This is a genomic window from Pedobacter frigiditerrae, from assembly GCF_032678705.1.
In the GTDB taxonomy this organism is placed as follows: Bacteria; Bacteroidota; Bacteroidia; order Sphingobacteriales; family Sphingobacteriaceae; genus Pedobacter; species Pedobacter frigiditerrae_A.
This window is the reverse complement of the sequence record NZ_JAVTSS010000002.1, coordinates 2,187,954-2,230,066: the sequence shown is the minus strand read 5'-3', so window position 1 is coordinate 2,230,066 and position 42,113 is coordinate 2,187,954. Positions and strand designations below refer to the sequence as shown.

The following is a 42,113-nucleotide window of genomic DNA, read 5'->3' as shown; positions in this document are numbered from 1 at the left end:
TTTTTTTGAAAGTTTTTTAAGTTTACTTTAAGTCGCTGTAAACTAGCTTCCTTAAATAAATCCCCCATTCCAATCATCCCAGCACACTTTCCGTAATACCAACGCCTCCTCCGAAGCGGGATGCAAAGGTAGAAAACATATGAACAAATGCTAACACATCGATGGTTTTAGTTTGAATAAATATGCTAAGTGTATGATTTACACCAAGAAAAGTTTACCAGAGAAGATTAGCCAGACTCTGAGTGGCGGCTTTATTGGATTAATAGCACTGTTTTTCGTTATATAAACCCGGGCGAAGCGAAAGCCCCTGAAATGAGGAACGAGTAAAGGGCTTGGAGCAAAGAACGGGACTGCACTCTATTATATATACTACCATTGTTTTTCTACTTACCCTACATTAATTATATTAGGACATTAAACGGGTATTATATATATGAAGTATAAATTTCTTTATTGTGTTTGTTTTTTATCATTGCTGGTATCTTGTAATGGTGGCGATAAGAAACCTGTTAGATACGAAATGGTAAAAGAATGGTCGCCTATTAGTAACCTAAAGATTGGCAACCCTACTGGTATCGGTGTAGACAGTAACCAAAACATTTTTATATTTCATAGAGCAAATAGAGAATGGCCATTAATTGGGGCAATGCCGAGTGATTTTATTAAAGAACAAACTATTATAGTATTAAATAGAAATGGAAAACTATTAAATAGCTGGGGAGAGAATCAATTTCTTATGCCTCATGGATTAACTATAGATGAAAAAGACAACGTTTGGGTTAGTGATGTTGGCCTGCACCAGATATTTAAGTTTAGTAAGGATGGAAAGTTATTAATGACTATAGGCGTTGCAAAGGTTGTAGGTAGTGATGCTTTACATTTTAACAGACCAACTGACATTGCGATTGCTAAAGATGGCTCATTCTATGTTAGTGATGGTTATGGAAACAGCAGGATTGTTAAGTTTTCTGCAAAAGGGAAATATCTTTTAGAATGGGGCAAAAAAGGAATGGGTGTTGGAGAGTTTAATATACCGCATTCGATAACACTCGATAAAAATGGAAACGTTTACGTTGCAGATAGAGAAAATAAGAGAATTGAAGTTTTTAATGATAAAGGGAAGTTTTTAAGGGAAATTAAGAACAAGGCATTTGGGAATATTTGCGCCGTATATTATAATGAAGTGAGCAAACAACTAATTGCAGTTGATGATGAAGTTTCATGGTTTGGACTAAAACACAATGGATCAAATGTTTTCATTATAAATATAGATGGTTCAATTGTTGATCAATTTGGCAAGGCGGAATTTAAAGCTGTTGGCCTGAAAGGATGGTTCCATGATGTTATTGCAGACAAGTATGGTAATATATATGTAGGAGACATTCTGGAAAACAAAGTCTGGAAATATGTAAGAAAGGAAAGGGTGAATAAAAACTAGCGTTCTAGCGATAAGTACCATTTATGTCTTTATGGTAGGAATGAAATATTAAAGCGCCGTATTGCTTCAGTTTGTCTTTCTAAGTGTAGTGTATGTTAAAAATTGTTAAGTGTTTGACGGCTTGAAAGGCTTTATTTAGCTTAGCGGTAATTATTTTTAATTGACGTTATCGTATTATTACCTTATCTTTGCACAATGTTTAAAATTAAACACTTACTTATTTTAAGTTTTACCATCATTTTATTGGGCACAGCTGGCTGTAAAAGCAAGTTTGAAAAATTGCGCCTAAGTAATGATGTTGCCAAAAAATACCAAGAAGGTATTAGATTATACAACAAGAAGGATTATTCTAAGGCTTTAATTTTGTTTGAAGGCTTGGCACAAAAATATAGAGGAACTGCAGAAGCAGAAGATTTAAATTACTATTACGCTTTTACTTTATATCGATTAAAGGATTATACAACAGCACGTTACAAGTTTAAAGAGTTTGCAGAGACCTACCCAGCAAGTAAAAATGCTGAAGAATGTAGATATATGGGTGCTTATTGTTATTATTTAGATTCTCCGAAATCGTCTTTAGACCAAGAGAATACTTATAAAGCTATTGATGCCTTACAGTTATTTATTAACTTATACCCTAAGAGTGATAGGGCTACGCAAGCTGCCCAATACATTTCTGACCTTAGAAATAAGTTAGAGACGAAAGCTTTTGAGAATGCAAAGTTATATTACACCATGGGGGCTTACGACATTTCGAACTATAAAGCTGCAGTAATTGCTTTAAAGACGGCTCAAACTGAATTTCCGGACATTAAGTTTGCTGAAGAAATGAACTTGTTAATTGTGAAATCGCAATATATGTATGCAAAAAACAGTTATGCTAACAGACAAGAAGAACGTTATACTGAAGCGATTGGTTATTATAACGAATTTACTGAAGGCTACCCTAATAGCAAACTTGCAAAAGAAGCTAAACAATTAAAGGACGATAGTGAGGCTGGAATAGTAAATGCTAAAAAGGTTTTAGCTGAAGAAGCTGCTTTAATTGCAAAATATAATGCCTTAGAAAGTCAAGGTAAAAAACAAAAAGATAGTACAAATAAGAAAGTAGAGATTAAAACCCCAATAAAATAATGAATACACCAAAACCCGCTATACCAAATACTACGGTAACGAGAAATGTACATGATTTAGATAGAACTACTGACAATATTTATGAGTCGTTAGTTATAATTTCTAAAAGGGCTAATCAAATATCTAATAACATGAAGGAAGAGTTGCACGGTAAATTAGCCGAGTTTGCATCATCTAATGATAATTTGGAAGAGATTTTTGAGAACAGGGAACAAATTGAAATTAGCAAGCATTACGAACGTATGCCTAAGCCTAGCTTAATTGCAATTGATGAATTTTTGAATGATAAAATTTATCACAGAAATCCTTCGAAAGAACAAAAATAGTTGAAGCCTTTGCTTAAATTGCCCCTTGTAATTGTACAAAGGTAAAATGATTAGCAATAAAAATATTCTCCTTGGCGTTTGCGGCAGTATTGCGGCATATAAATCGGCCTTATTGGTAAGAGCACTTATCAAGGCTGGCGCAAACGTTAAGGTTATTCTTACGACAGATGCTTGTAATTTCATTACACCTCTAACACTGGCTACCCTTTCTAAAAATCCTGTTTACACACAATATTTCGAACCAGAAACTGGCGTTTGGAGTAATCATGTAGAATTAGGTCTTTGGGCCGATTATATGATTATTGCTCCTGCTAGCGCCAATACAATTGGCAAAATGGCAAATGGATTGTGTGATAATTTATTAACTGCCGTTTATTTATCTGCTAAATGCCCTGTGTACTTCGCTCCAGCAATGGATCTCGATATGTGGAAGCATGAAAGCACACAAGAGAATATTGAACGACTAAAGTCTTTCGGCAATACGGTTATCTCTCCAAATAGTGGCGAATTAGCTAGTGGTTTATATGGTGAAGGCAGGATGGCTGAACCTGATGAAATTGTGGCTTTCTTAAATACTGACATTAAAAAAAGTCTTCCCCTATTGGGAAAAAAAGTTTTAGTAACGGCTGGACCAACTTATGAAGCAATTGACCCTGTACGTTTTATAGGAAATCATTCGTCTGGTAAAATGGGTTTTGCCTTAGCTAATCAAATAGTGTATTTAGGTGCTGAAGTAACATTAGTTACTGGGCCAACAGCCGAAAAAACAAATGCGGACTTAAAGAGAATTGATGTTGTTAGCGCTAATGACATGCTTATGGCTTGCACATTGCATGCGGAGCAAAGTGATATTATAATTATGAGTGCAGCAGTGGCTGACTACACTCCTATTGATGTTGCTAACCAAAAAATTAAAAAGGCAGCTGATGATTTTAGTATCAATCTAAAAAAGACAACTGACATTTTAGCTACGCTTGGAAAGCAAAAAAAGGAAAATCAGTTATTAATCGGCTTTGCCTTAGAAACTGAAAACGAAGAGTTTTATGCACAAGAAAAATTAGCGAAGAAGAACTTAGATTTGATTGTGCTAAATTCACTAAATGACAAAGGTGCTGGTTTTAAAACAGAAACCAATAAAATAACTATATTTAATAAAGCTTTAGATAAAGTTAGTTTCGATACAAAATCTAAAGTTGAAGTGGCAAAAGATATTTGTAACGAAATATTAAAGTTAATTACCAAATGAGAAAAGTATTAGTTTTTATTGTTCTAATGTTTGTTTGCGGCTTTGTAAAAAGCCAAGAATTAAGCAGTCGTGTGCAGATACTAGCTCCAAACATCTCCAACATTAACAAGAAAAACTTAGAGCTACTTCAAAATACCATCAGAGATTTTTTGAATAATAACAAGTGGACTAGCGAAAGTTATACGCCACAAGAGAGAATTACATGCAATTTTGTAATTACCATTACTAGTTGGGATGGTAGTTCGGGCTATACTGCTGAAGCTCAAATACAATCTAACAGACCCGTTTACAATAGCTCATATTACAGTACACTATTAAATATTAGTGATAAGGATTTTGATTTTGGCTACAGCGACGGGCAATCTTTAGACTTTTCGGACCAGAATTTAATTGGAAATTTAAGTTCGCTTTTGGCCTATTATGCCTATACGATTATCGGTTTAGACAAGGATAGTTTTAGCAAACTAGGCGGTTCATCATTTTATAACAAAGCGCAAAACGTTTTAAATATTGCACAAACGGGAGGCAATAAAGGGTGGAAAGCTTTTGATGGACTACGTAATCGCTACTGGCTAAATCAAAATTTATTAGATAATACTTTTAAGGATTTAAGAATTTTCATTTACGACTATCACTTTAATGGTTTAGATAAACTGCAAGAAAATGTTGGTAATGGTGCTAGTAACATTTTGTCATTTCTACCATCGCTACAACAATTAGATAGACAAAAGCTAGGCTCTATATTTCCTAATGTTTACTTCGCCACAAAGGCAGAAGAAATTACGAATGTGCTTTCTAATATGGTTAATCCGCAAGACAGAATTAAAGCTTATAATTTCTTGAGCGACATAGACCCAGCCAATATCAATAAATACGAGAGTCTAAAAAAAGCCCGTTAAGCCCACACCAGCCCTATTTCTAAAAATATTTGTTAAATTTTGGTTAAATAATTTTGATTATACGAATACATTCGTACATTTGAATACGAAAAAATTCGTAGTGTAACAAAATGAGCAATACAAACATCAAACCAACAGAAGGCGAAATGGAAATTTTACAGGTACTTTGGAAAAAAGGAAACTGTACAGTTCGTGAAGTGCATGAGGCTTTAAATAAAAAAGATGCAGGTTATACTACTAGTTTAAAACTGATGCAAATTATGCATGAGAAAGGATTAGTAGACAGAGACACAAGTTCAAAAACACATATCTATAGAGCGATAGTTAACCAAGAAAAAACGCAACAACAATTGGTTAATAAAATGATAGATAATGTATTTAATGGTTCTGCAGCAAGATTAGTTATGCAGGCTTTAGGAAATAAAACGGCGAGCAAAGAAGAGATAGATTTGATTAAGGAATATTTAGATAAACTTGAAAACAAATAATCAATGGAAGCTATTGTAAACAACTTGGTTAAAGCTATTGGATGGAGCATTCTTCATTCGTTATGGCAAGGAGCAATCATTTATGCTATTTTATTCATCGCCTTGATGGCTTGGCCTAAAACTAATGCAAGGATAAAACACAACTTTGCTTTTGGTTCTTTAGTTTTAATGCTGATTAGTTTCTGCGTAACGTTTATTTCGTTATTCGAACTACCAACTGATGGCGCAGCAATTAAAAACATAGCTATCAACCAAATTGCTTATCAGGATTTAACTCGATTAAGTGGAAGCTTTAACATCAAAACCGAAGCCTATTTCCCTGTAATCGTATTTGTATACCTTATCGGAATTAGCTTTCAATTAGTAGTTTTAATATCGGGCTACCAAAAACTTAAACAGCTTAAACAAGCAAGTACATTAGCTGTACCCGCAGAGTGGAAAGCTATTTTTGAATTAACACTCTCTCAATTAAAGATTAATAAAACGGTTAAATTTTATCTTTCTGCTAAAGTTAACGTGCCTTTAGTAGTTGGCTATTTTAAACCTGTTGTATTATTTCCAGTTGTATTAGCTACACAATTGGATGCCAAACAAGTTGAAGCGATTTTGATACACGAACTTTCACACATTCGTCGTAACGATTATCTAATCAACCTTGTTAAAACTTGTATAGAAACGTTGTTGTTTTTCAATCCATTTGTATGGCTTACCACCAAATTCATACATATAGAAAGAGAACATGCTTGCGATGACTTGGTGGTTAATTTCACAGGCACTCCGTTAACTTATGCACACGCTCTTTTAAAATTAGAATTATTAAAAGACAAACAAACCCCAACTTTGTCGTTAGCGGCAACAGGAACCAATCAACATTTGTACCAACGTATTAAAAGAATCACAGACATGAAAACGAATTATATCAATGCTAAACAGCAATTTTTTATCTTAACCTTAACTATTGCCACCGTGGCTTCACTAGCGTGGATTAATCCTACAAAAGAAGAGACGATTAAAGCTAAAAAAGCGCCGACTTTAACCTTGTTAAAACCATCTGCCACTGAAACTAAAGCGATAATAGAGCAAGTATACGCTAAGGCCGATACCGATACCACTAAAAAAAAGAAGAAACAATTTAAGGCAATTATTAGAAATGATGACGGCAAAGAGGTAATATACACATCTATGGATGACTTACCTGATAGTGTAAAAAGGAAGTTAGCTGCACTTGAGAAAAAATTTAATTCGCCTGAATGGAAAGAAAAGATGGCTAAAATAGAATTTAACTCTAAAGAGCTTGAGAAAAAATTCAACTCTCCAGAGTGGAAAGAAAAGATGGCTAAAATAGAATTCAATTCTAAAGAACTAGAAAAGAAATTCAACTCTCCAGAGTGGAAAGACAAAATGGCGAAGATTGAGCTTAATTCTAAAGAGTTGGAAAAGAAGTTTAACTCTCCAGAGTGGAAAGACAAAATGGCGAAAATTCAAGAGCAGAGTTTAGCAATGGCCAAAAAATTCGAGTCACAAGAGTGGAAAGAGAATATGGCGAAGATTCAGAAAAATGCTGAGGAGATTCAAAAGAAATTTAACTCTCCAGAATGGAAATCTAAAATGGCCGACATTCAAAAAAATGCTGAAGAGATGAATAAAAAATTCAGCTCACCAGAGTGGAAACAGAAAATGGAGGATATGAAAAAGCTTTATGATTCGCCAGAATATAAGGAATTAAGAAAGAAATATGATAGCGAGGTAGAAGAGTTAAAGAAAGCTAAAGGAATTAAAAGTGATAAAGCGTTCTTATTATTTGATAGCAATTTAGATGTACAAAAAGCACTTTTACCATTAACTGCGAATCTTGCTACCATAACTAAATTAAATTTAAACGTTAGCGATGTTTTATTAGCAAATCCAAACTTAAAGTTTGAAACACTGAAAAACTTAAACTTTGAGGCAGTTCCGCTAAAAACTTTAAAACTTGAGAAAGGAATTGAATTTAAAGCTGTTCCGCTACAGAATTAACAACACCAAACAAATGATACGATGAAAAGGGCAAGATTAACTTCTTGTCCTTTTTTGTTATTTAAATGTTATGGTTGTTGAAAGCTATTTGCTTTTATCTTAATTTAGCATCACGATATGCTACAAAAACTTTCTATACGCAACTACGCTTTAATTGACAGCCTTGACATTGAATTTGACAAGGGACTAAATATTATTACTGGTGAAACTGGAGCTGGAAAATCTATCATTCTAGGTGCATTATCACTGATTTTAGGTCAAAGAGCAGAGAGTAAATACTTTTTTAACCAAGATAAAAAATGTGTTATTGAAGGTGTGTTTTTACTGGCGGATGAAAAGCTAAAGACCATTTTTGAGCTTAATGATTTAGATTTTTTTAAGGAAAGTATTTTACGTCGGGAAATTTCGATGGATGGGAAATCAAGGGCTTTTATTAATGATACACCAGTTAACTTGGCCATACTAAAACAAGTAGGCGAAAAGTTGATAGATATCCATTCTCAACATGCAACGAAAGAGATTAACGATAGCGATTTTCAATTACTAATTATTGATGCTTTAGCAAACCATACTGCTCTTTTAACGCAATATAGAACTGGCTTTAAAAAACTAAAGCAGGATAATCAGCAATTAAAGGAATTGATTGACAAAGCTGATGAAGCCCGCGGCAAACAAGATTACGAACAGTTTTTGTTTAACGAATTAGAACAAGCCGCTTTAAAAGAAGGCGAACAAGAGGAATTGGAATTAGAGTTAGAAAAATTAACTCATGCAGAAAGTATCAAGAGAAACTTGTTGACAGCCGCTTCCCTACTTACCGAAAACGAGATTTCAGCCACTAGTATTTTAAAGGAAGCTTCATTACAATTACAGAATATTGAGAAATTTGACCCTGAAATTAATGTGTTGTATGAGCGCCTGCGTTCGAGCATTATAGAAATAAAAGACATTGCAGATGAAACTTCAGTACTTGAAAGTAACACTTTGCATAGTGGAGAAAGACTATCAATTATTCAGCAACGGCTGGATATTTTGTATACACTGCAACAAAAACACCGTGTTGCCAACAATACAGAACTACTGGCTGTTCAACAGAAACTGGAAGATAGTTTAAGTCAATTGCTTTCGTCTGATGAGCAAATTGAGACTTTGAAAAAAGAAATCGAATTGCTTAAGAACGAGTTGACGAAACAAGCTCAAGAATTAAGCTTAAATCGTAAAAAAGCAATTAAAGTGGTTGAGGTTGCAACAGGCAAAACTTTACAACAAGTAGGAATGCCAAATGCGAAATTGGTTTTTGCTCATCAGCCTTTAATAGAGTTGAACAAAGATGGCTTGGATGAGATACAATTATTGTTTTCGGCCAATGCAGGACAAACACCAGCTCCAGTTAATAAAGTCGCATCTGGCGGAGAATTATCTCGATTAATGTTAGCTATTAAATCTTTATTAGCCAAACATACTTCTTTACCAACTTTAATATTTGATGAGATTGATACAGGTATTTCTGGAGAAACCGCCTTAAAAGTTGGAGATGTGATTGCTGATTTAGGAATTGACATGCAGATTTTATCAATAACACACTTACCTCAAATTGCTGCAAAGGGTAATTCTCATTATTTTGTTTATAAAAATGAAGGGAATAACAAAACAACAACCGGTATTAAAAAGTTATCGCCAGACGAAAGGGTTAGTGCTATTGCAGAAATGTTAAGTGGTAAAAATCCAGGTGCATCAGCTTTGCAAAATGCGAAAGAGTTGTTGGGGTAGTTGTGGAATTCGCTTTCAGTTTTCATCCTCATTTTATGAAAAAACTCGTACTGTTCTTACTTAATTTAGTACTCGTATTAAATGCACTTGCACAAACAGAACCTAAGAAAATAAAACTAGACACCATAAATGTTAGCGGGAGATTAATAGCTGGCGATGGCAGCAAGCTTGCAAATGTTTACATCGAAACAAAATCTCAGCACAATCAATACTTACAACTAAAAGTTGGGGCTACAACCGACAGTCTCGGGAACTTTAAATTAGTGGGAATTAAACCTACAGATACTCTAACCTTCTTCGCATTGAACAATGAGCATATTTTTTTTAATCGTGGAAGTAGATTTTTAAATATCATGGTTTGGCCGAGTACAAACAATTATAATAAAGAGGCAGTTATTGTTTCTGCTACTAGAACTTCTAAAAAGAAAACAACAGAATTTAAGTTAACCCCAATCGATAATATTGGGTGTTGTAATATTTCAGTAAAACCAGAATACCCTGGTGGTGAAAAGAAATTCAAGGAATTTATTTATAAAAATCTAAAATATCCTTCAAATGCCATAAAGAATAACATAGAGGGAGCTGTAACGGCAGAATTTACAATCGCAAAAGATGGCAAATTGCTATTTCCCAAAATTATAAATAGTCTTGGTTACGGATGTGATGAAGCAGTTTTAGAGATTTTAAAGCATAGTAGAAAGTGGATTCCTGGAATGAAATATGGAAGACCAATAGTAATGAGCTACCAAACAAATGTTGTTTTTAAGTTGATTGACTAATTAACTTGCAACACTTCACTCCCAGAACTTTCTATACCATTCATATTTACTGTTTTTAATTTATAGATATTTAATTGCCCAGCCAAATAACTTCTCGTTGCCACAGTATCTTTATCAGCTGTTATGGTTTCTACCAAAGTAAAAGCCTTCCCATTCCATTTATATAATTTATAAGCTCTTACTTTTGTGTTTTCACTCTTTAGCCATTTGATATTTAACACATTATCATACACCGCAGCCTTTAAATATCTTGGGCCAAAATTAAGTTCAAATGGATTTGTGTAAGTAAATGTCATGCTTGGTATACTTTCTTTATTTATACCGATAGATTTGACTTGAAATGAATCTCCATCTTTTAAATTTTCGACCATTACATAGTTAATGCTATTATTAGTATTCCCGTTTTTTAAGGATTTAAATATGGTTTCCCCCTTCCTTTTTATGTAAACTTGATAGCCTGAGATTTCTTGTTGACGTAGACTATCAATAGTCCAAACCAAATTGTAGGTAGTATCATTTGCAGTTATTATTCGTAAATCTGTTGGTGGAGCAATTGTATTATTGCCATAATTATAAGTTATTGTCGATGTATCAGAATGTTTGCTTAAATCAAATGAATTACTTTCTGCTACTACTACATATTGATACATTTCTCTAGGCTTTAAGGAACTCAGCGTATCCTTCCATAGATATTGGCCAACTTTGTTTTTAAAAATCAATGGTGATGATGTTTCAAATTCGCCTGCATTCCCTATCCGCTTCTTTACATAAAAGCCTCTTGCAGATGGATTGTTATTCTTCCAACTTATTACAATAGATTTATTTTTTTGCTCAGCTTTAATAGGTCCAACTTTCTGAGGTACAATTGGAAACTGAGATATAACAACTATTGATGCGGAGGAATAAACTACCTCGCTGTTAAACCCTCTCATATCCAATCGGTAAAAGAATGGTTCATTGGCATCATTAACTTTATCAATATATAAAGTATCTTGGGGATTGATATCTGAAATTAACTCATACTTACCATCCATAGCACGACTCCTTAAGAGCGCAATATTTTTCATCCAATAGCTATCTGTAATTTTCCAAGAGAGTATAATGTTATTTGTGTTTTTCGCGTTTACTGCTTTAAAAACTGTAGCAATTGGCCTTACATCTGGAGCAAAAGCATAAGCCCACGTACTTTCAGTTTCTACAGTTATTGTATCTCTTTTAGCTTTTAATACGTATTGATACACTCCGGGTTGGGTTCTTAAAGTAGTATCAGCAAATTTGAATATTTTATTAGCAGCTATTTTTTTATTTGCCCTAATTAACTTTTCTCCATCATTTCCCTTTCTGTAAACATTAATATTTAAAGTATCTACACCAACAATCTTTATTGGAGTGTAACTTAAAATAATATCACCACCTTCATAAATTGCTATCAATTTTTGATTATTTACCACTGCATTTTGTTGCGCAAAAATTGAAGTCGAAACCAGAAGAAAGAAAACTGCGATTAAATATTTCATAGCTGTAATTTTAATTAAGTGATGGTTTAAAGCTAAATCCGCTACCATCTTTTTTAAGAACTAACTTAGGTTTTACACCTACTTGACCTAGACAGAAATGTATATTGGCTTCAATACCGAACGATAAAGTACCTCCTAAACCACTGTTGTCATATGTTAATAAAATGTTTCCAGTTGCACCGCCCGATAAGCCAATTGTACATAATTCTAAATCGTATAAACAAGACGCATTGGCAAAAGCCATGCCGCTGATACTTACAGTTTTTGAACCATCTAAATCCAGTACAAAACCAACATCAACTCCTGCTGAAAAATCAAACACGGGAACAAATGAGCCTATTAAAGGAATATCATTCAAACTTGGGCCAGGCAATTTCGGTAATGCATTTTTATCCAGAGATTTCATTACGTTAACATAAAAACCTTTTAAACCATTGTTAAGCGCAGATGGCAATTGGCTGTTAAGTGTAACACCTAATAGTTTTTGAGATAGATAACTTGGGAACGGGGATGAATAATAACCTAGTGCAATACCACTTTTAAACCCTCCTGCTATGCAACTTGGCAAAGCAGTTACCGATGCATCAGTTACAATACCTACTATCAAGAAACCATTTTTGTCGATTTGTAAATTAATATTTGCATCATTAATTGTTACCGGACCAATTGGTAAATTAGCATTTACTAAATTTAATGTGCCACTGAATGATGCTTTGTCAAAATCAAAAGTGATATCAAGGTTTCCAAATGGTGTGCTAATTCCATCAAGTTGTAACCCCTTTCCTCCCGTATTTTTAATAGCACCATTTACTTGGAAATCTATTAAATCCCCACCAGCTGCAAATAAACTTTTACCTTGTGTATTAACGAAGTTTTTCGGTTGCCCTACAAAGTTCACTAAACTCCATTTTTTATTTGACACAGAGTTTCCACCACTTACAATTTCAATGTTCTTTTCTCCCATTAGAATTTTTTGCTGTGGCAAGAATTTCATTTCTATAGAACTTGGTGTTTTGGTCAGTAAACCCTTAATACCCTTAATGGCATCAGCTGGTCCATTTTTATAGATTAAAACATTTCCTTCTATTGATAGATTATTTTGAGAAAGTTGAAATGAATTACCTTCAAATTTAACTTTCCCTTCCATTTCAACCTCAGTTTGCAATTTTTCTACCACTAAAACATTTCCATTTTTATCGGCATATTGACTAGAAGGGTTTTTCAAATATTTAAATCTACCCGTAACGTTTGCTGGTGCACCAGGTATTTCTAAATTGGTATTTCCCATTAGCGTAAAGAAATTATCTGCAACCTCAATACCAGTAACATCTTGCGACAACACATTGTAATAATTAATTTTTGTAGGTGCAACAATAATGGATTTATGCTTTCCATCGCTATAATCACTTAACATATTAATATTTACGCGTGAGTTGCCCATTCCAGGTAAATCATTTATATAAGCCACCGTTTCACCACTACTCGTAAGATTTAAACGATAATGAGGTTTTTGATCAAATGGTGCAGCAGGATCATAATTTAACGTCATTTTTGCATCCGAAGCTAATTTCAATGGTGTAACATTTGCTAACGTTAAAGCTTCATTTCCTGTTAATTTAGATATCCCCAAATCAACAGATGTTGGCATAATGATTAAATCTTTAAGTGACACTTGTGGTAAGCTTGTTTTTAAAGTGCCATTTACTACTCTAAAGCCTCCTTGATTGATATCATAAGATAGCCCTGTTCCTAAAATAGCCCATTTTTCTAAAGGAATATTGATATTTCCATTATACTGTTTCCATTCTATATTGTTTTGAGTTACGATAAAACTTCCCGCTGGTAAAGTTGTTGCACCTAAAAGTGGAACATTTAAGGAAACTTCGGCTTTCATATCAAAGCCATTTGCACTTAATGAAGAGCCTGAAATAAGGTTCGCTTTAAAATTATGAACCATAAAATCACTCTTACCATATAAAGCCTGTAAGGTATAACTACTATTTGTTGTATAATTTGGCATGGCCGAAAACACCTTTGTTGGTATATTCTCTGTAAAATAGCTGTTGGGTTTTTTAATAGTTTTACCTACTAAGAATTTCCCTGTGTATTTATAGCTGAAATTAAAGTTTGACAATTCTGAAACCAAATAACCTGTTAGGGCACCATAACTGTCCACTCTTTTGATAGAGAGTTTATTAAAAACATTCTCCTGATCTGAAGCAATAAGTTCAGTTGCATATTTTTCATACGCCATTATTTTTAATGAGGCAGCTTCAATATCAATTACATCGACTGCTGGTGTAAAACCGTTTTTATTACGTTGTACGGCCAATTGTTTAAATGGCAATTTAGCATCGCTAAACGTTGTTTTAAAACTATTGTTACTAGGTAATTTAACAAATGCGCCTGTTATAATTGATGTATGATAACTTTGTTGCACCAAAGAATGAACTTCAATTGGCAATCCCCAAATTTCTGCCTTAACATCTAAAGGTGTTAATGAAAAATCTGCATTAGAACTAGCGGGAGAGGCATCTATTATTGATCTAACATAGCCAGGTGTACCACTTTTTACTGCATAAACCTTGATGGGTAGTTCTAAATAAGATTGAAGGAAATCAATCCAAGCCTTCGGATTAATTGCCCCATATAAGGTATACTTTCCATCAACACCACTTAAAGTCCAATTTTGAACCTCTCCATCCGCATTTGTGCCATTTATTGTATATACCCTAGCGCCTGCAATTGGAGCACCAGTAATGGCATCTTTAACAATACCACTTATTATTTGCGCCTTTTTCAGTTGTATAAGAATTGGAGCTCCTGCGTCCTTGCTAATTGGTATTTTTACATAATCTTCGTATGTTACAAAACCATTTGCAACTACTCGAACTTTAAATTCGTCTCCTGGGCTTGCGACGGCAAATTCTTTTGTTAAGCCAGTATAAGGGTCGCTTGAAAAATATTCTAGGGTGTTATTACCAACTCCAACGTAACTGCTCATGCCCTTGCCATCATCTACATTTACTACTTTAAAAATAATACGATGCAGTTTTTCTTTTAGAACAATGGTCCCATTCTGTTTACCTAAATTATTAGTAATTAACGTATATTCATTTGGCTTAATATTAGGATAAGAAGTTTCTCCAAAATAATTATCTACGAGAGGGGCAATTGTAACACCTGGATAACCGCTTTGTGTATTTTCTATATAGAAAACTCCATTGTTATAAGTTTTTACATAAGGCCCATTTCCAACTTTTACATTCGCCATTACTGGTTGCCCCTTTTCATTAACCACTGTTCCAACAACCGCCCCTGCCCCAACCATAACTTGCTCCACTGATTCAGGAAAACGTTGGCCTAAGGATATATTTTGATTAACCGCTACAGACTTATCTGCAAAACCTACTTTAGAAATAACAATAGTACGCAAGCGGTTTGCAATTAAATTCTTTACTTGTAGATAGCCATTTACATCTGTTTTAAAATACTCATCTTCAACAGGTTTCTTAAAATTATCGTTAGTATAACCTAATATATGCACAGTGGCATAAGGTACTGGTTGACTAAAACCATTTTGCACAGTAATGGCTCTTAAGTATATCTCAGGTAATTTGGGTTTTACAACAATTGGTTTGATTGCAACTTTGGTCTCAATAATAAAATCACTATTAAATTTAGCGTATAAATCTCCAACCGTTCCGCCTTTTAACATTTCTCCGTTTTGAGATTGATAGTTAAAATTACCTTCTAATGGATTAATTGGAACATACGGAAGATGGCTATGTACAATTAATAAATTTGTAAATTTTGCATAACCCGACGCATCAGTTTTCGCAATAGCAACAAGTGGCAAATCCTGATTTTTTAAGTCATCGTCTTTTGTTTTATAAGTCTGAGCTGCATAACTTTCTGCATCTGCCTCCCATGGCATCGTTGCTTTATTATCTATAGGATCAGAAGTATCCTTAAATACTCCCTTACCTTGATTTTCTAATGGGCCAGAAAAAGACATAGAACTATGGCTATCCAACATTTGAACAGGGTAATTCGATAAAGGCAGCCCAGCATTAACCGCTTGATCTTTAGTTTTATCACTTACAACTCTTACAGTATAATTGTAGCTTTTAACAAAGACAATATCATCTGGTAATGTAACTGTTTTACCTACTTGAGGCAATGCATAAACATCCGGACTTGTAAAATAACGTTCATCACTTAATTCGCTGTCATCGCCAGGAGGATGATGTTTTCCCACAATCAATCTAATAAATCCGAAATAGCTAACATTTTTATCAGTACCTATATATCCAATTTTATAATTATTTACAAACGTATGGCTAAAACTTCCATCTTCTTTTAAAGTTGTTGTTCCGACGTCTCTAGTGGCATATACTTTTTCTCCATTTAATACTAAAGTATACATGGCGGTTTGCCCCAAATAAGGTTTTAATTCCTTAAGATTTTTAGGATTTTTAGTTTGGCTCTCCATTACGACGTACACAAAATTCAGCTTTACATTTTTTAAAGGATGAATATTTATCCCAATAGGAAAAGTATTGTTTTCGAAGTAGCTTGGAAAATTGTTGTTATCATAAGAATCAACAGTTATATAGCTTTTTGGAGTTCCATCTTTGTTGAAGCCAGCACTTAAGTCGGGTTGTTGCATCGACTTAATGGTTGGAAAGTTAAGTGCTCTTTTTACAGGTGACTCACCTTCAACTTTAAACCTATAAAATAATTTGCCGGCAATAGTACTCAAAATTGGTGTTGGTGGCGCTGGTGCTACTGGCTTTGGAGCTCCTTTATATTTAAATTCAATAATGTTACTCTTACCTAAATTTTCTATTCGAAGCAATTTGCCATCTGGTGCATTACCACTAGCAATTATCTGAATAGCATAGGTATTATCTTCTTCAAGTTTTATCCTGCCATGATTTCTTGCATAAATTATATCTTCATTAGCGGCAGGAGGTAGTAAGGTAAAACTATTAAGCATTTGCTTGTAAGAAAGCATCACTTGAACATTGTTATCCAAAGTACTTGTAGCATCAAATCCTGGTATTAACTTTACTATCCTTATTTCGTATGTTGCAGGGCTTAACGTATTAGATTTATCCCATGTGATGTTAATTTTTGGTTGTGAAAAATCGTTTTGTTGAGCAACAACTTCAGCAAATTTCGGACTAGTAATTACTGGAGCTAGTGGTAATTTTTCTTCATTTTTTAAAATCGTATAGTCAAAAATATTTATAGTACTATAACCATCATTTTTAATTGAGGTAGATACTCCCAAATCATTAGCTCTTACTCTCCAGGCGTAAGTTTTACCTGCCTTTAGCAATGCGTCGGTGTTTGTTATTGTTAAGGTGTTAGCATAGAGAATATCTTTACTAATTAAAAAAACGCCCTTATCAAATGCTTGGGATGGGTTTGATATTGGCGTTGCCAGCTCTACCAGCTGAAAATTATATCTAAAATACCCTTTAGTTTTAAAATCCCAATTAAAAGTTACATTTTGAGGTGAGGTTAAAGTAACTTTTGCGTTAGCAATAGGACTAATTAAAACAGGTGGTTCAACTATATCTTTTATATTATATGAGAAAACATTAATTTGACTTGCTCCTCCAACTTTTAATGGAGCTTTAGAATAAGGATCTACTTTACTCACTCTCCATGCGTACCTTTTACCAATAATCAATGGAGTATTTGAAGGTAATGCGTAACTCAAATCGCTAACCGTTTGATTGATAACAAACTTGTTTAAGCTAAGTATCTGCTCAGCGTTTCCTCCAGAACCTGGCATTTCTGCTACCTGCAACAGGTATGTGGTTTTTCCAACTGCATTGTCTGACCACTTAAACATGGCTTCTTTATCAATTGTAGTGATGATTGCATTTTGCTGTGGATTTATTAATGTTGGGGCAGCAGCAAGGTTAATTGGGCTTGAATAATTAAATATATTAGCCTGACTTATTCCACCATTTTTAAAAATTATCTTTCCGCTAGGATCAATCGCTTTTACTCTCCAAGCATATCTTTTCCCTGCAATAAGAGGTGGATCTGCTGGAGACAAAATGTAAGAAAATCCATTTAATGTTTTATTAACCAAGGGAAATGAAGCACTATTTAAAACCTGATTGGGATCGGTAGAAATTAATGGCATTTCTGCAACTTGCAAAACATATTGCGTACCCATTGGTGCAAAACCAGGGTTTATCCAATTAAAAACCACACTTTGGGGAGTTCTTGAAAAAACAGAGCCATTAGCTGAAGGATTAATTAGTATTGGCGCTTCTGGATAAGCTATCGTTACGCTTGTACAACCTTGGGGAGCAGTATTGGTAATTACCTGATTATTATCCATATCTACCGCCTGTAAACAAAAAGTGTAATCCCCTTCTGGTAGCCTAGAAGTTTGTACTAGTTTTACCTTGTCAATTCCGTATACATTTAAAGAGTTTAAATCGAAAACGTCTCGAAGTGCAGCGCCGTTTAATTGTTTAGTTTCGTTAGGTTGTAAAATAATTGGTTGTAAAGGAATATAAGTTGATTTGGTAGAAATTCTTATTCCATTATTGCCTTTTAACTCACCTGTTAGTTTAATTCTTTTTTGTATTGATGTTAAGTTTCTAACGATCAACAACACTTTGCCTGCGTTTGTACCCGAATAATCTGAATAATATGGAGAATATGGAGGAAGAATATTTACATTAATGCTAACTTGGGGAGCAGCTGATTGTCCCAATGCATTATAGCCAAAGGCGAGAATTAAGAATAATGAAAAGATTATTCTTTTAAAGTCTTTAATCAAAGGTAAAATGTTTTGCATAATGTAGATGATTTAGAATTAAAAAGAATGTGACAAAGTAAGATTGCTATAAATTTCATTGAAAGATGGCAGTGTAAAATCTTTAGAATTACTCTTCAAATAATTGATGGATAAATTGGCCGCATTCTTCTTTGTGAAACGGAATGAACCATTTAAACTTCCATTAAGAATATTACCTGCATTGATTTTATTATTTTTTTGCTGTTGAAAACTCATTGCAGCGTTCAGCCCAAGTTTACCTTCAAAAAAATCTTTTCCAATCCCAATTGATGGACCAAAGAAAACTGTATGGCCTAAATAAATATCGGCCACCGTATAATTAAAACTAGTATTAAAATTTAAGCCTGTCTTTAGAAGACCTAACTGATAAGATAAGTTTGCCGTTTTACTATTAGACAAACTTTGAGCAGAAGTGAATCGGTTCAAATCCACTAAGGATTGAATATTACCGACTAAAATAAAGCTGTGAGAAATCAAGGTATCAGCTATGCTATACCTTAACATTGTATTTAAATTATGGTTTGTTTTAGCAATCCTCAATGTATCCACTATTGGATTTAAACCTCTATCTTGAGTAATACCATAATTAGAATAACGAACATCTATGCCATAATTTGTTTTGTTAAATGATGCGTTGATTGAGCCAATTTTACGGTTAGATTGATAAGCTTTATCCTTTAGAAGATTATCGTTTTGCACACCAAACGAACCATTCAACTGCATCTGTCCTTTTATCAGTTTGACGCCCCCTTCTACCGTATAATTCTGAACATCACTCTCAAAATAATATGCCCCCATCGATTTAAAATCTGGGTCTATTCTTTTATACTTTACTAAAACATTATAATTCTGACCTTGATAACCTAAACTTGTATGCCCTGCGGTAAGTAATTGTGTAGAGGCATTTAAGTTTATTAAATCCTTAATAAAATCTATTTTATCAAGTTTTAGGTTTTTAACAGTATCTGCTAATAAGTTGCGTGTATATAAACTTCCAGATGCATCAATATCAAATACAAAACGTTTAAAGAAAGTGAACCTGCTAGAAATGCCAAGAACCAAATTTTCTGAAGGAGTTAGATTAAGGGAACTTGGCTTGTTCTTTAATGAGCTTACCTCATCTTTTGCCTTAAGCAAAGTGAAATCGAAATGATTACGCTCTGTGCCCCAGCCTAATTTAGTACTAAAACCAGTTCTTTTATAAGCTGGTGTTTGTGAAAATGCAGTAATTAATCCAGGGTCTTCTTCAATGGCCTTGTTAAATCGACCATAAATAAATCCAAATCTTAACTTACCAGGATTTAGCTCAACTCCGCCCCCTAAAAAATTATATCCTGCCAAGGTATAGGGCGACCATTGAATACTTTGCCAACCAGCGTGAACAGTTACCCATTTGTAAGTTGGACTGATACCATACTGGTTAAAAGGCTGAGTAAAACCTCTCTGCTGGTCGCTAACCACTACACTAAATGGGAAAGAAACACCATAAATAGAGACTGTTGGTGCACCGTTAAACAAGTAAGAAAATGCTCTCTGGCGAGCAGGAATTCCACTTGAGTTATACGTACCAACTCCTAAACCTAAAGTACCGTTTATGGCAAAGGGTTTTTGCTTAATCATTTGCTCAACATCTTGTGCATCGGCAATGCCAAAGGAAAGTAAAAAGCAGAGAGATAATATTAAGAGCCTTTTCATAAGCATATTAATTGAGTTTAAAATGATTTTGCTGGTGATGTATGAAACATACATCACCTAAAGACTGCTTAATTCAATTTTTTAAAATCACTGTCCTTGAGATGGAGTTCTTTCATGGCTTGCAACATAGGTGTATTTCCATTGCTGTTACTTAGGGTTACTGTAGTACTTTGAGGAACGATAACTATTCTTACTTTATCAACACTAAGGGGTGTATGTGTAGAACCATAGCCATTTTTATAGGTTATCCTAACTTTTGCCGTTGTTGCATCAACCCTTAAATGATAATTATAATATAATAACTGACCAGTACCTACGCTAGATGCATCAGTATAGTTTAATTGTTTCCAACTATAGGCCCCAGCTCCTTCATCCTTCCGGAGATACACCATTACAATTCCGGCTTTTGCAGCTGCAACATTTGCTGCTGGAATATTGAAAACAGTGGTGGTATCACTTCCAAATTGTCTTGTCAAAGCGTTTGCATCACTGCTATCATATTTCCAAAAGAAGGTATATGTATCAGGCGTTTCAAGTGCAATTACATTTGAATTGCCATCTGCACCCTTTAAACTTGTACCTGGAAAGTTCCAAGCGCCACCTGCTTTTGGGCCATACATTATGTACGTTGTTAAGTCTATATAAAAATCACCATTATTGCCTTGAGTGTTTTGCGGCAAACCTCCTCCACTCAGAATTGTACTTCCATTGGTTCCGTTTGTGCCATTAGTCCCGTTTGTACCATTCGTGCCATTTGTACCATCGTTGCCTTTTAAGTTAGTTCCCATACCCCAACCTAAATTAGATTTTGGTCCATAAAATGCAATTGGAAGTCTAGAAATATAGAAATCCCCTAATTTACCCAATGCCGGATCTGGATCAGTTTCTCCACTATATATAACTGTGCCATCTGCACCTGCCGGACCTGTTGGTCCTTGAGCACCAGCTGCACCACGAAGTAAAATTCCCACGCCCCAACCATCAGCAGTTTTTGGACCGTATAACAAATAATTTGTTCTGTCTAAATAATAATCACCTATAGTACCCGTAGATAAAGCAGGAGCACCTAAACCTGAATATGTTACGCTTCCATTTGTACCATTCGTCCCATTTGTACCATTCGTTCCGTTTGTTCCGTCAACACCATTAGTTCCGTTAGTTCCTCTTAATATTAATGGTGTTCCCCAACCTGATGCAGTTTTTGGGCCGTATAAATTACCCGTATTTTTGTCTAAATAGTAATCTCCATTTACACCAATTGCTGCTAATGGTGATCCTGAGCCACTATAAATTATACTTCCATCCTTACCAGCAGCACCTGTTGGCCCTTGAGAACCATCTGCACCACGTAATAAAATTGGGATTCCCCAACCTGAAACAGTTTTAGGCCCATATAATAAATAGTTTGTTTTGTCTAAAAAGTAATCACCAGCAATACCTGTAGTTGCTGAGGGTGTACCATTTCCGCTTAATGTTGTGCTTCCGTTGGTACCGTTGGTGCCATTTGTACCGTTTGTTCCATTTGTGCCGTTTGCTCCATTGGTACCATTTGCTCCGTTTGTTCCGTCAGCACCTCTTAGCACAGTTGGTGTTCCCCAAGCTCCTGCTGTTTTAGGCCCGTATAAATTCCCTGTATTTTTATCTAGGTAGTAATCTCCATTAATACCAATAGTATTTGCCGGCACTCCATTACCACTATATATCGTACTGCCATCTTTACCCGCTGGCCCCACTGCTCCAGCATCACCTGTTTTACCTTGCGGTCCAGCAGGCCCCTCAGGACCTTCCAATCCAGTTTCTGAACAAGAACTAAAAAGAATTCCAATACAACATATGGCTAAAAAAAGATAATTATTTTTCATAGGGTTTAATTTTTATAGAATGAAGTTAATCTTGATTAGAGCGTAGCTTGTGATATTATCGATGAACGGACAAGAATAATCGGTAGAAGGAAATTAAAAAACTAGAATGCTGGATTCATAGCGTCAGGACGATAAATTACTCGAAATCTTCCTTCTGTTAATTTTGAAGTCTGATTGGGATTTGTATCGTAAACTGCATACATTGTGGGCGAAAAAGTGCCTTCAATAATATAGGCAGCCTTATTACTTTTATCTAGTTTTGTAACTTGAACTGTATTTTCTTGAACTGGATGATCCATTGTTGTGCTGGCTGTCTCCTTATCAGAACTTTTTGCTTCTGGATAATAAAAAACACCGCTTAATATTCCGTTATCGTTTCTAGTAGAAGGATATTTACCTATACCTATTTGGTCATGGGCATGAAAGGACAAATCCATCCTTGAACCATCCTCAGCCTCTGCAAAAATAGAAAACTGATGACCAAGCTCTTTGTAGCTTAAGTTGTAGGTTTTAAACTCTTTCGAGGGAAAGGCTTGCCATAACTTACCGTCAATTTTAACAGAAAAATATTCTTCCGCAGTTTGTTCGGCAGAATTTGAACTGGTCTTTTTTTTATCTGTACTTGAGTTACAAGCATTAATTAGCATAAAGCCAAAAAGTAAGACAACTAAGATTTTTGAATTTTTAAAGTTTGAACTAAGTTTCATAACAATTAAGATTATGATTTAAACTTATGTTCAAAATAATTAGCAGTAATGAAAGAATCGACCAAAGGCGAATACTAATCGGTAAAGGTAAATTTAGTTGAAGCGAATGGTTATTAATGTAGCATCCAATGAGCTTTCTATTTGTAAAACTCCATTTATTTTTTGTAAGAGTTCTTTAACAATCACCAAACCATATCCAGACGACCTACTTTTTACGTTATGGTTATTTAAAATTTCTTCTATTTTTTCTTTTGATATGGTGGCGCCTTTGTTAGTTATAGAGACAAAAGGTCTTCTTTCTTTATCAAAGCCTGCATTTAATAAAATTGAAGAATTTTCAAGAGAATGGTTAATAGCATTTTGTAAAAGGTTTCTAAGAACGATTACCAAGAGATTTTCGTCACTATTTATACTTTTTAACTCTATTTCTCCTAACCTAATTTCTATATTTTTGGCATCTGCCTGATTTTGCATTAACCCAATAGTTTGTTCGAAAAGTGATAATATATCGATTTCTTCTAAGTCCAACTCAAAATTTTCCATCTGACTTTTAGACCACAGTAACAGATCTTCCATTGTAATTAGCACATTAGAAGCGGCAATCAATAACTTCTTTTGATGGTTAAGTTTTTCCTCTTCTGAAATTGGATTTACTTGTTGCACCTTTAAAAAAGTAAACAATTGACTAACTGGGCTCCTTAAATCATGAGATATAATACTAAATAATTTTGCTTTGGTTTGATTAGCAACTAATAGTTGAGAATTCACAATATCTAACAGTCGATTTTTTTTATCTAACAGTAAATTTATCTTTTGCTTATTTTTATAGTTGTAAAAAATCAATATAGCAATAATAAGCACTAAAAACACACTTATGATGAGTATAGTTTTATATTGTTTTTGCCTTATCAGTTGTTTTTCTTGATCTTTACTCTGCACATTTAGAAAGGATATCCTTTGCTCCTTTTGGGCATTCTTGTATTTAAACTCTATAACGTTAAGGTCTTCTTTGGTTTTTTCGAGGTAAATATTATCTCTTAGTAAATTATATTTATTGTAAAATAAATTGGCTCTTTTATAATCGCCAATATGCTCATAACTCTGAGCCAATCGTAAATTAATACTAGCAAAAATATCTTTACTAAAGTTATTAGAATTAGGTAATGCCTTTTCAAAATACCGTATGGCTTCATCATATTTTTTTTGTTGAAATGACAAGTTTCCCATCATATTAATTGCCATTAAAATTGCCTCTTTGCTATCTGAAGCTAAGCCTTTTTGATAGGCTATGTTTCCATACTTAATAGCCATTGGTATATTTTGTTTTACAAGGAAATATTCTGCAAATAGTCTATTTGCACTACTTAAATCTTCAGCAGATTCATAAATACCTACCTTCATTTCTGTATAAATCTTATTGTAATAAAGGGTTGCACTATCAATTTTAGAAAGGTTCAAATATGCCTGTTCCATCTTTCTATACAACCTTACTCTACCTCCTGTGTAATCTATAAAATACGGCTCTCCCTTTTTGAGAAAACTTAAGGCATTTTGGTTTTGATTTAACTGTAAGTATAAACTTCCTAGTTCTGAAAATGCTAAGCCTAGATTTATCCTCGCTTTATAATCTTTCTTCTGTTTATACAGATATTCTTTTGTAGATAGAGAGCCCAACAATAGCTCTACAGCTTGAGTATATGCACCTCTATGCAAAAAATCATCACTTAAGGCCGATATCACTTTATCTTTTAAATAAAGATCTTTAATCTCATTCCGTAAAACATTTAACCGTTTGATGTAGGGGTCAGTTGCTTCAACTTGCCCAAGATAACGGTATAAATAGTTAATTTGTTGAATGCTAGAAATCTCTATATCTAACTCATTTCCACGTTGTGCATTCATCATACTGTTTTTTAAGTAGTACAAAGCACTATCGTGGTTTAAGAGAATTTTATACGTCATTCCAGTTAAGAACTGCAAGCCAGAAAGGTTTTTAAAATCACTAGATTTTGTAAAAGAAAGTCCTTTTTTTGAAATTTTTAACAAGTCTTGGAAATCAGCAAATTTTCCTTTTGTTTGTATGTAATTAAAGAGTCGATAACTATAGTTGTAATACTCTTTCGCTTTTTTTGAATTAGCAATTTTAGGCGAATAGCTATCTTGCAATACTGCCATAGCATTGAAAGATGTTAAGCCCAATAAAAATAAAATTATTTTAAATCTCATTCCCTTACCCAAAAGTGATTTCAACTGTAGTTAATTCATTATTGCTTGTAATTTTTAGGGATGAATTTATTTTTTGCAGTAGTTCTTTCACGATCACCAATCCGTAGCCTGATGATTTACTCTTAACATTTTTACTGTTTAAAAGCTCTTCAATTTTATCTTCAGGTATAACGTCTCCTTTATTCACAATTGAAATAATCGGTTTTTTTTCCTCATTAATTCCTGCATTTATTAGAATTGCTGTATTGTTGTATGTATGGTTGATTGCATTTTGTAATAAATTACGTAATATAATGATCAGCAAATTTTGATCACTCTTCAAATTCCTCAAACTTAAATCACCTATCTCAATTTTTATCTTTTTGGCTTCTACCTGATTTTGCATTAAAAGGATTGAGTCTTCAAAAAGCTTCTGAATATCTAAATCCTCAATATCTAATTCAAAATGGTCCATCTGGCTCTTAGACCACAGTAACAAATCTTCCATTGTAGCCAACAAATTACTAGCAGAGTCCATCAGCTTCTTTTGATGTGCTATTTTTTCAGTTTCTGAAATTTGATGAGGATTTACTTGCTGTATTCTTAAAAAAGTAAATAATTGACTTACTGGGCTTCTTAAATCATGAGATATAATGCTAAACAATTTCGCCTTAGTTTGATTGGCATTATTCAGCTGTAAATTTACAACATCTAATTGTTTATTCTTTTTATCTAATAACAGATTGACTTTTTGTCTGTTCTTATAGCTTTTATATATCACTGCTGCCGAAAGACTTGCAATTAATGCAATAGCAATTAAAAACCATCTGGTTTTCTTTTCCTCCTTTAATTGGTTACTCTTATTTCTACTTTCGGTGTTAAGCAATTTTATCTCTTGCTTACTCGCTTCCCTATGGTATTTTGCATCCATTTCGGCAATGGATTTTTTAGAAGCAGCCTCATAAAGAGTATCTTGTAATTTTGCATAAACATTATAATGTTTATAAGCCTTTTCAAAATCCTTACTTGCTGCATAGCTTTCAGCCAATCTAAGATGGATCAGGGCATAATTTTCTTTTCCAAAATTATATGAGTTTTTTAACGAAGCATTTAAATGGCTTATCGCTGCTTTTGTATTTCCATTTTCAAAATATACCTTTCCTAAGGTAGCATTTGCTTCCAATAACGTTTGTGGCTGTCCATCTAATACGGCTAACTTATATGCATTTTTTGCATAATTTAAAGCGATCTTATCGTTATTTGTCCTTAAATAATATTCTGCAAAATTCTTATTTGCAGTACTTAATTGATATACAAAATCAGATTTATCCCCAGAAACTATCTTTAATTTTTTTAGAAATTTTAAGGCACTATCAACTTTATTTAGTCCTAAATATGCCGTAATGTAATTGTTGTATCCACCTGCCAAATTATTAGCGCTATTGGCTAAATATTTCTCGCCAATTTGCATATAGTAAATTACTTTTTCATATTGTTTCATCAACAAATAGGTTTCCGCAATTTGAAAATAGATAACACCAATATTTCCGTAATCGCTTTCGTAGTTTTTACTTTTAGCTAATAGCTTTTTAGAAATTTCAATAACGATTAATTTATATTGGATGGCCTTTTCATAATTAGCATGATCATAAGAATATTCACTTAAAACACTCAAAATTACACACTTAATTTCTTGGTTTTTGGTTTTATCCAAAAGCAATTGCATTCGATTAATCATTACATCCCGCTTTGCAAATTGACCAGAGTAAAAATAGGCATAATGCAAGAAACGCATTGCCGTAACCTCCTCTTTCAACATTTTTAGCTTCTGATAAATTTTTACTGTATTTTCTAAATAACTTACAGCACTATCAGGCTTACCAGCATTTTGAAATCCTGCACCAACATAATATTCAAATTGCGCAATGTTTTTTAAATCGTCTTTTTTGCAAAGCTTCAATCCTTCCTTACTTGCATTAACAAACATTAAAAGGTTTGCATTTTGATTACCCGCATAGGCTGCATTAAGTAGATCTTGACAATACTTCTTCCAAGTTTCCACCTTTGCTTTATAATCCTTAACCTTTCTAAGATCTGGTCTTTGCAATTGCGCATAACCATTAAAACAGAATCCTAGGATAAAAATACTTAACCAAAATAAATTTCTTAGGTAGAGCTTCATTAGTAGAGGTTAATAAGCAAGTGTATTATCTTTAATTTATATGGTGTTTATAATCAATTAAAAATTTTCTTAGTTTCCTTAAAGTATGTTTTTCCAACGGGAATAATATTATCATTTATATAGATACATTTATTACCTAAACTTTGCACTTTATTAATTGCCACAACATAACTTCTATGAATGCGCATAAATTTTCCGGCAGGTAATGATTCTAAGAAACTTGAAAGTGTAGCCAATGTAAGATGAGCTTTCTTTTCGGTAACAATTTTTGTATAATCGCCATAAGCCTCTAAATAAATTACTTCATTGGCATTTAAATTAACCACGTGATGTCCTTCTTTAAAAATGATTTTTTCATTTTCAAAAAGAACATCATAAGCTTCGGCTTTGCCTTTAAGCTTAACAAAATCGTAAATTCTTTTTATGCAGCTTTCAAACCTTTCTGTTTCTAATGGTTTTAAAATAAAATCAAATACTTTTAATTGAAATCCTTGTAAGGCAAACTCTGGGTGCGAGGTGATAAAGACATTTATTGTTTCTAAACTACAAATAGATTTTACAAAGTCGATGCCATTGATTTCTGGCATATCAATATCTAAAAATAAAACATCTGGTTGATGAGAATTGATGATACTTAAGGCTTCAATTGGATTATGATAACTCCCTAAAATTTTCATTTTTGTAAAGGAAGATAGTTCAGCTTCAACAGCCATCCTATCCAAATCGTCGTCATCAACAATGATGCAAGTGAGCGTGTCTTTCATAAAGTACAGATAAATAGGTATATAAACATACGCAAAAAAATTAATTTCTTGTCTACCCTTAAAATGGTATTGCTTTCAATTTTATTTTAAACACCTAATTATTTAGTTAAATTTACCGAATGGCTAAAGGATTTTCACTCTTGTTCATTTTATTTTTTTGTTATTGCTCATCTGCATTTACTCAAAGTTTCTCGATTACCGGAACTGTTAAAGATAAAATTGGAGCACTTCCAGGTGCAGCAGTTTATTTGAGTGGTTATAAAATTGCTACTGTAACTGATAATGAAGGTAAGTTTACACTTGGTAAACTTGCCCCTGGCAATTATGACATACTTGTACAAATGATAGGATTTTTACCTTATACTAAAAACATCCTCATTTCAAATAAATCAGAGAATGTGGCTATTGTTTTGCAAGAAAATACAACCATGTTAAAAGAGGTAATCATTAAACCAGATCCCAACAGACCTTATTATATCGCGTTATTTAAAGATTTTTTTATTGGCAAAACACCTAATTCGGCAGAATGTACCATTTTAAATACCGATGTATTGACATTTGATGATGATAAAACAGCTGGATTACTCACCGTAAAAGCAAATGATTTTTTAGTGATAGAGAACAAAGCACTTGGATATAAGATTAAGTATTTGCTACAAGATTTTGAGTATAACTATAAATCTAAAATTGTTTATTTTGCAGGCTTGCCTTCTTTTGAAGATTTAAAGGGAAGTAAATCAAAACAAAAAAATTGGTTGAAGAAAAGAGCCATAGCCTATAGCGGTTCAATCCAACATTTTTTTAAATCTCTTTATAACAATACACTACAGGCCGAAGGTTTTGAAATTAATAAAATAGCAGACATTCCTAATACTAGCCGAAAACCCGATAGTGTAATTAATGCCAATATTAAAAGACTTACATCTGGACAAGCTGGTGCAATAAATTTAATTACCTTCAATGGCACCGATTCATTATCCTATTGGCTTAAACAAAGAAGCCAGCCTAAAACCTTAAGTGCATTAAATAGAAAAGCTGTTGATATAGATACACTGGTAAAAACCTTTAACAGCGACTTAAAAATGATGAATTATAAGGATGGGCTTTATGTAATTTATAAAAATGAAAAAGAAATTCCCTCTTTCAATTTTTCTTCACTTAAGCAAGCTAGGCCACCAGAATTAAATAATTATCAAATCTCTGTTGTTAATTTGCTGGAGCCGCCAGTTAGATTTTATGCCAATGGTGGTGTTTTAGAAACCAGAAGCCTTATATATAAAGGTTACTGGGCTTATGAAAAAATGGCAGATATTGTTCCGATGGATTATATAATAAGCACCAAGGAATAACAAATGTTAAAAAAGTTAAATTCTTGCGCTTTATTTAAATAATAGATTAGCTATTTACTACATTAGCAGCCATGTTTAGAGCGCTCTTGATTTTTTGTTTCCTATGCATTTTTGGTGCTGAAGCTAATGCTCAAACTTATTCCATAACTGGTATTGTTAAAGATAACGTTGGTCCATTACCTGGTGCTGGAGTTTACATTAGTGGATACAAAATTGCCACTGCCACAGATGCTGATGGAAAATTTAGACTGCCTAATTTAAAACCTGGCAGTTACGATATTTTGGTACAGATGATTGGTTACTTACCATTTTCAAAGAATATTATCATTTCAGATAAATCTGTAGATGTAAATTTTACGCTTAAAGATAATACAGTAACCTTAAAGGAAGTTGTCATTAGAGTAGACCCAAACAGGCAAAAATATATTAATCAGTTTAAGGAATATTTTATTGGGAAAACCCCAAATGCTAAACTCTGTAAAATAATAAATCCGCAGGTATTAAGGGTAAACTATGACATTACCACAAGTACTTTAACAGTTAAAACTGATGAGTTTTTAATTGTAGAAAACAAAGCGCTTGGTTATCGAATTAAATATATGCTAGATTATTTTGAATATAATAATCGAACACACATCATCTATTATTCTGGCAAGCCATTTTTTGAAGAATTAAAAGCAACCAATGCTAAAAAGAAAAAATATATTGCGCTTAGAGAAACTGCATATTATGGGTCTGCTCAGCATTTTCTCAAATCTCTCTTCAAGGGGAAAAGTAAGGAAGAAGGTTTTGTAATTAATAAAATTATTCAAATACCAAATCCAAATCGTGCCCCAGATAGCATCATTAACAAGAACTTATTAACACTTAAAAATCCTCCTGGTAAATCTGGTATAAAAAAAAATGCAGGAAAAATAGACACTTCTTTAATGGCCTATTGGATTACCCAGCAAAATTTGCCTAAAACAATTGATAAATTTAACAATGCCGAAATTAATCCAGATACATTGGTTAATTTTTACAATAAGGATTTAAGATACCTTAACTATACCAATGCCCTTTGTGTTAGCTACACCAAGGAAAGAGAATCTACAGAATATTCTAACTCTGGCTTTTGGGTTTTCAGACCATTATATATTCCAGACTATCAACTATCTGTGGTAAAACTCACCAATGGTCCAGTTCGATTTTACGAAAATGGAGGCGTTTTAGATGGTCGCTCATTATTGTATGAAGGTTATTGGGCTTACGAAAAAGTCGCTGATATGGTACCGATGGATTATGTTCCAGTTACAAAAAAGTAGAAGTGAGATATTAGACGTGAGATTTGAGAAGCAATTTAACAATCCAGCAATCTAACAATTCCCCCCTCTGCCCTTTCTCCACTTTTTGTTGAAAATTCATAAACACAATTACTAATATTTTTAGTAATTTCATTCTATGAATGTGGCTGAGGAAAACAACGATAATTATATGAATGGACGTGGAGCACAGTTCAATACCTCCAATAAATTCTTAAAAAACTCTTTGGCAAAGGAACATCCAGAAGGTATTGATGATTGGGAAGAACCAAATTCAAAAACAACATTCATTATAGGTAAATCTAAATCTGTAGTTAACAAAGTTGAAAGCCCAGATGTTGGAATGACTTATTCCTTAAATCCTTATCAAGGATGCGAGCATGGCTGCATTTATTGTTATGCTCGCAACTCTCACGAATATTGGGGCTTTAGTGCAGGTTTAGATTTTGAAAGAAAAATCATCGTTAAAAAAGATGCGCCAGAATTATTTAAGAAGTTTTTAGAGAAAAAAGGATGGGACGCCACTCCTGTCTCCTTGTCTGGCAATACAGATTGTTATCAACCCGCAGAGCGGAAGTTTAGGCTAACTCGTCAGCTTTTAGAAATTGCTTTGGAATACAAACAGCCCATTACTTTGATTACCAAGAATGCATTAATCTTGAGAGATTTAGATATTCTTCAAGATTTAGCAAAGCTGAAACTATCAGCGGTGTATGTTTCGATAACTAGTCTGGATGAAAAGATTAGATTAAAACTAGAACCAAGAACTACAACTGCAAAACAACGCTTAAAAATTATTGAGGAGCTAAGCAAAGTTGGTCTGCCAACTGGTGTCATGGCAGCGCCGATGATTCCTGGATTAAATGACCATGAAATGCCAGCTATTTTAAAGGCCTGTGCAAATAATGGATGCAAAAGTGCAGGTTATACTGTTGTTCGCTTAAATGGAGTCATCAATCAGATATTTGAAGATTGGTTGAGAAAAAACTTTCCAGACAGATTTGATAAAGTTTGGCATCAGATACAAAATTGCCATAACGGAAATGTAAACGATAGTAGATTCGGAACCAGAATGCGTGGAGAAGGAAACTTTGCTGAAATGATTAGAAATACTTTTAAACTCCATTGCAGGTTAAACGGATTAAATGTAGAACGTACTGAACTAGACCAAACACTTTTTAAAATCCCAACAGCACAAATGAGGTTGTTTTAAGCTCTCACAATTCGTCATTTCGACAGAGCGCTGCGACGAGAAATCTTTCTCAATAAGCACTGCCCAAACAACATATTCCCGAAGGCACGAAGAGATTTCTCCTCATGAAAAAATCGTTCGAAATGACGTAAAGGAAGTTCATTCGATATGACGACACTCATAAATTCCTTAACTTCGAAATCTCAAACCAACAGAATGAACATTGCATTAGTAACCTACCAAGATAAAGGCGTTTATCACGCTATTAACGTACAAAATGAAGATGATAAACTGATTGACTTTTTAAAATCAAAAGGACTAAACATTACAAAAGAAATTTGGAATGATGAACAAGTAAACTGGGAAAGTTATGATTTAGCAATTCTCAAATCGCCTTGGGATTATTTCAATTTAATTGAAGACTTCTATACTTGGTTAGCGAAAATAGAAAGTAAAAAAGTAAAACTTTTAAATCCAATTGATATTGTAAAATGGAATGCTGATAAGCATTATTTACACGAAATAGAAAAAGCAGGCTTAAAAGTAACGCCAAGTATTTTTTTAACCAAAGGTGATAAAGTTAATCTGAAAGAATACTTTGCAACTTTCCAAGCTGAAAAAATCATTGTTAAACCTGCAGTAAGTGGTGGTTCAAAAAACACATTTAAAGTTACCGCAGCAAATGTTGATGAAAATAACGAAAAGCTTAGTCACTTAATCAAAATTGAAGACTTTATTGTTCAGCCATTTTTAACAGAGATCGAAGAAAACGGCGAATGGTCGTTTATTTTCTTTAGAGGAAAATTCAGTCACGCTTTATTAAAAAAGGCAGCGGAAGGAGATTTTAGGGTACAAGCTACATTTGGTGGAACTGTTCATCCGCAGCAACCCAATCCAACATTACTAAACACTGCTCAAGAATACATTAACAAATTTGCAGAAAATTGTCTTTATGCCAGAGTTGATGGGGCAATTGTAAATCATAAATTTATGCTAATGGAATTGGAGTTAATAGAGCCATTTCTATTTTTAGATGTTGAAGAAAAAGCATTGGAGAATTATTATGAAGCTTTGAAAGCACTAATTTAATATTTATATAATTTTGTCATTCTGACGAAGCCTGCCTGCCGGACAGGCAGGGAAGAATCTATTTAATCGAATATAACTCATTAGATTCCTCGTTCCTCGGAATGACAAATCAAAAAAAACCCCGAAGTAAATTTTACTTCGGGGTTTTTTCGAGTCGTCATGCTGAATTTATTTCAGCATCTTTCTGCAAAGACCCTGAAATAAATTCAGGGTGACGGAAGCATTCTAGGCTCCCTCTTCTTTTTTCTTTTTCTTACCGCTTTTATTTATCACAGTAATTTCTTCTTTTTCTTTATCGTAATCAATTTCTAAAGTATCTCCATCGTGGATTTCTCCTTTTAAGATCTCTTCAGCAATTGGATCTTCTAAGTATTTCTGTATGGCACGTTTTAACGGACGAGCACCAAAAGCACTATCAAAACCTTTATCAGCGATGAATTCTTTAGCTCCATCAGTCAACTTTACCTCGTAACCTAAGTTATGAACGCGACCAAATAAAGATTTCAATTCAATATCAATAATTCTAAAGATTTCATCTTTCCCTAAGCTGTTAAATACAACTACATCATCAACCCTGTTTAAAAACTCAGGAGCAAATGCACGTTTTAAAGCGTTTTCAATTACACCACGACTATGTGCATCGCTTTGGTTAACCTTAGCCGAGGTAGAGAAACCAACACCTGCTCCGAAATCTTTCAATTGTCGTGCACCAATATTAGAAGTCATGATGATAATCGTGTTTCTAAAATCTACTTTTCTACCCAAACTATCAGTCAATTGACCTTCATCCAATACTTGTAACAAGATATTAAATACGTCAGGGTGAGCTTTTTCAATCTCATCTAATAAGATAACTGCATAAGGCTTCCTACGTACTTTTTCAGTTAATTGTCCACCTTCTTCATAACCAACATATCCTGGAGGCGCTCCAACTAAACGAGATACAGCGAATTTCTCCATGTACTCACTCATATCAATCTGAATTAGCGAATCATCGCTATCAAACATAAAACGAGCTAGTTCTTTTGCCAATTCAGTTTTACCAACACCAGTAGGACCTAAGAAAATAAATGAACCAATTGGTTTTTTAGGGTCTTTTAATCCTGCTCTAGTACGTTGAATTGCTTTTGTTAATTTTTTAATTGCATCATCCTGACCAATGATTTTCTCAGCAACTTTATCGTACATGTTCAATAGCTTAGTGCTATCTGCTTGTCCAACACGTTGCAAAGGAATACCAGTCATCATCGAAACAACTTCAGCTACGTTATCTTCAGAAACCTCATAACGTTTAGTTTTGGTTTCAGCTTCCCATTCTGCTTTAGCACGTTCTAATTCTTCTAAAAGATTTTTCTCGGTGTCACGCAGTTTAGCCGCCTCTTCGTATTTCTGACTTTTAACAACCTTGTTCTTTTCAATCTTGATATCTTCTATTTTACTTTCAATAGCAATAATGGTATCAGGAACGTGGATATTGGTTAAATGTACTCTAGAACCAGCTTCGTCTAAAGCATCAATCGCTTTATCTGGCAAGAAACGGTCTGTAATATATCTTGCAGTTAAGGCAACGCAAGCTTTAATTGCTTCATCTGTATAGGTAACACCGTGATGTTCCTCGTATTTTTCTTTAATACGATTTAAAATCTCGATAGTTTCATCAGGTGTAGCAGGCTCAATCATTACCTTTTGGAAACGACGGTCTAAAGCACCATCTTTTTCAATGTATTGACGATATTCATCTAAAGTTGTAGCACCGATACATTGTATTTCGCCCCTTGCTAATGCAGGTTTAAACATATTAGATGCATCTAATGAACCAGAAGCACCACCAGCACCAACAATGGTGTGAATTTCATCGATAAACAAAATCACATCTGTAGATTTCTCCAACTCGTTCATTACCGCTTTCATACGCTCCTCAAACTGACCACGATATTTTGTTCCAGCAACTAATGAAGCTAAATCTAACGTAACAACACGTTTGTTAAATAAAACCCTAGATACTTTGCGTTGTACAATTCTCAAGGCTAAACCTTCGGCGATGGCAGATTTACCAACACCTGGCTCACCAATTAAAATTGGATTGTTTTTCTTTCTACGTGATAAAATTTGCGAAACACGCTCAATCTCTTTCTCGCGACCAACAATTGGGTCTAAACGACCTTCTTCTGCAGCACGAGTTAAATCGCGACCGAAATTATCTAATACAGGCGTTTTAGATTTAATGTCTGATACCTTTTTAGGGGTTGTAAAACTTTCCTCTTCTTGGTAATCATCATCGCCACCAGCAGTACCACCACCACCTTGTGCTTCATCCCTAAAACCATTTTTGTTTACTTCAACCTCTTGTTTAAAGATTTCGTAAGTAACGCTGTATTGCAATAAAATTTGCGAAGCAATGTTATCATCATCTCTTAAAATAGATAATAACAAATGCTCAGTTCCAATTAAATCGCTTTTAAATATTTTTGCTTCTAAATAAGTGATTTTTAATACCTTTTCGGCCTGTTTGGTCAAAGGAATATTACCCAAATTAACGGTTACACTCGAAGTACCGCGAACGGCCTCTTCTATAGAACGGCGAAGTTTAGATGTATCAACCCCTAATGATTTTAAAATCTTAATGGCCATCCCATCACCTTCGCGAATAAGACCCAATAGCAAATGCTCTGCGCCTATATAATCGTGTCCTAATCTCAGGGCTTCTTCCCTGCTAAAAGAAATCACGTCTTTTACTTGTGGAGAAAATTTAGCTTCCATAATATGTGTATAAACCGGATGGCTCTAAACTATAAATTTGTTTTATAAATAAGGCATCCAGATTTTTATAATTTATCAACAATTACGCCATTTTGGTGGATAAGGTTGTTGTTTTCTGTACTAATTAACAAAAATTAACATTACCAAAAAAACGGTGAGCCTATTCTTTATTTACGTAAACAAATAGAAAATAGGTTTTTAACTTTAATTAAATCTAATTTACGTATCCTACAGCATATTTTGTCGGTTTTATGTAAGGTTTTATACGCCTTAAATAACTGACAAAATGCTAGGAAATAGTTTTGCAAATTGCAGTTTTGACAGGCTGAGTGCATCGTCATTCCCAGCTCGTTCCGATAGCTATCGGAAGGGAATCGGAATTCGACGGAAAGCAAGTGCACAGCTTCCCTCTTACATTTTACATCTTCCATTATTTGAAAAGCAAGTGATTGCTACTATTAAAGTCAGTCCCGCTCTGCACTACAATCTTTTTTGCGCTGTCATCCTGAGCGTAGTCGAAGGACCAGCGTGACAAAAAAGGATTTTCGTTGCGATCGGGTTTAGATGGGTTTGGTAAGTGGGAGAAAAAGACATTAAAATTTACAAATCAATCCAATATTCCAGAATTCCATCCTGGAAAATCGTTGTCTAAATTATCTAACTCTTCTTCGGCTTGTTTATTCCAAGAGGGAGCCCATACTTTTTTTACATTGATGATTTTAGAACCTACAAAAAAATCTTTTAAAATATCATTATCCCATTTATAATATTGATAATTTTTAGACAATGGAAATTCATCTAATGTTAATATTTCATTTCCAAGTTCAAATTGCACACGAAATTTAGCTTCAAAAAGCAATTCCATTTTAGAATAATTATGGCAATTTAAGCTTCCAAAATTTAGCTGAACGTCAAAATTATTTAAGTCATCATCAGCTTGAAAGTTGGGAGGTAAATTTGAAAAATCCCAATCAAACTCCTTAAAAGAACTTAGCCTATCTTCATAAATTTTATTAAAATACTTGACTTTTACAGTATTCCTATTAATCTCGTTATTGAATGGGCTATAAAAATCATATTCATTTAAGAACATATGTAATCCAATATGCCGAAAATAATGGGAGCTGTTTTTGTTTAAGATTTGATAAAATAGTCTTCCATAAATTGGGTCATATAAAAATTCAATATTATAATGGTTTTCTCTCCATAAAATAAACCCAGTATGAATTAATAAATTTGGTTTGTTTTGTAATTGCTTAACAGATGATGATATTAATAATAATTCGTTTATTTCCTTAATAACTTCTCCATAAAGCACCTTTAGGACTTCACTAAATTTCATAATATTACATATATAATATTATAAAGGTATAGAATATACTACAGCTATTCCAGATTTACAATCTTAGGATTTCTAAAGATTTAACTCAACTGCAAATTCTGTTTCTCAATAGTAACATTAAAATTAATCTCAGCTTTTAATGCCTTAAAAACTCTAATGATAGTTTCTATTGTAGCACTATTGGCGCTACTTTCTAATTTAGAAATTTGAGATTTTTTTACGCCAACCAATTCGCCTAATTGTTCTTGCGTTAAATTTCTTTCTTGCCTTGCCGTTTTAATCATTCTTCCCAAAATATCCATACGTAATTCATATTCATATTTTTCACGCTCTTCTGTATCGGGTTTCCCAATATATTTATCTTTCATTTCTGAAAGTGAAAGAGACTTCATTTCTGTATTTGCCATTATATTATTTTTTAGGGGTGATTTTCAAAATACTTAGTTCTTATCTTATTAGCTCTTTCAATTTCGTTTGAAGGAACTTTATCTACTTTTTTAACAAAACCGTGAGTTGCAATTACAAATGTTTCTTTATCATCAGTTCTATCCCAAAAAGCAAGTAACCTAATTTGTAAACCAGCATACCTTGTTCTAAATTCCCAAATATCATTTTGCAATTTTTTAAACAACTTTGGATCATTCGTTTGCTCAGCAACATCAATATTGTAGAAAACCTTGGTAATGGTTTTCTTATCTAATTTTGCTATAAACTTTTCAGCCTCTTCAAGAAATCGTGTTTCAAAAAATCTCAATGCTCTTTTCTTTCAAAGTTAACTAAAGTTTCCAAATTTAGAAACTTTTTTTTTGTTTGTGCAATCTTGCGCTAGGGATTGAAGCGGCATCCTTTTGCCCGAGCGAAGCGAAAAAAGGCAAAAGATACAGCGGAAAGCCCGCTCGAGCGCCCAAATTCAGTTTATAGCTTACAGCTGGCAGTTTCTATACCATGATCCAATTACGAATTACACAATTTTAACGAGAAATCGGAATTTTCGCTACGCTCAACATCTTCCATCTTACCTCTTCCATCTTCCATTTTAACAACTATCTTTGCAGAAATACTAATTAATATGTCAGACGAAAAAATAATCTTTTCAATGGCTGGAGTGAGTAAAATCTATCCACCACAAAAACAGGTTTTAAAAAATATTTACTTATCATTCTTTTACGGTGCAAAAATCGGCGTTGTAGGTTTAAACGGTTCTGGTAAATCATCCTTATTAAAAATTATTGCTGGTTTAGATAAATCATTCCAAGGCGAGGTAGTTTTTAATGCAGGTTATAGCGTTGGTTATTTAGCGCAGGAGCCAATATTAGATGAAACCAAAACGGTTCGTGAAGTTGTAGAAGAAGGCGTGGCTGAAGTAACAGCCATCCTTAAGGAATACGAAGAAGTTAATGAAGCTTTCGGTTTAGAAGAAAACTATTCTGATGCCGATAAAATGGATAAATTAATGGCTCGCCAAGGTGAGTTACAAGATAAAATCGATGCTGTTAATGCTTGGGAATTAGACACCAAATTAGAAAGAGCAATGGATGCCTTGCGTTGTCCAGAGCCTGAAACTTTAATCGGCGTACTTTCTGGAGGAGAACGTAGAAGGGTTGCAATGTGCCGTTTATTATTGCAAGAACCTGATGTTTTATTATTAGATGAGCCTACCAACCACTTGGATGCGGAAAGTATCGACTGGTTAGAACAATTTTTACAGAACTATAAAGGAACGGTTATCGCGGTTACCCACGATAGGTATTTCTTAGATAACGTTGCAGGCTGGATTTTAGAATTAGACAGAGGTGAAGGTATTCCTTGGAAAGGAAATTATTCTACTTGGTTAGAGCAAAAAGCTAAACGTTTAGCGCAAGAAGATAAAACAGAAGGCAAGCGCCAAAAAGCATTAGAGCGTGAGTTAGAGTGGGTTCGAATGGCACCAAAGGCTCGTCACGCAAAATCTAAAGCTCGTTTAGCAAACTATGATAAATTAGCTTCCGAAGATGGAAAAGAACGTGAAGACAAATTGGAATTATTTATTCCGGCTGGTCCGCGTTTAGGTAATGTAGTAATTGAAGCTAATGGCGTTACCAAAGCTTATGGCGACAAAATTTTATTCGAAAATCTAACCTTCTCTTTACCACCAGCGGGTATTGTTGGTATTATCGGTCCAAATGGTGCGGGTAAAACTACTCTGTTCCGTTTAATTACTGGCCAAGAAACACCAGACAAAGGAACTTTTAGAGTTGGAGATACTGTTGCATTGGGTTATGTTGACCAAATGCACAACGATTTAGATGCTGACAAAACGGTTTACGAAAACATTACTGACGGTTTAGATAATATCCAATTAGGTAATAAAGCTGTTAACGGACGTGCTTACGTTTCTAAATTTAACTTCAACGGTGGCGACCAGCAGAAAAAAGTTGGTATTTTATCAGGAGGAGAAAGAAATCGTGTTCACTTGGCCATTACCTTGAAAAAAGGTGCTAACGTTTTATTACTGGATGAGCCTACGAATGATATCGACGTAAATACATTACGTGCTTTAGAAGAAGCTTTAGAAAACTTTGGTGGTTGTGCTGTGGTGATTAGTCACGATAGATGGTTCTTAGATAGAATTTGTACCCACATTTTAGCCTTTGAAGGAAATTCTGAAGTATATTATTTTGAAGGAAATTATTCTGATTACGAAGAAAACCGTAAGAAAAGATTAGGAGATCTAACTCCGCACAGAATTAGATACAAAAAAATAGTTTAATGTCAAAAGCTTAGATCTGTAGGCAAGCAAACATCGCAGATTGCAAAAAAGCTCCTTCATGGAGCTTTTTTTTATAACCTATACAATAATATAATTTGTAAACATCCACCAAATAATCAAAAACAGGGCAACGCAAAATCCTAGAATCAGCGGGCTATTGCGCTTAAAAAAATTTAATTCTTCCTCACTTCTTGACGACATTTTTAAGTTATAGGTTACTGAAAGACAAATTATTCCTAAAATAGAAATCCAAAAGGCAGTTTCTTGTGAAAACCCATTATGTGAGGTTTGATTTATTACGACGACAGATAAACACGCTAAGCCTAACAATCTTGAAAATCGCTCAATCACTCCCTTATTAATTTTGCTCACCATATTCATAGTGGAAAGCTACATAAAAGCTCCCATATTGTGTCATGTCGTTTCCTCTTTTTATGATTCATGAAATATTTTTAAGATAAGTTTCCAACTAAATTAAACTGTATTGGATTTGTGTTGTTATATATTTATTCTTACAATATTATATATTTGCCATTATGAAGAAAATACTTGTTGTTGATGATGATGATGATGTGCTAGAAACCATTCAATTGATTTTAGAAATTGGAGGGTATGACGTAGAGCCCCTAAACGATGCAGAATTGATTTTCGAACGCATCGATGACTTCAAACCAGATTTAATTTTATTGGATGTTGTTTTGGGTAAAATTGATGGCAGAATAGTTTGTAGTCAAATTAAATCTGATGACGACACTAAGAAAATACCTATTTTAATGATGTCTGGCTTGTACGATTTAAAAGAAGTACAAGAAATGGAGTGCGCTCCAGACGACTTTATGTCTAAGCCATTTAAAATGGACATCCTATTAGAAAAGATTGAAAAACTGGTAAATAGAAAGGTTACGCCTAGGTACGACGTTAATTAAAGTCTGCCGTCATTTCGACGATAGGAGAAATCTATAAATCATTGGCTATTACAAAACTTATAGCTGTAAGAAAACAGATTTCTCGTCGCTGCGCTCACTCGAAATGACGATTTACATTATGCTTTTTTCTCTTCTCTTGGTCCGCGTTTATATATTACCAAACCGTTTAAGAAATTTCTTAAAATCTGATCACCACATTTTTTAAAGTTAGGGTGTTCATCGTTTCTAAAAATATCTCCTAATTCACTTTTAGTAACTGTAAAACCTACTAATTTACAGATTTCTATAATCTGATCGCTGTTTAAGGATAACGCTACCCTTAGCTTTTTCATTATATCGTTATTGCTCATACCCCAAACCCCTAAAGGGGCTTTTAATTTTTAATTATTTTGTTATCCCTCCCCTTTAGGGGTCGGGAGTTACATCGCTGTCTCTATCTTAACTTTTTTATTTTTTACTCTTTCATTGGTCAAGGCTCTTAAAACTTGAGGAACCAATTTCCTTTTAATTGCTACGTAAGACGCTTGGTCTTTCACCTCAATTAACCCAACATCATCCTTTTGCAAACCGCCTTTTTTAAGAAGCATACCTACAATATCAATTTTATTGACTTTATCCTTCTTACCCGCACTAATATACAAAGTCTGCCAAATACTGTCTTGAGGTAATTTATATGGGCCTTTTAATTTTTCGGTTTCAATGTCTTCTTTTAAGAAAGGATATTTTTCTTCATCTGCTAAAATTAAATAGGCTGTGCCTTTTGCATTCATCCTTGCCGTTCTTCCATTTCTATGTAAAAAAGCATCTTCCGTATAAGGTAATTGATAATGGATAATATATTCAACTTCAGGAATATCTAAACCTCTTGAAGCTAAATCGGTAGTGATTAAAATCTTAATACTCCCGTTTCTGAACTTCAACAAGGCTCTTTCCCGCTCATCTTGCTCCATTCCGCCATGAAAAATATCGTGAGCCAAATCCTTATCAATTAATAAATCGCTTATCCTATCTACTGTTTCCCTATGATTACAGAAAATCAGCGTTGTTTTACTGCCAATTTTACAAATGAGCTCAAATAAGGTATCCAACTTATCTTCTGCAGTAGTTTGTACTTTTTTAAGTTTTAGGTCTGGGACACTTTGTACATCCTGTAAAAAATTGATTTCCTTATGATTCTTTAAACCCGTAAAAGCTGGAATTTCTTCCATCGCCGTTGCGGAAGTTAATATCCTTTGTTTTAAAGAATATAAAGTACCGATGATGTGCGACATATCTTCAGTAAAGCCAAATTCTAATGCTTTATCAAATTCATCCAATACTAAAGTAGTGATGAATGATTCATCGAAATTTTTATGGCGTAAGTGATAGGCTATTCTTCCTGGTGTTCCAATTAAAACTGCTGGAGGTTGCTCTAAATTATTACGTTCTGTTTTTATAGGGTGGCCACCATAACAGCAATTTACTTTATACCCAGTTCCCATTTGTTTAAAAACCTGTTCAATTTGCAAAGCCAGCTCACGAGATGGAACCAAAATTAAGCAT

General features: G+C 33.9%; 29 protein-coding genes (1 of these 29 only partly in view). 15 read left to right on the top strand and 14 right to left on the bottom strand.

The window, feature by feature from the left end; translation table 11 throughout:
* Positions 1-433 precede the first annotated feature (433 nt).
* The 9 genes from R2Q59_RS20540 to R2Q59_RS20500 all read left to right on the top strand — a co-directional run bounded on the left by R2Q59_RS20540 (position 434) and on the right by R2Q59_RS20500 (position 10,096).
* Positions 434-1,438: a peptidyl-alpha-hydroxyglycine alpha-amidating lyase family protein gene (locus tag R2Q59_RS20540; RefSeq protein WP_316787293.1), complete on the top strand. Its 1,005-nt coding sequence runs from the start codon at positions 434-436 to the stop codon at positions 1,436-1,438.
* A gap of 195 nt (positions 1,439-1,633) precedes the next feature.
* Positions 1,634-2,572, top strand: coding sequence for an outer membrane protein assembly factor BamD (locus R2Q59_RS20535; protein ID WP_316772532.1), 939 nt, complete (start codon positions 1,634-1,636; stop codon positions 2,570-2,572).
* On the top strand, positions 2,572-2,898 hold the full coding sequence (locus tag R2Q59_RS20530; RefSeq protein ID WP_131555517.1) for a DNA-directed RNA polymerase subunit omega: 327 nt from the start codon (positions 2,572-2,574) through the stop codon (positions 2,896-2,898). The genes R2Q59_RS20535 and R2Q59_RS20530 overlap by 1 nt, the downstream gene beginning before the upstream one ends.
* Before the next feature lie 46 nt (positions 2,899-2,944).
* Positions 2,945-4,144 (top strand): bifunctional phosphopantothenoylcysteine decarboxylase/phosphopantothenate--cysteine ligase CoaBC, encoded by a 1,200-nt coding sequence (coaBC, locus tag R2Q59_RS20525; protein WP_316787291.1) that lies wholly within the window; start codon positions 2,945-2,947, stop codon positions 4,142-4,144.
* Positions 4,141-5,043 (top strand): DUF4835 family protein, encoded by a 903-nt coding sequence (locus R2Q59_RS20520; RefSeq protein ID WP_316787289.1) that lies wholly within the window; start codon positions 4,141-4,143, stop codon positions 5,041-5,043. The genes coaBC and R2Q59_RS20520 overlap by 4 nt, the downstream gene beginning before the upstream one ends.
* A 110-nt stretch (positions 5,044-5,153) precedes the next feature.
* On the top strand, positions 5,154-5,531 hold the full coding sequence (locus R2Q59_RS20515) for a BlaI/MecI/CopY family transcriptional regulator (RefSeq protein WP_316772522.1): 378 nt from the start codon (positions 5,154-5,156) through the stop codon (positions 5,529-5,531).
* A gap of 3 nt (positions 5,532-5,534) precedes the next feature.
* Positions 5,535-7,547: a M56 family metallopeptidase gene (locus R2Q59_RS20510; RefSeq protein WP_316787288.1), complete on the top strand. Its 2,013-nt coding sequence runs from the start codon at positions 5,535-5,537 to the stop codon at positions 7,545-7,547.
* Between the two features lie 117 nt (positions 7,548-7,664).
* Entirely contained in the window at positions 7,665-9,317 is a 1,653-nt protein-coding gene (gene recN / locus R2Q59_RS20505) for a DNA repair protein RecN (RefSeq protein ID WP_316787286.1), read from the top strand.
* A gap of 35 nt (positions 9,318-9,352) precedes the next feature.
* Positions 9,353-10,096: an energy transducer TonB gene (locus tag R2Q59_RS20500; protein WP_316772514.1), complete on the top strand. Its 744-nt coding sequence runs from the start codon at positions 9,353-9,355 to the stop codon at positions 10,094-10,096.
* Here R2Q59_RS20500 and R2Q59_RS20495 read toward each other — a convergent pair.
* The 8 genes from R2Q59_RS20495 to R2Q59_RS20460 form a co-directional block, all read right to left on the bottom strand.
* Positions 10,093-11,613, bottom strand: a complete 1,521-nt coding sequence (locus R2Q59_RS20495; protein WP_316772512.1) for a fibronectin type III domain-containing protein — start codon at positions 11,611-11,613, stop codon at positions 10,093-10,095. The two genes, R2Q59_RS20500 and R2Q59_RS20495, sit on opposite strands and share 4 nt — an antisense overlap.
* A 10-nt stretch (positions 11,614-11,623) precedes the next feature.
* On the bottom strand, positions 11,624-18,448 hold the full coding sequence (locus R2Q59_RS20490) for a carboxypeptidase-like regulatory domain-containing protein (RefSeq protein WP_316787284.1): 6,825 nt from the start codon (positions 18,446-18,448) through the stop codon (positions 11,624-11,626).
* An 18-nt stretch (positions 18,449-18,466) separates the two neighbouring features.
* A complete protein-coding gene (locus tag R2Q59_RS20485; RefSeq protein ID WP_316787282.1) occupies positions 18,467-20,143 on the bottom strand; it encodes a hypothetical protein in 1,677 nt (558 codons plus the stop codon).
* Between the two features lie 68 nt (positions 20,144-20,211).
* Positions 20,212-22,005: a hypothetical protein gene (locus R2Q59_RS20480; RefSeq protein WP_316787280.1), complete on the bottom strand. Its 1,794-nt coding sequence runs from the start codon at positions 22,003-22,005 to the stop codon at positions 20,212-20,214.
* A gap of 101 nt (positions 22,006-22,106) precedes the next feature.
* The gene (locus R2Q59_RS20475) at positions 22,107-22,712 is read right to left on the bottom strand and encodes a hypothetical protein (protein WP_316787278.1); all 606 of its coding nucleotides are present in this window, start codon (positions 22,710-22,712) and stop codon (positions 22,107-22,109) included.
* 93 nt (positions 22,713-22,805) lie between these two features.
* Positions 22,806-24,938 carry an ATP-binding protein gene (locus tag R2Q59_RS20470; protein WP_316787276.1) on the bottom strand — a complete coding sequence of 711 codons (2,133 nt, stop codon included), beginning with the start codon at positions 24,936-24,938 and terminating at the stop codon, positions 22,806-22,808.
* A gap of 4 nt (positions 24,939-24,942) precedes the next feature.
* Positions 24,943-27,099, bottom strand: a complete 2,157-nt coding sequence (locus tag R2Q59_RS20465; RefSeq protein WP_316787274.1) for an ATP-binding protein — start codon at positions 27,097-27,099, stop codon at positions 24,943-24,945.
* Between the two features lie 53 nt (positions 27,100-27,152).
* Entirely contained in the window at positions 27,153-27,863 is a 711-nt protein-coding gene (locus R2Q59_RS20460; protein ID WP_316772494.1) for a LytTR family DNA-binding domain-containing protein, read from the bottom strand.
* Between the two features lie 119 nt (positions 27,864-27,982).
* Between R2Q59_RS20460 and R2Q59_RS20455 the strand changes: the two genes are divergently transcribed.
* The 4 genes from R2Q59_RS20455 (at position 27,983) to R2Q59_RS20440 (ending at position 32,794) form a co-directional block, all read left to right on the top strand.
* Entirely contained in the window at positions 27,983-29,212 is a 1,230-nt protein-coding gene (locus R2Q59_RS20455) for a carboxypeptidase-like regulatory domain-containing protein (RefSeq protein ID WP_316772491.1), read from the top strand.
* Positions 29,213-29,283: 71 nt separating this feature from the next.
* Positions 29,284-30,516 (top strand): carboxypeptidase-like regulatory domain-containing protein, encoded by a 1,233-nt coding sequence (locus R2Q59_RS20450; protein ID WP_316772488.1) that lies wholly within the window; start codon positions 29,284-29,286, stop codon positions 30,514-30,516.
* Positions 30,517-30,652: 136 nt separating this feature from the next.
* Complete coding sequence (locus R2Q59_RS20445) at positions 30,653-31,726, top strand: PA0069 family radical SAM protein (RefSeq protein WP_316787272.1); 1,074 nt, start codon at positions 30,653-30,655, stop codon at positions 31,724-31,726.
* A 195-nt stretch (positions 31,727-31,921) separates the two neighbouring features.
* Positions 31,922-32,794, top strand: coding sequence for a hypothetical protein (locus tag R2Q59_RS20440; protein ID WP_316787270.1), 873 nt, complete (start codon positions 31,922-31,924; stop codon positions 32,792-32,794).
* Positions 32,795-33,019: 225 nt separating this feature from the next.
* Here the strand turns inward: R2Q59_RS20440 and R2Q59_RS20435 are convergent, their stop codons facing one another.
* From R2Q59_RS20435 to R2Q59_RS20420, 4 genes are all read right to left on the bottom strand, one after another.
* On the bottom strand, positions 33,020-35,554 hold the full coding sequence (locus R2Q59_RS20435) for an ATP-dependent Clp protease ATP-binding subunit (RefSeq protein ID WP_316787269.1): 2,535 nt from the start codon (positions 35,552-35,554) through the stop codon (positions 33,020-33,022).
* Positions 35,555-36,161: 607 nt separating this feature from the next.
* Positions 36,162-36,896, bottom strand: coding sequence for a hypothetical protein (locus tag R2Q59_RS20430; RefSeq protein ID WP_316772476.1), 735 nt, complete (start codon positions 36,894-36,896; stop codon positions 36,162-36,164).
* An 80-nt stretch (positions 36,897-36,976) separates the two neighbouring features.
* Entirely contained in the window at positions 36,977-37,303 is a 327-nt protein-coding gene (locus tag R2Q59_RS20425; protein WP_316772474.1) for a helix-turn-helix transcriptional regulator, read from the bottom strand.
* 11 nt (positions 37,304-37,314) lie between these two features.
* Positions 37,315-37,650: a type II toxin-antitoxin system RelE/ParE family toxin gene (locus R2Q59_RS20420; RefSeq protein WP_316772471.1), complete on the bottom strand. Its 336-nt coding sequence runs from the start codon at positions 37,648-37,650 to the stop codon at positions 37,315-37,317.
* Between the two features lie 315 nt (positions 37,651-37,965).
* Here R2Q59_RS20420 and ettA point away from each other — a divergent pair, with 315 nt between their 5' ends.
* Together ettA and R2Q59_RS20410 are read left to right on the top strand one after the other, a co-directional pair.
* The gene (gene ettA / locus R2Q59_RS20415; RefSeq protein ID WP_316772468.1) at positions 37,966-39,645 is read left to right on the top strand and encodes an energy-dependent translational throttle protein EttA; all 1,680 of its coding nucleotides are present in this window, start codon (positions 37,966-37,968) and stop codon (positions 39,643-39,645) included.
* A 536-nt stretch (positions 39,646-40,181) separates the two neighbouring features.
* A complete protein-coding gene (locus tag R2Q59_RS20410; protein ID WP_316787268.1) occupies positions 40,182-40,571 on the top strand; it encodes a PleD family two-component system response regulator in 390 nt (129 codons plus the stop codon).
* 116 nt (positions 40,572-40,687) lie between these two features.
* On the opposite strand, the gene R2Q59_RS20405 is transcribed toward R2Q59_RS20410, so the two are convergent.
* Together R2Q59_RS20405 and R2Q59_RS20400 are read right to left on the bottom strand one after the other, a co-directional pair.
* Positions 40,688-40,903 (bottom strand): DUF1456 family protein, encoded by a 216-nt coding sequence (locus R2Q59_RS20405; protein ID WP_262711801.1) that lies wholly within the window; start codon positions 40,901-40,903, stop codon positions 40,688-40,690.
* 87 nt (positions 40,904-40,990) lie between these two features.
* Positions 40,991-42,113: the 3' portion of a DEAD/DEAH box helicase gene (locus R2Q59_RS20400; RefSeq protein ID WP_316787267.1), read on the bottom strand. Its footprint extends 185 nt past the window's final position; only the last 1,123 of its 1,308 coding nucleotides appear in the window; its start codon lies off the right edge, out of view; it ends in the stop codon at positions 40,991-40,993.

Bases quoted from the DNA above. Each gene is read 5' to 3' on its own strand.
- R2Q59_RS20540 (WP_316787293.1), top strand. From the start codon at position 434: ATGAAGTATAAATTTCTTTATTGTGTTTGTTTTTTATCATTGCTGGTA.
- R2Q59_RS20535 (WP_316772532.1), top strand. From the start codon at position 1,634: ATGTTTAAAATTAAACACTTACTTATTTTAAGTTTTACCATCATTTTA.
- R2Q59_RS20530 (WP_131555517.1), top strand. From the start codon at position 2,572: ATGAATACACCAAAACCCGCTATACCAAATACTACGGTAACGAGAAAT.
- coaBC (WP_316787291.1), top strand. From the start codon at position 2,945: ATGATTAGCAATAAAAATATTCTCCTTGGCGTTTGCGGCAGTATTGCG.
- R2Q59_RS20520 (WP_316787289.1), top strand. From the start codon at position 4,141: ATGAGAAAAGTATTAGTTTTTATTGTTCTAATGTTTGTTTGCGGCTTT.
- R2Q59_RS20515 (WP_316772522.1), top strand. From the start codon at position 5,154: ATGAGCAATACAAACATCAAACCAACAGAAGGCGAAATGGAAATTTTA.
- R2Q59_RS20510 (WP_316787288.1), top strand. From the start codon at position 5,535: ATGGAAGCTATTGTAAACAACTTGGTTAAAGCTATTGGATGGAGCATT.
- recN (WP_316787286.1), top strand. From the start codon at position 7,665: ATGCTACAAAAACTTTCTATACGCAACTACGCTTTAATTGACAGCCTT.
- R2Q59_RS20500 (WP_316772514.1), top strand. From the start codon at position 9,353: ATGAAAAAACTCGTACTGTTCTTACTTAATTTAGTACTCGTATTAAAT.
- R2Q59_RS20495 (WP_316772512.1), bottom strand. From the start codon at position 11,613: ATGAAATATTTAATCGCAGTTTTCTTTCTTCTGGTTTCGACTTCAATT.
- R2Q59_RS20490 (WP_316787284.1), bottom strand. From the start codon at position 18,448: ATGCAAAACATTTTACCTTTGATTAAAGACTTTAAAAGAATAATCTTT.
- R2Q59_RS20485 (WP_316787282.1), bottom strand. From the start codon at position 20,143: ATGAAAAGGCTCTTAATATTATCTCTCTGCTTTTTACTTTCCTTTGGC.
- R2Q59_RS20480 (WP_316787280.1), bottom strand. From the start codon at position 22,005: ATGAAAAATAATTATCTTTTTTTAGCCATATGTTGTATTGGAATTCTT.
- R2Q59_RS20475 (WP_316787278.1), bottom strand. From the start codon at position 22,712: ATGAAACTTAGTTCAAACTTTAAAAATTCAAAAATCTTAGTTGTCTTA.
- R2Q59_RS20470 (WP_316787276.1), bottom strand. From the start codon at position 24,938: ATGAGATTTAAAATAATTTTATTTTTATTGGGCTTAACATCTTTCAAT.
- R2Q59_RS20465 (WP_316787274.1), bottom strand. From the start codon at position 27,099: ATGAAGCTCTACCTAAGAAATTTATTTTGGTTAAGTATTTTTATCCTA.
- R2Q59_RS20460 (WP_316772494.1), bottom strand. From the start codon at position 27,863: ATGAAAGACACGCTCACTTGCATCATTGTTGATGACGACGATTTGGAT.
- R2Q59_RS20455 (WP_316772491.1), top strand. From the start codon at position 27,983: ATGGCTAAAGGATTTTCACTCTTGTTCATTTTATTTTTTTGTTATTGC.
- R2Q59_RS20450 (WP_316772488.1), top strand. From the start codon at position 29,284: ATGTTTAGAGCGCTCTTGATTTTTTGTTTCCTATGCATTTTTGGTGCT.
- R2Q59_RS20445 (WP_316787272.1), top strand. From the start codon at position 30,653: ATGAATGTGGCTGAGGAAAACAACGATAATTATATGAATGGACGTGGA.
- R2Q59_RS20440 (WP_316787270.1), top strand. From the start codon at position 31,922: ATGAACATTGCATTAGTAACCTACCAAGATAAAGGCGTTTATCACGCT.
- R2Q59_RS20435 (WP_316787269.1), bottom strand. From the start codon at position 35,554: ATGGAAGCTAAATTTTCTCCACAAGTAAAAGACGTGATTTCTTTTAGC.
- R2Q59_RS20430 (WP_316772476.1), bottom strand. From the start codon at position 36,896: ATGAAATTTAGTGAAGTCCTAAAGGTGCTTTATGGAGAAGTTATTAAG.
- R2Q59_RS20425 (WP_316772474.1), bottom strand. From the start codon at position 37,303: ATGGCAAATACAGAAATGAAGTCTCTTTCACTTTCAGAAATGAAAGAT.
- ettA (WP_316772468.1), top strand. From the start codon at position 37,966: ATGTCAGACGAAAAAATAATCTTTTCAATGGCTGGAGTGAGTAAAATC.
- R2Q59_RS20410 (WP_316787268.1), top strand. From the start codon at position 40,182: ATGAAGAAAATACTTGTTGTTGATGATGATGATGATGTGCTAGAAACC.
- R2Q59_RS20405 (WP_262711801.1), bottom strand. From the start codon at position 40,903: ATGAAAAAGCTAAGGGTAGCGTTATCCTTAAACAGCGATCAGATTATA.